Below are 55,330 nucleotides of genomic sequence, written 5' to 3'. Positions count from 1 at the left end.
GGGAATCCGCTGAGGGTAGGGGTAGCCGAGGAGATCCCGAATTTGTCGTTTAATCGGTTTGATCTTGTACTCCCCGGTGCACTGGCGCCGGGTCATTCCTGCCTTTCCATCCTGATTCAGGATGTAAAGGGGCATGGATGCAAAGCGATGGCTGGGGTCGAGAGCGTCGTCGCGGATGTTCCCGGCCGAGACGCGCAGGACTGGGATCCCGGCGGGGGCGGCGATCTCGCGCTCGATCCGGTCGAGATGGGCGTACACGGCGCGGGGCTCCCAGCCGGTGTCGGCGAAAACCGCGTAATCGACCTTGGGGAGCTCACCGTTGGCGGACAGGGCGAGCATGGCGGTGGACTGAACGCCCGCGCCGAGAGATATGGCGCGGAAGGCGGGAGTGCTGGAGATACGTGTTCCTAGGAGGGGATAGAGGGAGGCGGGGAAGGCGTCCGACGCACGCGGCCGTGCCTGGGAAGTGGAGCCCCGGACGGGTCCGGCGGGTACCTGGCCGAAGAGCCCGGGCCCAGACGGACGGCATGCTCAGCGGCGGCGTGGAGCCTGCGGTGAGGGACTCGTCGGCAGTGCGGTGGCGTGTCGTGCCTGCGGGCTGGGTGGCACGGGTGCCGAGGTCTGGCTGGCGAAGGCGGGGGCGACGAGCGTGAGGGTCTCGGCGATCTGCAGGGTCTGAGCGTGTGCGGCACGCAACTGTTCGGCGACGTCGTTGGGGAGCCGGTCCCACTGCGCCCGGTACTGGTAGCGCTGGATGATCTCTGCGGCGTTGCCCAGCTGGTCCGCGATCTGCCGCAGGACGGCGGTCTTCTGTCCGGGGGCGGTCGCGGTGTGGGTGGCCTGCAGGAGCGCGTCGAAGGCGGTGGGCAGCGGGGTGTCGTCTGGGGGGAGGCCGTAGAGGTGCGCGTGCAGTGCGTGGGCGAATGTCGTCACGGGGCCGCCGCGGGAGCGGTGGTGGTACTCGGCTGCTGCCTGTCGGCGCACGCCGAAGCTGATGGTGACGTCTCGGGGTGCGGCTCCGGGGCTTAGTTGGTCGGCCAGGGCTTGCGCCAGGTCGTGCGCTGTGGGGGAGGAGGAAGGCGTGGGGAGTCTCCGGGAGGGGCGGTCAACGGGTGCTATGGGGGCCTTCGTTGAGTGAGTGCGGTCATGGGGCTTGCCACAGTGCCGGGCGATCTGCACGGGCCCGTGCTCTGTTCGCGGCCGGGAGGGTGTGTGCCAGCCGGGCCGGGGCGGGCGCTGCGCGAGGACGCGCCATCCGGCCCCCGCAGTGAAGCTCCGCTCTCGCCCGCCTGGGTGTAGGTGATCAGGCATCGGTATCCGAGTGCCTTGGCCGCTCTCCAGGCGGCGCCGTACAGCAACGAGTTGGCGTTGGGCGTGCCGTCGCTGGCGGTACGGGTGACTTCGAGGGTCGTGCCGTCGTCCAGGTGCCGGGCGACGGGGCGGCCGACCACGGCCACGGCGCGCAGGACGCCGGCCTCGTCCGCGGCACCGACCGAGAAGATCTGCCCGACGGGCGGCGGATGGTGGCGGTGCCAGAGGCGGACGAACTCCTTGGCGTCGCGGGAGCGCACGGGCACCAGGTGCAGGCGGGACTCGCTCATGCGGCCGGTCCGAAGTCGGCCTGCGTGGGCTCGTGTTTCGCGACGGCGCGGGCGGTGATCGCCTTCGATGCCCGGTCGGATGCTGCGGCCAGTTCCGCTGCGCCGGGCTCCAGGTACCACGGGCGGAGGTTCAACATCGCGGCGCGCAGACCGGTGGCGAAGAGCAGCGCGGTGCCCTTGGGCAGGGCACGGATCGCGTCGGCGGGCAGGATCCGCTCCTGTCGCATGCTGATTGAGGTCGACGTGCCGGACTCCGACTGGGAGGTGGAGGTGGTCTCGACGTCGTGGTCGCCGATCAGCCGGGAGAGCTTGTCGGCGAAGTCGGGGTCGTCGATACCGGAGCCGATGACCTTGATGGTGGAGGCGGACCACATGGCGTCCATGCCGGCGTCGCCCCACACTTTCTGGCCCTGGCGGTAGGACTGCAGGATGGTGATCGGGATGATGCCGCGCGATCCCAAGTGCGAGTACAGGTCGGGGAGATCGCTGATTTTGCAGACGTTGGCGGCCTCGTCGAGGATCGCGAGCATCGGAGGGTCGAGTCGTCCGCCGGCGCGTTCGGCCTGGGCGGTCGCGGCTCGCATCACCGAGTCCGCGCACGCCGCGATCAGCGCCGATGCTCCGCCGCCGCCGTCCTTCGACAGCAGGAACAGCGTGTCGGTGGACGTCACGAAGTCGGCCGGCTTGAACTCGCGCACGCCCTTCTGCGGGGTGACCCAGGCGGCGATCTCGCTGTTCAGCAGCGCGGCAGCGTACTGGCGGGCCGTCTCGTAGATGCCGTCGCGTGTCTCGGGCGGTCCCTCGACCGTGCCCTTGAGCTGGGCGGCGACCGCGGTGAAGCGGTGGTCGCGGAGGATGTCCAGCGGGGTGCGGTCGGCGGGGAAGGCCAGCCACTGCATGACGTCGGTGATCGGCCGCTCGTCGAGCGCGGCGGCGAGGAACAGCTGGCTCAGGATGTTACTGCCGGCCTTGGACCAGAAGTCGCCCTGCTGGCTCGCGTCCACCGACGCGGCGAGGAAGTGCCCGGCCAACCTGCCCGCACCGTCCAGGGTTTTCGCGGAGGAGAGTGGGTCCCACCACATGTCGCGTGCGGCATGTGCGATCTGCTGCGGGTCCATCGCCCACACCTGACCGACGCGGGACCGGGCGTCGTACGTCGCGGTGAAGGCGTCACCGGCGGCCTTGTTCGACGTCAGGAGGACCGGCCCGGGTGCGGCGAGGATCGAAGGGATCGCGAGGGAGGTGGTCTTGCCCGAGCGGGGGGCCATGATGGCGACGGCCACGTCCTCGTAGCCCATGCGCACCTCGTGCTTGGTGCCCTGCAGGTCGCCGAGCAGGATGCCGGTGTCGCTGGCCTCGATGTGCTTGACGTCCTTCAGGCTCGGGCGCAGGGAGCGGGCCTTGACGGTGATGGCCTTGGCCATCAGCGGCTCGATGTCGGCGGCCTTGGCCATGCTCGTGATCTTCTTCCGGCCGCCGCCGCGACTCTTGTGCCGGGCCCATGCGATGCCGGCCGCCACCCCGAGGATCAGGAGCAGGAGGGCGGGCACGATGCGGGCGCCGATCAGCAGGGACGTTTCCCCCGCGGCGGGCCAGACCTGCGCAGGGTGGAGCAGCGCGGCGGCCGGCTGGTACGGCGCCCAGTCGCCTCGGGTGAGGTAGGCGGTGATGTTGCCGGACAGCCAGGCGAGGTGGGCGAGGGGGACGACGATCGCGAGCATGCCGAGCAGGAGGCGAAGGACGAGGTCGTACCCGTCGGTAGAACTGTTGGATGAGGAGGGAGACAGAGGGGTGCTTCCGGAGCGGGGACAGGGTTAGCGGCTGCGGGGGTCCCGGGCCGCTGGCCGCGGCCGGGGGATTGGGCCTGCTGGTGAGCTGCGGCGGCGGGCAGCGAGAGACTGGACGCGATCTTCGAGCGCAGCGGCGACCAGGCTGGTGCGGACGTCGATGGATCGCCGGGTCACGACGCGTTCGGCGCGGGCGGGGACACCGCGCCGACTGCTGGGGCGCCAGAGGGGCTTCGGATCGGCGAGTGCCCCGGTGAACGCGGCGACGAGATGCGGCGGCGTGTGCTCGTCGAAGCGGGCCTGCCAGATCGGCCGCCGGTCCGGGTCGAGCGTGGCCTCAACGGACCAGGCGCCTGGGCTTTCCGCGCTGCCGAGCCGCTGGACGTAGGCGGTGCCGTGCGGTGACACCAGGCCCTCACCTCCGATGGTGGGAGGCGACCACGCGAACTGCCGGAGTGTCTCGTACGGATCGCACGATGCGGCCGGGTTCGCCGTGGGGGCGGTGAGGGTGTCGGTGACGGCGGCGATGAGTTCGACCGGAGTGTGGGCGCCGAAGCTGGCGTACCAGGCCGACCGGTCCGGCTCCGCGGCATGGCTCAACGTCCACCACTGACCGTCGGGAGCGGGCTCCAGACGCAGGAGGGCCTTCTGGTCGGGGCTGGAAAGCAGGACCCGCGGCAGCAACGGGTCGTCGCCGTGGCTCCAGCCGCTGGCGCGGTGAAGGGGCACGGTGACCCAGGCCGGGTCACCGCCGCCGGCCAGGTGCCGCGGCGCGATGAAGTCGACCTCGACGGTCTCGGGAAACCCCATGCTCACTTCCGCAGCGCGTTACGCCGGTCGTTCGCCGAGGCGCGTGCCGGTGCGGGCGCCAGGGGCGAGGGGGCCGCACGAGCGGCGGCGTTGATCTCGCGGAGCGTCTTGCCGTGGGTGGCCCAGTCGTCGAGGTAGCTCCAGCATTCGGCGTGATGCTCCGCGAGGGCGTCGTCGAATTCCGGCGTGCCGGGCAAGGCGGTGGTGGGGAGGGCGTCCCGGGCCAGCAGCCACTGCTCGTGCAGTTCGTCGAGCCGGTCGAGGGCGGCCTTCAGGACACCCAACTGGTAGACCCAGCGGCCCTGGACGGTCCTTTCGGGCAGGTGGGTGAGCTGAGTTTCTGCCGTGGTCAGCAGATGGCGGGCGCCGTAGCGCAGCGGCTCGAACGCTGTGAGGGTGTCGGCGTCGCGCCGGCTGGCGCGCAGCCCGTAGGTGTGATCGTCGTAGGGCCAGCCGTCCAGGCCGGTGTGCTCGTCGGAGTAGGCGTCCCAGGCGTCGAGGATCTCCTTGCTGTCGCTCAGGTAGCGGTCGAGGTAGCGCAGAAAATCACGGTGTGCGCGGTGATCGGTGGAGATGAGGAAAGGGTCCTGTCGGTCAGCGGCGAGCGGCCGGCTGGGAGGAGCTGGGCTTCGCCGGGATCGTCATGGGCTCCGCCTGCTGCCGACAGACGGAGCGTGCGTGCGCGCGGAGAGACGAGAGGCGGTCGGTGTGGGCGTCCACCACCTGCTGCGGGCGCAGGGAGCTGGGCTTCTGCGCGGCACTGTGATGGCCGGTGCGTTCGTACATGCCCCGCTGGAGCGGGCCACGGTCGACCAGCGCGGTGAGGAAGGAGCCGACCAAGGCGGCGGGCACGTGTTCGTTGAAATAGGCGTGCCAGATACGCGGGCCTGGGAACGGACCGTGGCCGCGCTCGCGGGTCTCGATGTGCCAGGACGGTCGGTCGTGAAATTCGTTGAGCCTGCGCAGTTCGACGTGGCACAGGGCGTCCGGTGAGCGCGCGGCGCTCTCCGACTCGCGATGCCAGCCTGCCGAGATCACTGCCTGCCATGGGTCCGGCTGCTCCGGCGGCGTAACAACGAGGGCGTCCGTGAGGGCGGCGAGGACCTCGGCGGGGACGAGTTCACCGAACTCGGCGTACCAGCTCGGGGCGGTGTCGGTGGACGCGGACACCAGCCGCCACCACGCGGCTGCGGCGCCCCGCGGGTCGAACTGCATCTGGTGCCGGCCGTCGGGGCTGCGCAGGTCGACTTCGGCGCTCAAGGGGTCGGAGACGAGGTTCCATCCGGCGGCGGCCAGGCCGTGGGTGACATGGCGGATATCGCCCGGGCCTGCGAGGTGGCGGGGGCTGGTATCGAACGGGATCTGGCTGGTGTGCTTGTCGGTGAACGCGGCGAGCTGCCGTTTGTTCACCGGCACCCGTTGTCCACCTGCTCCTTCACCGCGCCGTTGCCGTACAGGTTGCGCAGTCCGTCCAGCACGTAGTGCAGGGCGTGCTGGTCGGCCTGCTCCCATGCGGCGACGCGCAGTTCGGTGATGAGCCGGTTGCCGGCGTCGGTGCGCGGGGCATCCGGGTGGTCCTGGAGAGCGCGGGCGAGGGCACGCAAGGTGTCGGCGAGCTGGATGGGCAGGCCCGTGTACTCGTCGAGGAGTGGTTCGACGAGGGCGAGGGCCTCCACGGGGTCGGGGCTCTCGCGCAGGTAGTTGGTGAGGTCTGCCAGGGTCTCGGTTGCGGTGCGGATCGTGTCGGGGGTGAGGGCGGGCATCGGGCTCCTTGGGACGGGGCGGGTGGTCAGCGGCGGGTTTTGGCGGCGCTGGCGGCAGTACGGAGCCGGGCGCTGGTGCGCGGTCGGGCGCTGTTGCGGGCCCAGGTGGCGGCGCGGGCGGCCGTGATCCGGGCCTGCTGCCAGGCACTGAGCTGGGAGGGTGTGACGGAGACCGACCAGGTGCGGACCTCGGCGCTCAGCGGGACATGTCCGCGCGGGCGCATCACGGGATCGGGGCTGGCCAACGCGGCCGAGAAGGCTTGCACCAGGTGCATCGGGGTGGTGGGTGTGAAGGTGGCGGTCCAGGCGGTGCCGCGGCTGTCCTTCGCTCCGCTCCACCATCGTGCCGAACCGTCGGGGCTCTGGCGGTACTGCATCCAGGCGGTGCCATCCGGGCTGGCTGCGGTGTAGTGCTCGCCCTCGACCCGTGCGTGCCAGCGCTGCTCCTCCAGAGGCGCCCAGACGTTGGGCGCGTGCGCGGAGCGGGGGAGGGTGAGAGCATCGGTCAGCCCGGCGACGATCTCCACGGGCGTTTCGCGTCCGAGATGCGCCGACCACGAGTTGTTCAAGCCGTCGGCGGCGCCGTTGATGGCCCATCCGCCAGGCCGGCCGTGGGGGTCGTAGGCGATGCGGACGGTGCGGTCTGGGCTCTCCATGGCCAGGGGACCGCCCTTCTTGGAGCGGTCTCGCCAGCCTGAGGCGCGCAGGAACTCGCCGACGTGCCGGACGTCGCCGCCGCCGGCCAGGGCCCGGGGATGGACGAGGTAGTGCTGCTCGGCCGGCTCGCCTGGCCCCCAGACGTGCCACTGCTTCTTCTTCACCGACGTCGCCGGACGACGAGCGGCACGGGTGTGGGCGGCGTTGCTGCGATGGTGGTGGGCTGGGTGCTGATACGGCGCAGGGTTTCCTGGTGTTCGTCCAGGTCGAAGACCATGTCGTCGAGCATGTTCGCGGCGCGGCCCAGCGCGAGCCACACCTCCGCCGGCAGCTCGCCGCGTTCGGCCTGGTCCTTGGCGAACCGGCTGCCGGTGATCATGAGATGGGTGATGCCGCCGAAGACGCCGTTGTCCGCGTCCAGCACACGGGCGATGACCTGTGTGGCCTGGGACGGGGGGAGTTGGGAGAGCCGGTCGGCGAGTCGGCTGAGCTGGCGGGTGATCTCGTCGGCCAACTTCAGCGGGTCAGGTGAGGGATGGGACATGCTCCTCCGGATCGAGAGGACTTCTCAGGCGGGTGGTGGCCGGCGGGCTGTGCTGGGGCGGTTCTTGCTTCCGAGCGGATCCCCGGCGGCGGCGAGGCGCGGTCGGGGACGGTGAGGATGCAGGCGCGCAGGTAGCGACGGAACAAGGCAGTGACGAGGCGGGGCTTGAGCCGCTGGCTGATCGGTGGTGGCGTGCGGGGTGCTACGGGTTTCTCCGGTGGATTGAGCGGTGCGCGGGGCGGGCGGCCCCAGCCGGGTACCGGGGCCGCCCGAAAGGGAGCCTTACGGAGTGCGCCGTGGTACGGGACGCGAGGACGCGGCCGGTACCGGGTGCTTCGCGGCGGCCCGGGACGTGCTGGCGGGCACCTCCCGTATGGCCTGCCGGTAGGCGGCTTCGTCAAAGACCGCGGGGGCGCAGTTGACGTCGTACCCGGCCAGGAGGAGGGCGGGGACGGCGCGCGTCGCCAGGCGCTTCTGCTCCTCGGCACCGAAGTGTTCGGGCACGGTGTGCCAGATGTACAACGGGGTGCCGCGGGGGTACTCGTGGCGTTCCAGACCGAGCTGTTCCAGCAGCCTGTGCAACTCGGCCGAGGCGCCGGTGGGGGTGTCGGCGTGGATGGTGGTGGTCAGGGCTTTGACGTAGATCTCGACGTCAGTGCCGTATTCATCGGCCAGGTTGGCCATGGTTCTTCTTCCGGTTCAGCGGCTGCGGGGCACCTTGGCGGCCGGGGGCTGGGCGGGGCCCGGGGGCGTCGCTGCGTTGATGGCCGGTCCGGGAGCGCGTGCTGCGTGGTTGCGGGCACGAAGAATGTGACGCGCGGCGTCGGACAGCGATCGGGTGGTGTCGCCGAGCCGTGTGACGGGCTCGGATGCCGCCCAGGGTTCGGTGCCCTGGACGCTGCTTGCGGCGCCCCAGGCCCGGACGACCACTTCCCTGGTGAGGGGCAGCAAGCCGTTGACCGGGGCGGCGATCTCGGTGAGGACCTCGGCCACCTCGCTGCCGGTCTCGGCGGCCGAGGCCCGCTCGGCGAGCCGGGCGAGGTAGCGCACGGCCGTGTCGCGTTCTCCGTCCGGTGCGGTCAGCGCGTTCAGGGCGGGATCGAGGTGGACGCTGAATCCTGCGGCGAGCAGGGCGTGCGAGGCGGCAGTGGCCTTCAGACGCTGCTGCTCGGCGGGGAGGCCGTGTGGCAGTCGGTGATAGTCCCCGCGGGGGCCGGCCCAGGAGAGGAATCCGCCGGTGCGCTGGAGGATGTCCGCCGCCTTCTCGGTTCCGCCGATGGCGACGACGAGTTCGGTGCGGGGGTCCTTGGTGATGGTGACGTACTCCAGCACCCAGAAGTCGGGCTCGGGTGTCATCGCGTCTTGGCGGCCGGCGCACGGGTGGTGGCCGGAGCGGCGGGCACGGTCGCTGGGGTGGACGTGGGCGCTGTGCGTGAGGCGGAGTGCTGGAGCGCGGTGACGATGCCGAGCGTGTCGAGCTGCGGGCCGATCTGGCGCAGGGTCTGGGCCTGCGCTCGGGTGTCTTCGCCGCTGAGGCGGTAGATGCCGCTGTGAGGGTCCTGGAGGAAGCCGTGTGCCTCAAGGACGGCGCCGGCGGTGTCGCCGACGGACGCGGCGGCGACGCTGCCGTCCTGCTGCCAGGTCAGCACGACCCGGTCCGGCTGGGACGGCTGGATGCTGTCCAGGGCGTTGTTCCGGGCTCGGGCGAGCGCGATGTCGTACCGGGGAAGCAGGTCTCCGGCGACCTGCTCGGCACTCAGGAACGGGTCATCGGTCAGCGCGACGCCGTTGGGCTCGGCCACGGAGCGGTATGCCTCGTCGGGCAGTGCGCGGGGGGCGACGGCGGCGAGGAGGAATCCGTCGCGTACGTCATGCCGGTCCAGGACGACGAGCTGGGCGCCGTCCGGGCGGCTCAGGACGGATGCCCGGCGCAGCGGGTGCTCGGCGAGGGACTCAGCGACCAGGTCCAGGTCCCAGATGCGGTCGGCCAGGTCGGCGAGGTCGTCCTTGGCTTCCGGAGGGAGATGGGAGCTGGTCCAGGTGTTGGGGAGTTCGCCGGCGAGGACGTCGGCGAACGAGGCGAGACGGTCAGAGGTGTGATCGTGCAAAAGGGTCCTTGAGCGAGATGGATCAGCGGCGCGGTCCGGCGGCCACCAGCGACGGCGGGACCGGAAGCGTGCGCGGAGGGGGCGGGCAGGCGCACACGGCGGAACGTTCGCGTTCCGAGGCGGGGACCTCTTCGGTGCAGACGCTGCGGCCGGGGTGCGGGGCGTGCCGGTCAGCGAGCTGGTTGCGGGTGTGGACGAGGTCGCTGTGCAGGACGCGGAGGTGCTCGTCGGCGAGGTAGCGCAGCCGCCGGGCGGTGTACGGATCGGCCGCGTCACCGAGTTCCTCGTGGAAGTCGGCGATCGCTGTGAGGACGTCGCCCAGGGCGGTCAGGACGCCGTCGTGGCTAGCAGTCAGCTCGGTGAGGACGTCGGCTACCTCCTCCGTCGTGGTGGCCTCGCGGATCCGTTCGCCGAGATGGGCGACCGAAGAACCCAGCGTGGGGTAACTGGCCGGCAGGGAGTCGGTGTCGAAGTCCTCGTCGCAGTCGACGTGGTACCCGGCGGAGCGAAGCCGCGCGACGGCGTCGGTGGCCAGCTTCTGTTCCTTTTCATCGCTCAGGCCGGTGGGTGCGCGGTGGTAGGTCTCGTGGACGCGAACGACGGAAACAAATCCCGCGCGCTGCAGGACGCTGTGTGCCTCGGGATCCCCACCGCGGGCGAGAACCTCGTCGGAGTGCGGATCGCGACGGATGGCCAGGAAGCGGTCGGCCAGGGGCAAAGAGACGTGTCTCCTACGGTGATCGGCGGGCAGTGTGTCGGGTGTGCGTGCGGGATCACGACGCGGTGTCCACCGTCACCGTGCTGCTCCACGGTCGGCGACGTGGACGATCTGGCCGAGGTCGGTCGTGGTGTACCAGCCGCAGTCGATCAGGTCCTCGCGGGCGGCGAACGCAGGGAGGACGGACCTCTCCATGGCGCGCAAGTAGATAAGGCAGTCGGGGCAGGCGGTGCCGAGATGGATCAGGTAGCGGGGGTGCGCGGTGACGAAGGTCTGCTGGCCGCCGGTCGGGTTCCGCAGGCGCCAGCCGTCCTCGTCCGTCGGCGTGTGCCGGGACGGCGTCACGACGCTCATCGACTCGCCCCAGAGTTCACCGGCCACCACACCCTTCAGGACGATCACTTGGTCGCCGGCCTTGAAGTGCTGGTGGGTGATGTCGCGACCGGGCGTGAGCCGGTCTGGGCTGGGGGCGAGCCGGGGAGGGTGAGGCAGGCGCTGGGAGCGGTGGAGCAACGAAGGTCCTTCCACGGGGCGGCGGGAGGATCAATGGTCCGTGTGATTACCGGTTTGGCTAACCGGCGAGCGTCACGTACGTTCCTGGCGCAGCCGCTGGTCCGAAAGGTTCGACCGGACGGGCTTTGGTCCGGAAGCGACGACATCGGTCGGGCCTGGTGACGGTCCGGAGCGTCTGGCCAGTGATCAGCGGAAGGGGTTTTCCGTCCCACGGTCCTTCTCCCCCGCAGCCTCAAGGAGTTCGACCAGGTCGGCCCCTTCGGCGTCGCGCTGGTCGATCCACCATCCGGCTCGTGTGACTGCACGCGCCTTCTCTTCCAGGACCGTCCAATCCGTCTCGTCCCAGGTGCCCTCCAGGACGAGCGCGGTGTGCGCGGCGGTCACCAGCTGGTGTCGGGATCGCTCTCCCCAGTCCAGGGCCTTCTCCGGTCCCTCCAGCGGCGGCATGTCGAACTTCTCCGTCCATGCCACGGCGGCCTGCTGTTCTTCGGCCCGCTTGGCGGCGAGCCAGCGGGCGAAGCCTGCCCGCCGGTCGGCGGGCCTGTCGGACAGGTCTCGGACGACCTCGTGGCCGCAGGTGTGCTGGATGGTCCACTGCTTAGGGAACCGCGGGGAATTGCGTTAGATGCGTGATCCGGAGTTGGTTGAGCTGGTGTTCTGCGGCTTCATGCCGAGTACCTCTCTCTGAAGTTGAGGCCAGTGGCCTGGGGTATTGCGCGGGTGAGTGCATCTGATGCATGATTCGCGCGGCCAATGGAGGGGGCGGAGGGATGCCCAGAGCGGGACTGCAGGACGCTTCAGCGCAGCTCGTGCTGCTCCAGGGCGTGTCTCTGCTGCATCCCGAGGACGCGGTCTTCGAGGCGATGCTTGAGGGCTGGGGCCGACAGCAGCGCGGCGGGCGCAGGCTGCAGTCGGAGACGATCAACGACCGGCAGAGCATGGTGCGGCGCTTCGCCGAATACACCAACGCCTATCCGTGGCAGTGGTCGGCTTCCGACCTCGACGAGTGGATGACGTACCTGATCGCCGAGTTGAAGCGAGCGGAGTCGACGATCCGCGGGTACCAGGGTGCAATCCGGATGTTCTGCGACTACGTCACGTCGCCGCACTACCAGTGGCCCGCCGAGTGCGAGACCCGCTTCGGGATTCACCCCGTGCAGATCTGCCACGAGTGGAACACCGTCGCGCACCTGGCCGACTATGAGGGCGGCGCCCGGCGGCGGCCGATGACGCGGGAGGAGATTCAAATTTTCCTCGATCACGCGGACGCTCAGGTCGACCGAGCGATCCGGCTGGGGCGCAAGGGAGCGCTTGCGGCCTACCGGGACGCCACAGTGTTCAAGTTGATGTACGGCTGGGGCACGCGCTGCACCGAGACGTCCCGGTTGGACGTCACCGACTTCTACCGCAACCCGAAAGCTCCGGAGCTGGGCAACTTCGGTTCGCTGCACGTGCGTTACGGCAAGCGGACCAAGGGGTCGCCGCCGCGTCGACGTACGACGCTCAGCGTGATGCCCTGGGCGGTGGAGGCGGTCGAGGACTACGTGATCAACGCCCGGCCCCGCTACGCGATGGCACTCGAGAAGTCGGCGCTGTGGCTGACCGAACGAGGCGGGCGCCTCAAGGCCCGCGAGATCGAGGACCGGTTCGCGACCTACCGCGACGCGCTGGGCTTGGACAAGGCACTGGTCCCGCACTGCCTTCGACACAGCCACGTGACCCACCAGATCGAGGACGGCGCAGACCCCGTTTTCGTCCAGCGGCAGGTCGGCCACCGCTACGCCTCCACGACCGCCCTCTACACCGGAGTGAGCGGGGACTTCATGAACACGATGATGCGCAAGGTCTTGGACCAGGCCCTGCAAGGCGGGCAGTAGGGAGACGATGTGACGCAGAAACTGGACTACCGCTGGCATCTGCGGGAGGTGATGGCCACCCGCGGCATGTTCTCCACCACCGACCTGCGCCCCCTGCTGGCCGAACGCGGCATCGACCTCTCGCCCAGTCAGACCTACCGCCTGGTGGTGGAACGGCCCGAGCGGCTGAGCCTGAAGACTTTGATGGCCCTGCTCGACATCCTGGGCTGCAGCATGGACGAGCTCATCGAGCCCATCGCGGCGGCCGGCTCCCAGAGCCGTCACAGCGCCGCGGCCGGCGGCGGACCGGCGCCCGGGAAGGACGCCGGGCTCGGCGACTTGCGGCCCAAGCGGGCCCGGATCGTGCCCGAGTAGGCGCCGCTCGTGCCCGACAGTGAGCTGCCGCGCTTCGCTACGGAGCCCGAGGTCCTGATCAGCGAGATCGTCCGATCGGTCGACCCTGCATGCGTGCGGATCGATGTCGCCGCCGTGCTCCGGGTGGTCTTCCGCCAGCGGCCCCAGCTGCGGACGCTCGCCAAGGCTGTTCAGGCCCGACCGGACCTGCTGACGTCCGGTCGCCCCGAGGGGCCACGCGCGATTGAACGACTCGTCCGGGCGCTACGCGAGGCTGGTGCCGAACAGCTGGTACTGCCCCGCTGCGGCGACTGCGGGCGACAGCGACCGCTGACCGGCCTGGCCGACGGCGCACGTATCTGTGGTGCGTGCAGCAACCGCCGCATCGCGCGAGCCAACCCTTGCGTGATCTGCGGGAGTACCACCTTCGTTGGGCGCGACCGCGCCGGGCGGCCCCGCTGCCGCGCCCATCCGCCCTGGGGTGACACAGACCCGGCCGAGGAACTGGCCAAGCTGATCGCCGCCAGCCTCTTCAGTGTCTCGCTTGCGACCGCGCAGCAGGCTATTCGCTCGGTTGAACCCACTCGACCCGGCCAGCTCCGACTGCTGTGGGCGCTCGAAGAAGCTCCCGGCCTGCTGACCGGACGCGGCGCGGAGGGGCCACCCAAGATCTCCGTCCTGGCCAAGGCGCTGATCGATCACGGCGCCCGCGGCGTGATCGTTCCCTCGTGCCCGTTCTGCCAGCGTTCCACAGACCTCAAACAGCGTCGTGACGGCCTGCGCTGCTGCACGCCGTGCCGACGCGACACCAAGACCGCGACGTGCGCAATCTGCCGACGCGTGCGACCGATCGGCGGCCGAAGGTTCGACGGCCAGCCCATGTGCGGCACCTGCCGCCAGCACGACCCCTTCAACCACAGGCCGTGCAGCGTCTGCGGCGAGATGCGCCTCAGGAAGTCACGCACCGACGACGGCGGAGTCTGCACCACCTGCCGAAAGATCCCCACCGCGGTCTGCGCGACCTGCGGAGCACGCAGACCCTGCCACTTCGCCGCCACCGACCCCAAGTGCTTGCCCTGCAGCGCCAAGGAACGCAAGGAAGCCATCTGCGCTGGCTGTGGCAAGCATCGGCGCGTCAACAACCGCACCGCCACCGGCGACCCGCTGTGCGGAAACTGCGGCAACAAGCCCAAGCCGTGCGCCGCCTGCGGCGGGATCTTCCGCACCAGCGGCCGGACCCCCGAGGGCGAGCCCCTGTGCCAGACCTGCTGGGCCAAGCATCCCGCCGCCCACCGTCCCTGTACCCAGTGCGGGTCCATCGAACGGCTATACCGGCACGGATGGTGCGCCGCCTGCGCACGCGCCGCTGACCTACGAGCACTACTCAGCCAACCGGGTGGCCTCCTACGCCCGGAGCTGGAGCCGGTCTTCCAGGCGCTTCTGAAGCCGCCGCCCCGCACCGTGTTGCGCTGGATCCACAAAGTTCCCGCCCGCCGGGCCGCCCTCCAGGCCCTCGCGATGGAGCACGGGCCGATCACCCACGAAATCCTCGACCGCTTCGCTGCCGCGCCCACCGTAGAATACCTGCGGGCCGCTCTGGTCGCCGCGGGAGCCCTGCCCGCTCGTGACGAGCAACTGGCCCGTCTGGAACGTTGGTTGGCGAAGACCACCGGTCGTGTCTCGTCCGCCGAGGAGCGCAGGATCCTGCGTAACTACACGAATTGGCAGCCCCTACGTAGGCTCCGCAGCCTGCCCGCCGGACAGTTGGTCACCCACGGTCGGGCCGAGGCCGTCCGGGTCGAGATCCGTAACGTGGCCCGCCTACTGGAATGGCTCCACGACGGCGGCACCACCCTGGCCGCCTGCACCCAGGACCAGGTGGACGTCTGGCTCAGCGAGGGTCCCACCACCCGTGCCACGGTCCGCGGATTCCTGCTCTGGACCAGCAAACGCGGTCACAGCCGGCCACTGACCGCGCCGGTCATCAGTAACTACTTCGCCGCGCGCATCATCAGCAAGGACCAACGCTGGGCACTGGTCCACCTCCTCGTCCACGATGAACAACTCCAAGTTGGCGACCGGGCCGCCGGTCTGCTCCTGTTGCTGTTCGCCCAACCCGTGGGCCGTATCAGCCGTCTCACCACCGAACACATCGTCGACCGTGGCGACACGCTCGCTCTGAAGCTCGGGCGCGTCCCGGTCGAGATTCCAGAGCCCCTGGACGCACTGATCCGCCAACTCGTCGAGCAGCGGGACGGTCGCGCGGCCACTGTCCCGATCGAGAAACCCAAGTGGCTGTTCCACAGCATCTACCCCGGACAACCGATCGACCCGCACACTCTCGGTCGGCGCCTGAAGGCGATCGGCGTCCCGCCACAACTCGCGCGTCACGCATCGCTGATGGACATCGCCTCGGAGCTGCCCGCCTTCGTGATCAGCCGACTGCTCGGGTTCCACCAGTCCACTGGAGACAACTGGACCCGTGAGAGCCAGGGCTTCGCCGCCGACTACGCCGCAGAAGTCAGTCGCCGCTTGTAGGATCTCGCGCTCGGCTTCATACGGCGACTGTGTGAACGGAGGTCAAGCCCGCGCGCGGGCGGGTACCTCCCGGGCGAGGGCGATCGCGACGGCACCGAGAAGGCTCCCAGTGGTCCAGCGTTGCCACTTGGCCCATGCCGGACGGCTCTTGAGCAGACTGGCGATTGATCCAGCAGCGAGCACGATCAGCGCGTTCACGGTGAGACCTAGCGCGATCTGCACAGCGCCGAGAGTGAACCCCTGGGCCGTGGTGTGACCGCGTGCGGGATCGATGAACTGCGGGATGAGCGCGAGGTACAGGATGGCGACCTTCGGGTTGAGCAGGTTGGTGATCAGCCCCATCCGCAGCAGCCTCCAGTGCGAGTCGCGCTGGAGACTGCGTGGCTCGAACAACCCGCGGCCTCCCTGCCTGAGTGTCTGCCAGGCCAGGAATGCGAGGTAGGCCGCGCCGGCGGCTTTGAAACCGATGTACAGCCACGGGACGGCAACGAAGACCACTGCCAACCCCACGTTGGCCAAAGTCATGTAAACGAGGAAGCCCGCCGCAGTCCCGACCAGCGAGACAAGCCCAGCCGTGCGGCCCTGGCTGACGCTCCGAGACACCAGGTACACCATATTCGGGCCCGGCGTCAGCGCCATCCCTAGTTCGACCAGGGCCATTCCGCCAGCTGCCGCCGATGAGATCATCACACACGTCACCATGTCAGATGCGACGTAACAGGCGTCACCCGGCACCCGGTCGGCGCTTCTGCGATGGCATCAGGACTCCCTGCCCTCGAGTCGGCATCAACAACCCTCGTGCTGCACCGGAGGCTCTGGCTTCACGCACCCACCCGCTCGAGATCAGCCAACCAGGCACTCCGTTCGACCAGAACCGCCCTCGTGATCCACAGAGATTCGGCTTCTCATGCCAGCGGGTAGTCGTAGCGCAGGAAGCCCTTGAAGCTCGCCACCTTGTCGTACAGTGCGCGGGCAACGGTGTTGGTCTCCTGAGTGGTCCAGTACAGGCGTGAAGCCCCACGCTCCCGCGACACATCGGCCACGTTCTCGATCAGCATCCGCGCCACACCCCGGCCGCGCGCCTCCTCGGCGACGAAGAGGTCCTGGAGATAGCAGCTGTCTTCCATCCAGAACGTCGGGTGGAACAGATAGTGCGCGATGCCGACCAGCTTCCCGTTCGACCAGGCGCCGACACCGTAGAAACCCGTACCGCGCTGCAGCCGCAGCCAAGTCTCCTCGTACCCCTCGTCCGCCACTGCGGTTTGGTAGAACGCCTTGTAACCGCGCGCCAGAACTTCCCAGGCCACACGATCCTCTTCGTGCAACGAACCAATGTCGATCACGGTTGCCCCTCCTCAAATGCCAGCCGTCAGTTGATCCGGTGATCCGCCGGGCGCTGACTACAAGTCGGCCTGGTCGGCCATGTCGTTGCCCATCGGGGCGACGTCGGCGCCCATGTGTTTTGAAGGCACCAGCAGGTTGAGCACGTCGTACGGACGTGCTGCGACCGGGTGGACACCGACCCGGAATCCGGCGCGTGCGCCCCACCTGGCGTGCACGCCCAGCGATCCCGCGGCGTTGGCACAGCCGAGGTCTACTTCGGCATCGCCCACATATGCTGTTTCCTCGGCCGGTACTCCGAGCTGCCGCTGAGCCAGCAGCAGTCCGTCCGGGGCCGGCTTGGGCCGCTCGACGTCGTCGCCTGCGACGACCACGTCAAATCGCGCGTCGATGCCGGTGGCAGCGAGCATGCTCAGAGCCACTCGCCGCGTGGCCGCCGTGAATACGCCAAGCCGCTGGCCTGCATCGGCGAGTTCGTCGAGGAGGGCCGGTATGCCAGGGAAAGGCCTCAGCTCGGCAATGGCCGGATCCAGGTGTGCGTGGAAGCACTCGACTTCGGTGGAGCCGCATGCGCGGCCGAGGAAGTGTGCCAGCACCAGTTCTGTGTGGCCGACATGCCAGCCGGCGACCACCTCGTCCGGCGAGACCGGCGGGCCGCCGAGCGACCGAATCGCGTCGGCGTAGGCCCGGGACACCGTGGGGACGCTGTCCAGAAGCGTCCCATCCATGTCGAAGACAACTGCACGCATGGCTCACGATCCTGACCTCCACGCCCCGTTCGACGCCAGGGCCACTTCCCCAACACTGGCCACATTTGCTCGGCGCTGTATCGCGGCAGGCGGCATGCCGGACTCAAATAGAGTGCCCAGGGTCCAACGCAACATCGCGCAACCTTCGCTGCGATGGGTCATCCGCGCCACAGTCACCTGACTCCCTTTTCCTCACGTTCTGATAGCCGGGTGCACCAACAACCCCCGGTGAACTCCGTTTGATGGGAGTTGCGTTCGAGGTCGGGCTGCTGGTCTGGGGCTTCAAATCGAGTTGCTTTCGTTGGCGGTTGGTGTGGTGGCCTGCGTCGTTGCTGCGGGGGGTCATGCGGCAGATGCACGAGTCATGCGGCGGACGGAGGTGCCTGGAGCGCTTGGCGGTGGTCTCGGTGACGCTGCCGCCTTCTGCGTCGTCTCAGCGTGTCCTGCGGATGGCGTCTGTGGCCGCCTTAGCGATGGCGGCGGGAGCGCTGGAGGGCTGGGGCAGGTGCAGCAAGGTGGTCCCCGGCAAGTGCAGGGACTTGGCGGTAAGGGTGAGCTGGAGTACGGCGCAGCCGGCGCTCGTGAGCTGCTTGACGCGGGTGACGGCTTGAGCGGTCTCGTCGCTGCCGTAGTGGGCGTCGGTGACGATCACGAGGAGGCGGCCGGCGCCGGGGCGGCTGAGTTCGAGGCCGTGGTCGAGTGCATCGATGGCGTCGCCGAGGTTGTGGTGGCCGCCGTTGGCAGCGAACGTCGTCACGCGCTCTGGTGCTCGATGGGTGGGTCGGGTCAATGCGGTCAGGTGCCTGTCATAGGCGATGGTGGCGGTAAGGGAGTCGGGGTCGGTCAGGGCTGCTGCGCGTGCCACGATCCAAGCAGCGGACGCGACGGGCGCGCAGGCGGCACGCATGGAGCCCGAGACGTCGACGGCGATACCCACACGCAGCGGTGGGGTGGGGGAGTTCCGGCGGCGGGTGTGGGTGAACGGCTCCGCGGTAGGGACCGACCCGGCCGCCCGCTGAGCGTCGCGGGCGAGGGCCGCGCGCATGTTGAGGCGCCCGGGCGGGGTGGGGCTGGTGGTCCGTTCCTCGGTCCGCTCGCGGTAGGCGGCGGCACGCAGGGCGCGGCTCAGGCGCGCGGCGGCACTCTGCTCGGCGGCGGTGGGCCTGCGAGTGCCGGTGACCGGGTTGCCGTAGGGCGCCGGTGTGCCGTCAGGGGCGACGGTAGTGCCACGGGCGTTGAAGACGCTCTTGGCGGTGGCGGCGGCCTTGCGTCGCTGGCCGGCCCGCTCGGCGCGGTCCTGAGCCTGCGCCTTGGACCGCGCGGCCGTGGCGTCGGCCGCTGCGGCCTGTGCCGCGAGGTCGGCGGCGTCAGTGGCGGCCGTGCTGTCCATGACGACCCCCACGGCGCCGGACAGCAGATCGACGAGGTTGTCCGGCACAGGCAGAGCGGGGGCCGCGGCGCCCAGAGCGTCGCACCATTCTTGAGCGTGCGCGAGCATGGTCGTGGCGTCGTGGTCGGCGCACTGGTGGGCTGCGGTCCAGATGCGGGTGAGCGTGGCCAGCAAGGGCGCGCCCAGCACCTTTTCGCACAGATCGGCGACGGCCAGGGTCTCGCCGGCGTCCAGGATGCCGACGTCACGGCGGCCGAGGATCAAGGCCGCCACGGCGGCGGCCTGCTCGATGCCCTGGAGGGTGGGGTGGGCGATGTCGGGCATGACCAGGGTTCGGGCACTGGTGCGCAGGTACGTGCGGTCCGTGGGCCGCGTGAGCAGGTGTGCGCCTTCGACGCGGCTCTCCTCCAGCAGGAGCGCGGCCTCGACGACACGGGGGTCCGCTCCGGCAGGCGCCGTCCAGAGAGAGTGGGCCGCGTGCGCGGCCTCGTGGACGAACACTCCCCAGGCGGCGGGATACCGGTCCTCGTCGCCCACGATCCGCGGATGGATCTCGTGGGGCTGGAAGGGGGCGAACAAGCGGGCGTCGAACTCGACCTCGCCCAGAGTGGGGAAGAACGCGGCTGGCGCGCCGCTGCGCGTGCCGGGGCGGCAGGTGACGAGGAGGTCCTGGCGGCCAGAGAGGTCGACCAGCCGGTCGCCGAGTTCGGCTCCCACGCGCAGCCACGCGGCCGGGGAGGAACGGGGTTGCGCGGGCGGGGCGCCGTCGTCGTCCCAGCGCGCGAGGTCGGCGTCGTCGTCCGGCGCGGTGGCGGGGGACTGGACGTGGTGGTGGGCGCTCATCGCGAGCGACCCCGGTGCGCGGAGACGGCGCTGCCCGCAGGCTGCCGGACGGCCGAGGCGGAGAGCTGCTTGCCGAGGGTGAGGGGAGCGACCTCCTTGACGCCGACAGCCTTGATAACGGCGGCAGCGACGGCGTCGCGATCCTCCACCGGAGCGATGCCGACCAGGTTCGCGAGTGCGGCCTTGGCGCCGAGGACGGCCTCGGTCTTCTGGTAGCTGAGCAGTTCCCGCAGTTGGGGGGCCCAGCCCAGCTCGCCGAGTTCAACCTGGTGGGCGAGGTGTCGGGCGACCCGGACCACCCGGGCATCGATCCTCAAGGCCAGGGCGAGGTCATAGTCCGTGCCGATCTGGATCTGCACGCTGAACCGGGACGACAGCGCCTCCGTCAACACCGCCCCGTGGACGCCGGGATTGTGGCCCGCCACCACGTAGAAACCCGGCTCGGCCTTGATGGTCTCGCCCTTGTGGGCCTTGACCTGGATCTGCCTGCGCCCGTCCATCGCGGGATACAGCGCCGCCAGGACCTTAGGTGAGATCAAGGTGGCATCGTCGATCAGCAGGGCGCGGCCCTCGGTCATCGCCGTGACCAGCGGACCGTACTGGAAGACGTAGGCTCCCGCGTCGTCCTGAGTGTACTCGCCGATCAAGTCGCCGACCGTGGTGTCGCCGTCACCGGCGACGGTGAGCAGGTCCGGGAACGCCGCCTCGACCAGACTCGTCTTGCCGGTGCCCGGAGGGCCGTAGAGCAGCACCGGCACGTCGGCGTCGCGCAGGCGATTCAGCGCCTCGACGTCGGGTAGATCGGCCAGCTCCCGGGGGTGGTAGAGCTGGCCCCCCGCGCGGCGGATCGGGCCGGTCTTCTTCGGCATGGTTGCGGCGGGAATGGTCGTGCGGGCCGTCGGCGCCTGGGCGCGGGGAGCGTGGGTGCCCGGTGGGCTGATCACAGCGGTCTGCGCGGCTGCGGCGGTCTTCGCGTTCGCGCGGAACTCCGGTTGTCCGGTTCCGCCTTGGTCGGCTTCGCCGCGTCGCACCAGGGTGAGGGCGGCGTTGCGGACGGCGCCGTGGGAGTGGCCCAGCTGCCGGGCCATGTCCCCGATGGTGAGCGCGTCCGCCGGCCGGTCGGCCAGCAGTCGAGCCACCTTGGCCCGCAGTTCGCCGCCCTTGGTACGCGCTGGACTGGTAGGCGGTCCGGCTGTGGTCAAAACGAGGCCCCTTCAACAGGTGTGGGTGCGGGCGGGGTTGGTGACGTGCTGGAGAGGCTGTCCGGCTCGGACCACGGACTGTGCCGACATCGGCGAGCGGGCCAACCGGGGCGCGCCGTCGGCGCTCACCGGCCGACCGAGGGCTCGGTCCAGGTGCAGGGGGTGGCGGGCGACGAGCAGCTCGCTGGCTGCCGAGCAGACCTGTGCGTCCGCTCCGTACCGGGTTCCGTCGCTCGGCAGGCGCAGCCTGGCGTCTCTTCGAAGCCGGACTGGAGCAGGATTCGCCGGGCGGCGGCGTTGTAGCCGGTGGTGGTGATCTCGCCGGTGATGGCGTGCCGGATCGTCATGAACGGCTCTGCTGGTGCTTCGGGCAAGGCGGATCTCCAATCGGTGGTGGCGGGAAAGCGGTGGGGCTGGATGTGTTCGCTAGGGGGCTGGGGCGGAACGGCCTCGGTGGTCTGGGGCGGCTGCGCTACCGCGTGTGCGCGGGGGCGGTCCGGGACGGCGAGGTCGCAGGTGTGGTTGCGAGGACGGTGCGGGTGGGCGGCTGCGGGGGGTTCGGGGTGCGGTGGGGTGGGAGGACGGCGACGGTGGCGCCGAGGTCCTCGGCCGCGTCCTGGAGTTCGGCCTTGACGAAGTCGAGCTGGCGGGCCAGCGTTCCGAGGCGTGCGGCTACCTGCTGGGCCTGCACGCTCTCCAGGGCGGCAGCGAAGTGGGCTGCTGTACTGATGAGTTGAGTCAGTCGAGGGATGGGGCCGGCGCCGGGTTCGGGCTGCGTGAGGGTGAGCAGGGTGTCGGAGACATCTCCGGCTGCGCGAGCCTCGACGATGTCCTGCAGCAGATCCCGCAACGACACGTCGGGGAGCGGCTCGGGCCCGTTGAGCACCGAGGTGTCGGGGCGGAGCACGCCGGTCGGAACGGGCGGGGGGAGCGACTTCTTGGCCGACTCCACGTCGTCGAAGCGCCCAGCGACCTCCCAGTCCGGGCTGTGCGGATCACCGGTGAGGGCGACCACGGTCTCGGTGTTGCCGTCGAAGACAGACGCGAGGGTGATGCGCCGTCCATCGGGCGCGTACCAGGACTCGATCAGGTCCAGTTCGCGTCGGCGCTGTGCGGCGTGAGCTTTCTCGGTCCACGTTCGCCGTTCCTCGCCGGTCAGTTCGGGCTCGGTGCGGTGCAGGTCGAGCGTGGCGAGCGTTTCAACGAGGGCGCCGTGGTCTGCCCAGAAGGCGAGATGGGGCCATGCGTCCGCATTCCGTCTGCGTTCGGCGGCCCCTCGGGGCACGGCCTGCTGGGCGAGGGCGCGGTGGATGGCGGCTTGTGAGGCGGTGAGGGAGGCGAGCAGGGCTTGCCAGGCGGCGGTGTGCCGGGCGGGCGGTAGCTGATCGAGCGTGTGCTGGGCGGCTTGAAGGAGCTGTTCGACGTGGGGCGCCAGGTGGGTTGTGTACGCCTCGGCCGCGGTGGCGTCGCGGTATGCGCGGGCTGCGGCTGCCCATTGGGCACGGGCGTCGTGCCCGGGGCGGTCCCACGCGGCGTTGAGGGCGTTCGCGCTCTCACGGCTCGTTGCGAGGACTTGGTGACGGAAGGCGCGTGCGTGGGCTGCGAGTTCCCCGAGGGATGCCGTTGTCGGGCCGCTGGGCGCGGAGGTCCTCCGGGGTGGAGCGGGGGTCAGCGGTGCCTCCGGCCGGGCGGCGTCTGGGCGGTCATGGTTGCTGGGCCCAAGGGCCGGCCCGGTTCGCGAGCGCGGAGGTCCTCATCGAGTTCGACCGGGAAACGGGCGGCTTCGAGCATCTGTGCCGCCCACGTCGCGTGAGAGTTCTCCCAGGTGCGCCCCATGTCGAAGGGGAGCCGGATCCAATGGCCTCTCAGGGTCGGCTGGATGAAGAATCCGGCCCGGATCAGGATGGCCTTGGCCAGATCCTCGAACACTCCCTCGACTTCGACTTCGCCGCCCAATCCGCGGGTGATGCGGATCGTCGCCGCAGGCGTCATCGGGTCCTCCCGGCGCCGGGAGCGGGAGCTGGCGGCGGAACCGGCCTACGGGCGCCGCGGGGTGCCGCAGTGGGTGCCTGCTCGGCCCAGGACGAGGGGGCAGCCGTGGCTCGCGGGCGGTGGCTGGTGTGGTCGGGAGATGACTGGGACCGGGCCAGCCGTGCGGCGGGGGCGGCTGCGGCGACGTCCGCGTCCAGGTGGACGGTGTATCCCTGGGTGTGCAGGGCGCGCGCTGCCTGGTGGGTGCGGCGCACGCCGTCGCGCTCGGGCTGGGTGAGCCGGTAGAGGCCCGGCTCACCCGGGACCGGTTCGTACTGCAGACGCTCCAGGAACCAGTGGCCGAGGTGCTCGGGGATGTGTGGGGTGTAAGCAGCGACAAGACCGTGGTCGCGGTGGGTGCCGAAGGCAAAGTGGGTGCCGGGCTTCAAAGAGCTCCTTGAACGGGAGGGCGGCGCCCAATCGGGCGCGGATGAGGGTGGTCAGCGGCGCGCGGCGGCGCGTTGAGCCGGGGTGGGGCGGGAGCGGGCCGGGGAGGCCACGGTCGGCGGCGCCGACGGCGACCAGCTCAGGGGGTGGTCGTTGAAGGCGGCACGGGGGTCGGTGTCCCAGCCGATGACGCGGCCGCGCTCCTCGTGCTGGACGCTGATGACCTCGATGCCGTGCGGATGCAGCACGTAGCCCCACTGCATGTCCTGCGCGAGGGCGTCCTGGTCGGTGACCGTCATGCGCACCGGGGGTGAGCCGTCCGGGGTGAGCAGGTGGTCCAGGGTGCGGCCGGGCCACTCGTCTCCGCCGGTCAGCGCAGAGGCGAGTTCGGGCGGCGCGCCGGCGAGCAGGTCGGTGCCCAGCTCCTCCCAGCCGACGCGGACATCGTCGATGAGGTGCTGGGAGAGAGTCTCCAGGTCACGGGCGAACCGGTGCTGGAAAGCCGTAAGGAGAAGGGGCAGGTGGTGGCTGGGCACGCCGTCGAAGTGGACGTACATGCCCTGGTAGCCACCGGGGACGGGGCGGGCGATGAAGGAGTGAGTGGACAGGAGGAGCTCCAGAAAGGCCGGTCAGGGACGTCGGCGGGTGGACTGCGTGGGTGGAGGCTCGGTCGTCCGCCCGTGCTCGATGGCCGAGACGGGCGGCAGCACGTCCGAACCCGCGGCGGGGGCGACCGCCCGGGCCGCGCGGTGAAGACTGCGCACGGCGGCGGCATGGCCGAGCTGCACATCCAGAGCCAGCTCCGCCGCCGCAGTGTCCGGGCGCGGTGCCGGCTCCAAGAGGGTGGTGAGGGCGTTCACCACGGCGCTCAATCGCCGGACCGCGCAACCGCTGTGCAGGAGCGCAGTTGCTGCCTGGGAGAGGTACTTTCGGCCGGCCCGAGTCTGGCCAAAGGTGCTGGTCGCGGAGTGCCGCAGGTCGGAGACAAGCCCACCGGAGAGCTGGTCCACGGGCGCGAGCTGGTCCAGGACGAGCATCAGGATTTCGGCCGGGTCATCCGCCTGCGGCGGAGTGAGCAGGTCGGCGGTTTCCTGGATGCGGCGCTGCCAGATGGCCAGACGGGCACGGGCGACATGGTCGGCGGGAGTGAGGCTCATCGGGCCCGTTCGCTCCCCGAGCGCGGCATAGCAGCCGCGGCACGGCCCGTGTTTGGACGCGGGGTGTCGGCTGCGGACCGCAAGATCGCTGCGGCCCGCAGGATGCGCGTGCGCGCCATCCCGATCGCCCAGGTGAGCCCTTGGCGGGAAAAACGAAGAGCACGGTCCCGCTCTTTCCCGGCAGGGCGGCGGCGCCATTCGCTTTCCCGCGCCACGCAGGACATCGCAGCACCCAGGTCGCGCAGCGCCGTGGCCACTGGGTCCGCTGCGCCCGTGAGTGCGGCCGTGGTGCGTCCGACGAGTGGCGCAGGAGGCAGAGGCTCGCGGCGGCCCGCGCGGATACGAAACGCGCTCTCGCTGACGAGCCCGTTCAACAGCCCGGTCAGGCGACGTACTTCGTCCTCAAGAACCGTCTCCAGCGACGGGCTCAGCTCCGCCTGGTCGGAAGCGGGGAGTCGCTCGGCGGAATCTGTCAGCTGGTCGGCCAGATCCTTGAGGAGCGACAGCTGGTCAATGTCAGACAGAAGCGATTTTCTCCAGACGGTCACAAGACCTGATGAACTGGTGGTGGGGGAGTCGAACGGCCCGCTCACGGGGACCGGAAAGTGGTCGACGAGCAGCATGTAGCGGCCTTACGGGAACCGTGCCGGGGAGACTGCGCGGGCGACGGGGCCCAGTGTCCTCAGCGCTGGTGCCGGGGCTGCGTCGGAGGCAGAGCAGGCGGAGGAAGGCGCGGCGTACACAACGGGGTGCGCGAAGGCCGTGGCGTTAGTGGTGGGGCTGTCAGCGCCCGCAGCCGGTCCTCGGCCACGTCCAGGACCTCCACGAGCTTGCGGACGTCGGCCGCAGCGTCGGCGAGGTCGTCTGACAGGTCGAACCCGTCGCTCTGCTCGGCTTCCTTGGCCTTCTGCGCGGCGGCTTCGAAGAACTCGCCGAGCCGCTCCAGGAGGCCGTTGAACGGGTCCGCGATCTGGTGCAACAAGGCTGCGGCATCCGGATACGTCTGGGATCCGTTGAGCTGGTCCGTTAGCGCGAGGAGAGCGTCGCCGTAGATGTAGGCGCCGGGCCGGCCTTCACCGCCGACAAGACGGGTGGGGAACCTTGCGTCCTGGGCTGCCTGGGCAACGGGCGCGGCAGTGATGTCGGTGTCCTGCACGCTGCCGTGCGTGACATGGGTCAGACGGACGCCGTCGCCGAGGGGGATGTCAGCCACATTCTCGCAAGATTCAAGGTCCGCGACGCGTGCGTGGGCGTGCGCGAGATCCCGGGCCAGCAGCGTGAAGTGGAGCGTGCCGTCCTGAGCCACCTCGAAGGTGTGCAAGGTTTCTGGCGAGTGTGCCCCGTGGTGGGTGACCGTGGTGGCCTTCGCTACGTGTCTGGTGCTGTCGGTCTGGGAGGCGCGCATCGAGTTGGCGATCTCGGTGAGGACGCCGACGTTCTCGGCGAAGATCCGCGCGTGGCGTCTGGCTTTGGTGTTGCGCAGGATCTCGGCCCGGCGCAGAGTGTCCTCGCCGCGGGGGTGGTCGGGAAGGATCATCTCGCGGGCGAATTCGAAGCTGTCGCGTATCTGTTGGCCGACGCGTACGGCTTCGCGCAGGCGAGTGAGCTGAGACCGGCGCCGTTCGATGGTCTCGAAGTCGGGGTTGTCGAAGTCCGAGTGCAGCGCGCGGAAGTCCTCTTCGGCCTGGGTGAGCAGTGCAGGCCCGTGATCGAGGAAGGAAGCGAAGGCGCTCCAGGCTTCGGCATCGCGCTGGTGCTGGTCGTGCCGAGCGCCGGGTGGCCGGTCGCCGGGGCTGTGGGCGACGCTGCCGGGATTGTGGAGAGCGCGGCGTACGAGGGCGGCGCTCTCGGACGCCGCTGTGATCAGAGCGTCATGGGTGGACGGGTCACGAGCTGTCGAGTCCGGCATGTCAGCGGTGCCGTCGCGACGAGCCGGCGTGGGCGATGGCGCCGGGCATCGTTGAGGACTGCGGCCGGTGCTCCCCTCCGAGCTGGGGCTGGAGTAGCTTCCCTGCCTCAGTGCGTCCTCTGCGCCACCCGGCACGGGCGGCGTCTGAGTATGAGGGGTCGGCCGGCTCCTCGGGCGTGAGGGCGCCGCGCGCGTACGCGCGGTGTTGCTCGTCCTGGTCGAGTTCCGCCTGCCATACGGCCCACGGCCACGTGGCGTCGAGGGTGTAGTGGCCGAGTGCGTCGGGCGTCACGACCTCGGTGAAGGCGTCGCCGTTGTACGCCTCGGTGGCGGTGAAGGTCAGTGTGTCGCGGTCCCACGACCCGGTCAGTCCGCAGGCGTCGTTGTTGAGGTCGGCGACGATGCGTTCCGTGGTCTGACGGGTGAAGGTAAGCGGCTGGTATCCGGTCATCGTGGGTCGGTCGGATGCGCCCAGGTATGGAGCTCCTGAGTGGATCTTGATTGTTTGCGGGTGGGGGCAGCGAATGAGGGTGTCTGTAGGGCCGCGGGTTCGTTTGTGGCTTCTCGTGGGAGCTGGTGAGGTGTCCCAGCTCCTCGTGGGTCTTCGGTGGCAGGCACGAGTTTTGAAGTTCCTTCATTCACAGTGAAGTTCGGTCGGTAGCATCGACATGAAGGCACTCTCGATGAAGGGAGTGGTCGATGAGTCTGGCCGTAGTCCGCAACCTCTCGTCCGCGCGTGTGCTGCGGACGCCGCGTGATGTCGGGGACTTCGAGCAGGAAATCGTCGACCAGTACGCCATCGCCATGTCTGCCGCGAACCTTTCGGACAGCCACATCGGCAATGCACGAGCCGTGATCTTCGACTTCGCCCGGTCTCTCAACGGACCTATCTGGACTGCGTCTTGCGACGACGGCGACCGATTCCTTGCGCACCAGCGCGTTGCCGGACATGCCCACAGCACCCGCGCCGGCAAGGCCGGACTGCTGGCCTGCTTCTACGACTTCGTGATCAGGCGCTACCAGGGCGATGTCCACGCCTTGACCGGCTGCGTCGTCGAGCAGCCCATCGACGAGTACAACCGGCCGCGGAGCCCGCTATACGCGGACGTTCGAGTGCCGCCCTCTGAGACGGAGATGGACCTGCTCTTCGGCCAGTGGCGCACATCGATCACGGAGGCCCGCAAGTACCTGCCCGCAGCCCGTGATTACTTCGCGGCATCCCTGTGGCGACGGCTCGGCTTGAGGATCAACGAGTCGCTCATGCTCGACATCCGAGACTGGCGCCCGGACCTGGGTGCCTTCGGGAAACTGCACGTGCGACACGGCAAAGGCAGCCGGGGCCGCGGCCCCAAGCCTCGCCTGATCCCTGCGATCAACGGCGCGGACCGACTGATCGACTGGTGGCTCGGCGATGTACGGCACCAGTTCGGCAGCGACTGGTCCAACCCCGACGCGCCCCTGCTGCCCAGCGAGCGGCGTGACCCAGACTTCGGCGGTTGCCTGCGCGTCACCGCAGACCCGCTGCGCAAGAGCTTGGCCGCGGCAACGAACACGTGGCTGCCCGGCTGGCACGGCCGACTGACCCCGCACGTGCTGCGGCACTACTGCGCCTCGTCGCTCTACGCCGAGGGCATGGACCTCAAGGCACTACAGGAGCTGCTCGGTCACGAATGGCTCTCGACCACGACCCGCTACATCCACGTCCACAGCGAGCACATCGAACGGGCGTGGACCGAGGCCAACCAGCGGCTGGAAACCCGCTTCGAGGAGACGTGACAACGTGCAGTGGAACCTGCGCATGAAGGCTGCCGAGCGCGGCATCTGGAAGTCGACCGAGATGCGGCGCCTGCTCGCCGAGGCCGGCGTGGAGATCAGCGCCGGCAAGATGTCCCAGCTATGGACCGGCACCCCCAACATCGTCCGCCTGGACGAACTGGACGTGATCTGCGCCATCCTGGACTGCGAGCCATCGGACCTACTCATCCGCGAACCGAGCAAAGTGGCCGAACGTCGGCCGGCCCGGCAGCAGGCCGCCTCCGCTTCCTCCACGTCCCCGGTTGTCGCGCCGCGCTTTGGCAACAAGCGATCCGAGCCGCCGCTATGAGCGCCGGTCCTCCGCCCCCCAAGTGCCCTTCCTGCAAGGTCAACCGAGCCGCCTGGACGAACCCACGCGTCGACTTCTGCTATGTGTGCCTTCCCGGCGGGCCGTTCACCCCGCCGCCGTGCCGAACCTGCGGAGCCTGCGAGTCCTACTTCAGCCAAGGCCGGTGCGAACGCTGCCACCCCGGAGCTCCGCTGTACCTGGGCGCCTGCCACGGCTGTCTGGCCTGGGGCGTCTACCGTCGCCACAGCTGGCTGTGCTGGACCTGCCGCTGGTGGCGTGGTCACTACCCGGTCGGCGCCTGCGCCTTCTGCGCACGCGTCACCCACGTCAATGGCTCCGGATCCTGCCGTCTGTGCTGGGAAAACGCCCGGCGCGTTCAAGAGCCAGACCGCGCCATCAACCTCCCCGAGGCCAACCGGCACGGACAACAATTGTTCCTGGCCAACCTGCAGTACGACACCACCGGTGCCCACCGGCGACGCATCGCCCGCGAGCAACACCGCCGTCGACTGCAGCAGCCGTCCGAACCCCGGCCCCTTGCCCATCACCGCCAGTTGCTGCTGTTCCGCATGCCGCCCGGAAAAGGAGCGATCAAGAAGCGCGCCCTGACGCAGGATTCGCCGCTGCTGCGGCATTGCAATCAGACTCTGCGCGATCACGCTCGACAGCACGGCTGGAGCAAGCGGCTGGTCAACGGCGTCGCCCACACCCTAAAACTCCTCGACGCCCTCCAGGACACTCCGAGCACCAAGATCCGCAGCAGCGACGTCCTGATGGCGATCCGCTACGGCGCCACCGTGATCTCCACCCTGGAAGTCCTCGACGCTGCCGGCGTGCTCGAGGACGACCGCACTCTGGCCGTCGAGCGCTACTTCGCCCAGCACACCGCAGACCTGCCCGCTGCCATGACCAACCAGCTCCAGCTCTGGTTCGAGACCACGCTTCGAGGTAGCAGCACGGCCCCCAGACGCCGAGCCCGGAACGTGCAAACCATCCACATCCACATCGCCGGCATGTCGCCCATCTGGCGTACTTGGGCCCAGCAAGGCCACAAATCGTTCGCCGAGATCACCACCGAAGACGTCACCAGGACCCTGCCCGCCAAGGGATCGAACCGGATCTTCGCCGAACAGGGCCTGCGCTCGCTGTTCACCGTGCTCAAGGCCCACCGGCAGGTCTTCACCAACCCGCTGCGAGCGATGAAGACCACCCGACCCAACGTCACCGTCCCGCTGCCGCTCGACACCCAAAAAATCCGTGATGCGCTCAACTCGCCGGACCCTGCGTGCGCCCTTGCCGTCGCCCTGGTGGCCTTCCACGCACTGAACGGTCGGCAACTGCAGGAACTGGCCCTGACTGACATCGTCGACGGCCGTCTTCGACTCGGACCGCAGGTCATCCCGCTCGCCACCCCGGTCAAGAACCGGCTGACCGCATACCTTGACCACCGCGCACGGAAGTGGCCTCAGACGATCAACCCGCACCTGTTCGTCAGCAACAAGACCCAGGCCCGGACCAAGCCCGTCAGCAAGCAGTTCCCCTGGCGCATGCTGAACATCACCGCGCAGTCCCTGCGCGACGACCGCATTCTCCAGGAGATCTACGCCACGGGCGGCGACGTACGCCGCCTCTGTGACTTCTTCGGCATCGGCATCGATGCCGCCCTGCGGTACCGGAGCGTCTTGGACGATCCCGAGTTGGGAGTTACGACCGATCGGCTTTATCAATGAGTCCTGACATCGGTTGTCGATCGGCGACGGTCTATGGCCGGCTTTCCGCTGTCGGCAAATCGCCCGGATGACACACAACGAGCTGCCAGGATGGCTGCATGGCCAAGAACATGGCAGTGCGTCGACTCGATCTGGGGTACTTCATCCGACCCGCGTCGGAGACGGGTGGCCCACAACCGAGGGTTGAACCCGTGCTCGCCTACCTGGTGGAGCACGATCGGGGACTGATCCTCTTCGACACCGGTATCGGAACCGCCGACGACGAGACCGAAGCGCACTACCGCCCCCAACGCCGGGCGCTGCAGGACGCCTTGTCAGACGCTGGAGTAACCCTTGCCGATGTCTCCCTCGTAGCCAACTGCCATCTCCACTTCGACCACTGCGGCGGGAACCCCCTGCTGAAAGGCAAGCCCATTCTGGTGCAGGAGGTGGAGCTGGCCACGGCTCGCCGGGGCGATTACACCTTCGACGAGCTTGTCGAATTCCCCGGCGCCGCCTATGAAGAATTAGCCGGTGAGGCTGAGGTTTGGCCGGGCGTCTGGATCGTCCCGACCCCCGGGCACACCAACGGCCACCAATCACTGGTTCTCCGGCAAAGCGACGGCACGGTGGTGCTCGCCGGCCAGGCACATGACTTCGCATCTCAGTTTGCATCCGACCACCTGGCTCGCCAGGCCGCCCTGGACGGCGTGGAACAACCGCTTCCCACCTACCAGCACTGGCTGGAGCGGCTCGCCGAGTTCGACCCGCGACGCGTACTCTTCGCCCACGACAGCTCGGTCTGGGAACCGCCTCAAATCAAACGCTAGAACGATTTATGGCGATCCCCTTGCGGGCCTGAATCCATTGCGGCACCGAGGAAGGGGCCGCTCACCCCGGCAGCAGTGTCACTTCCCACCGCCATTTCCCGGCCCTGTGATCAACAACTGCTGCCCAAAATCGTCAACGCATGGTGCCGGTTCTCGGCTACGAAGCCAACCGAGCGAAACTCGGGAACCCGCGACCCCACGTAGAGTCATCGCTGCAGCTCACTGACACGGATCGGTATTGGCAATCCTTCAGTTTGAGTGAACCCACTGGGTTTTCAGTGCATGCGGGCGTCGGTGTCGAAGAGGGCCGCTTCCTGCGGGTGGAGGAGGTGCTGGACGACGAAACTCCGGCCCGCTACGCGCCACAGGCCGCGTCCGCGCGCGAGGTGGGCGATTGCCTCTTTCTCCACGCTGGTGAGCCCGAGCAGGGTGGTGGCGGCGTGGAGTTGGTCGGTTTCCTGCCGGTAGATGATGCGGGTGGAGCAGTCGGCGAGGAGGCCCTCGGCGAGGGCGCGGCCCTGGGATCCGGCGTCGCCTGCGGTGAGCAGGTCGGTGAGCCGGTGGATCACCATCAAGTTGGCGATGCCGAGGCCGCGGCTCAGCTTCCACTGGGCCTGCATGCGCTGGAGGAGGCCGACGTGGCGCATGAGCCGCCATGCCTCGTCGTAGACGATCCAGCGCCGTCCGCCGGCAGGGTCGGTCAGAGCGGACTCCATCCAGGCGGAGGCGCAAGTCATCGCCAGGACGAGTGCGGTGTCGTCTCCGGAGCCGCCGAGCCGGGAAAGGTCGATGGTGAGCATCGGCGCGTTCGGGTCGAAGCTCACGGTGGAGGGCGCGTCGAACATCCCGGCGAGGTCGCCGTGGACGAGGCGGCGCATCGCGTGAGCCAGGTCGCGGGCGGCGTCGGCGAGGTGTCCCGCCATCATTCCGGCGGTCTCGTCGAGGGTGTGGGTGCTGTTGAGGGTGGCGGCGATGTCGCCGAGGAGCGGGGTGCGGCCGGTCTCGGTTGCCCGGGTCACGACGGTGTCCAGGGCGATGTCCAGGGCGGTGTGCTCCATGGGCATCAGCTCTCGGCCCAGGACGGTCCTGGCCAGCGAACCGAGCAGGAGCAGGCGGCGCTTGCGGATCTCGCCGACCCAGTCGTCCTCGGACACGCTCGCGGGGCGCGGGGCGGCGTCCAGTGGGTTCAGCCTGCCGGGCAGTCCGGGTCCGAGGGCCACAGATCGGCCGCCGAGGGCCTCTGCCACCGCGCTCCACTCACCTTTGGGATCGCACGGCACATAGACGCGGTAGCCGAAGGCCACCGAGCGTAGCGCGAGAGCCTTGGCCAGCGCGGACTTGCCCTGGCCGATGACTCCGGCGAGCAGGATGTTCGGGTTGGTGTAGCCCTCGATGCGTCCGTAGAGCGCGAACGGGTCGAAAACGAAGCTGGCTTCGGCGTGGACGTCGCGCCCGATGTAGATGCCTTCGGGGCCGAGGCCGCCTTCGGCGAGGAAGGGGTACGCCCCGGCCGCCACGGCTGTGGTCATGCGGTGGGCGGGCAGCTTCAGCCGGGATCCGCGGGCCGAGCTGGGCCCGGGACGTCCGCTGGGCGGGTAGAGCGCGGCGGGCATCTTCTGCTCTGCGGGTGCGCTCTCGGCCAGGTAGGCGCTGGCTTCCGCGCGGACCTTGGCAGTTGCCTCGGCGAGTCGGCGGCGGGCCGCTCTGCGGCTGGCCCGGTCGGCGCCGTGTGGGGTGAACAGCGGGCTGGCGGAGGCGCGACGGGCGGGCCGGTGGCTCATTGGGGGCCTTCGATTCTGCGGGTGGTGCTCATCGGACGCAGGCCGTGGTGTGCGGGCGGAGATCGGTGGGGGTGGTCTTGCGCCGGATGCTGTGCCCGGCGGCCAGGTGGCGCTGGCAGATGGTCAGCACCGGCGGCCCCTCTGGAAGCTGTTCCGGGCGGCAGCTCGTCTCGGCGCCCTCGGCGGCGGGGGTGCCGGGCAGCAGATGGAAGGCTGAGTGGATCTCGGTGGCTGCCTGCCAGAGACGGGCGTGCGCGGCGGCGAGGTGGCGGCCGCCGGCGGGGTGCGGAGGCCGGGTCGCTGCGGCGACCTGATCCATGAACTGGTGAAGAGCGGTGAGGTGGGCGTGCAGCACGTCCAAGTGGGCACGGTCCGCCGGGGCGGGAGAGCCGTTGTCCGCTTGTGGCAGTGAACGGGTGTGGTGGCGAATGCCTGCGCTCGCGGCACGGAGGTAGGGGTGCGCGTCACCGGGTGCGGAATGCGGTGGGATCAAGAGAGCCTTTCTGAGGGACCGGGTCAGGGGGCGAGGCCCTACTTCGGCGAGGCGTTGGTGCGCGCGAGGGGGAGGGCGGCGAGAGTGAAGGCCGGGGGCTGCTGAAAGAGCAGGCGACGCAGATCGACTCCCGCGCCGACGGCGGCGGTTTCGATCTGGGCGCAGGCCGCGTCCAGGAGGGCATCGGTCTCGGCCGTGACGGTGATCAGGCCCGTCAGGGCCACGTCCGCGTGCCCGGCGATGAGCTGGCGCTCTCGCGTCTTGATGTCGGTGTACTCGACGGAGTCCTCTTCGCGGTCGACCTGCCCGCGGCGCGCGCGCTCGCTCGCGTCGGAGATGATCGCGGCCTTCTTGCGCTGCACGTCCCGCAGCGCGGACTCGAGCCCCTGCGGCACGTATATAAGCGACAGGCTGCGCCGGACGCCGGCCGTGAACATGACCCCGTGCAGGAACCCGGCACCGGTCTCGGTGCGCGGCCAGTTCTCCACCCAGTAGGTGGCGTGCCGTGCGCTGTCGGTGGCCAGGCGGTCGTGCTCCTCGACCTGGACGACGGGTCCGGCGGCAGCGGGGTCCGCTTCGGCGCGGCCCGTTTCGGACCACTGCTGGAGCGAGGCCAGCGCCTTGGGGTCGTAGGCGGTACGGATGACGGCGGCGATCTCCCGCGCGGTCAGCCACCCGGTGACCTGGAGTCCGGCACTGCGCGCGGCCTGGGCGATGGACGCGGTCGTCTGCTGCATCACGGCGAACGCCCCGGGCAGACCTCCGCCGGCCTGAGCGATCAGGCGCTTGGCGGACTTCAGATCGAGGGAGATGGCGAGGTAGGTCTCGTGCGGGGCGGCAGCGGGGCCGGCCGAGGCGACCAGCTCGGAGTAGATCTCTCCGGCGACCGGGGCCTGGGGCCGGCCGTTCCGGGTCCAATGGCGGGTCAGGGTGTCGCCGCTGTCGGGCACTGTCCGTTCCAGCACCTGCACGGCGGCGACGTGCCCGTTACGGGCGATGCCCGCGAGCGCGCGCCCCCAACTGTTCACGTTGTGGTTCTGGGTGGCGGGGTCGAGGAGGGCGAAGGCCCGGGAGCTGACGCGGGCGATGGCGGTGAGGGTCTGGTTGTGCGGGTCGTGGACGGCTGCGGCGTCGCTGGCGGAGTCGCCGGGGGTGACCACCGTGAGGGAGGCGGTGGTGCCGGGCAGGTGGAGGATGCCGTCCTGCCGGGGGCGCGTGAGGGGCCGGGCGAGCCAGGTCGTCTGGCCGGCGCGCCGGCGATGCGCGTAGCGGGCGACGATGGGCGCCCAGTCGATTAGTGAGCGGCCGTGTCGGCGGATCACGACCAGCGCACCCGCGGTCATCCACAGCGGAGTCAGGGCGATCGCGCCCAGTAGTCCGGCGGAGAGCACCGTCATCATCAGTAGCGCCACCGTGCACGAGACGAGGACGAGCTGGGGCAGGGAGAGCCCGAGGAGGATGCCGCGGCGGGACCGGTGGGGGAATTTCACCGTGACCGGGGCGGGGGAGGGGTCAGTCAAGGGACGGGTCCTGGAGGGCGCGAGGCGGAACTCGGGGGCGGAAGACGATGTGCGCCTCCCGCCCCCGGTAGGCGGGCAGGGGGTCAGAGGCCGGTCGGGGGCGGCGGCGGTCCGGCAGCCGAGTGCGTGTTGGCGGACTGCGGCTCGGAAGAGGCGGGCGGTGCGCCCTGCGGCGGGGGCGCCGTGGTCGGCGCAGCGGACTGCCATCCGCCGCCGGTACCGAACGCTGCGCCGGACGCAGAACTCTCCGGGCTCGGGGCGCCTGCGATGTGGCCGCTGGTGTCGTCGGACGCGCTCATCGGCGGAGGCTGCACGGCCTTCTCCAGAGCGGGCTGGAGACCCTCACCACCGGATGCGGCACCAGTTCCGCCCTGCGCGTGGCCCGTGTCGCTGCTGCTCCCGCCAGTGGGATTGGCGGCGATGTCGCCGGGGAAGCCGCCTGCGGCGTCGGGGCCTTGTGGGGCGGCGCCCGCTCCGGCTGCCGCGCCGCCGGTTCCAGCGGTGGCTGCCGCCGATGCGGCCTTGCGCGCGGCCTTCTCGGCATGGGCCCGGGCGATCTGCGCTCCGGCACCACCAGCGCGGTGGATGCTCTCGCCGTCGGTGCCGTCGGCCGCCCAGTGCACGAACTTGAAGACCGCGTACGGGCAGAGCAGCACCAGGATCATGATCACGATGCCGGACATGACGTCGGCGAGGGCGCCGATGCCGTCCTTGGCGTCGGTCTTGCCCATGGCGGCGATACCGAGGACGAAGATCACGGTCATCAGGAGCTTGGAGACCACGAGGGTGGCGGTGGCTTCGATCCAGCCCTTGCGCCAGCGGCGTGCGACCTCCCAGCCGCCGCCGGCCGAGGCGAACACGGCCAGGGTGACCAAGACGAGGATGCCCACCTTGCGGACCATCATCACGCACCAGTACAGGAAGGCGCCGATGGCGGCGCCGAGCCCCACGGCGACCGCGACGAGCCAGCCCAGTCCGGACAGGGCCGCGATTTCGCCGACCTTCACGATGCGGCGCACGGCCGAGGCGATGTCCAGGTGTGCGGCGTGGAACAGACCGTCGCTGACGGCATCGACGACTTCGATGGCGATCGTGGTCAGGGAGATCGCGCAGAAGGCGAACAGGACACCGGCCGCCGTGCCGGTGAACGCCTGCTTGAGGGCTTGACCGTCGCGCCGGACCGCGGCCCGGACGAGTTGCGCACAGAAGGTCGCGACCAGCAGAACCAGCCCGATCGGGAGCAACGTCTCGTAGTTGTCGACGAACCAGCCGGCGTTCAGGTCGACCTTCGTTGTGGTGTCGACCGCCTCGGCGGCCAGATCGGCTGCTGCGGAGGCGAGTTCACCTGCGGACTTCGCCATCCAGTCTCCGATGGCCTTACCAGGGTCGGTGGCGAAATTGACCGCGTCGCCGACCGCACACAGCTTGTCCGCCAGGGGGAAATCACAGAAACCCACGGGACGTCACTCCTCCTTTCTTGTGTCGCTGTGGGTCACTGCGTGACGCTGGGAGCTATGGCGGCGAGCGTGCAGTCGTGGCCGGGGCGGCACTGCACGGCCAGGGTCACGGCGCGCTCCTCGGCCCCGGAGCCGCCCTTCTTCCAGACGATCTGCTGCTTGCCGTTGACGGTGACCACGTAGATGTATGCCTCGGTGATCGCGGACGGGTTGTCGGCGAGGGCCGCCTTGAACGCGCCGGGGTAGTGGCCTTCGGTGATGTGCGCGGTGGCGTGCTGGTCCTGGTCGGCCATTCGCGACCACAGCAGCGGGTCGGGGACCTGGCCGGAGACGGAGGCCCAGTCGGCGTACTTGGTCTCGCGGGTCATCCAGGCGTGCATTCCGGCGAGTTGCTGGTCGTGGCTGGTGTGGCGGGTGTCGTAGGACCACAGCATCCGGGCGGCGGCCCGGGCGTAGGCGACGGGCTCGGCGATCTGTGGCGGCTGGGCCACAGTCCCGGTCTCGGTAGCGGCCTTCGGTGCGGGTGCGGTAGAGCCCGGGCTGTTTGGTTCGGCCGCGGTGGTGCGTGTCGGGGATGAGCCGCCATTGCTGCCGGACACCCAGGCGACCGCGGCCGCGGTGGCGAGCAGGACGCCGATGACTACGGCGATGACCGTGAGGCGCTGGGTGACCGACCAGCCGCTGCCGATGGGGGACCGCGACGGGGAGGAAAGGCGGTTCCGCATCAGTGGACCTGGGATCCGAGGGCCGAGAAAAAGCTCACGATGCCGTTGGCAGCGCCGAGGCCGAGGGCGGCGCCCGCGGCGACGACGGCACCCTTCTTGCCGTTGGCCTCGGCCTGATGGCCACCGGTGTGGTGGCCCCAGGCCCAGACACCGAGCGAGACGGCCAGGGCGCCGACGACGGCGATGATCCCGAAGAGGTTGATGCTGTTGACGACGTTCTTCAGCACGCTCAGTCCGGGCAGGCCACCGCCCTGAGGGGAGATGCCCGGGTCGTAGGCGAGCTGGATGACGTGGTCGGAGAGGGGGAGGAGCATAGGTGTGGCGGGACTCCTTGCAGACGCCGGCCACGCAGAGGACCAGCGGAGGGGGAGAGAAGAGGGACTGCGCTCGGGGCGCGGGAAGCGGCTGCCGTGGCGTCAGAGGACGCGGCGGGCGGCGAGCACCGTCCAGTCCTTGATCGCTGTGATCCTGACCGGCTTGGTGGTGCGCGGAGCCTCGATCACGAGGCCCTCGCCGATGTACATGCCGACGTGCTCGGGGCGGCTCGCGCTGCCGCGGCTGAAGACCAGGTCACCGGGCTGGAGATGGGCGGGCGAGACCGCGTTGCCCTCGTGGACCTGTGTGTACGTGGTGCGGGTGAGCGTGACGCCGGCGTGGGCGTACGCCTGCTGCACCAGCGAGCTGCAGTCGCACCGGCCCATCGGGTCGGGCCCGTGGGAGGCGGTACAGGACCCGCCCCACTGGTAGAGCGTGCCGAGCTGAGCCATGGCCCACTCGATGGCCTTGCGCGCCTTCGGGGCGGCGTCCTTGGGGATCGTGTATCCCTTCGGGACGCTTCCTTCGGGGATGGGACCGAAGGAGGAGCCGTCTGCGCAGCCGGTCGTGCCGGACGCGGGCGCCTTGTGCCCGCCGGAATCCTTGGCGCCTGTGTCGGTGGCGCTGCCTGGAAAGGTTTTGGCGATGGCTTCCTGCAGCGCGGTGGCGAGCTGCTGCCACTTCGCGTACGCGTCCGGGAAGCCGGACCTCTGGACGGCCTGCGCGGCCTGGGCGACGGTCATCTGCTGCCAGCCGTGGACCGCGAGCAGATGCTTGTAGAACTGGGTGGAGGCGTAGACGGGGTCGCGGATCTGCTGGGCGGTTCCCCAGCCTTGCGAGGGGCGCTGCTGGAACAGGCCGAGTGAGTCGCGGTCTCCGTAGTCGAGGTTGCGCAGCCGGGACTCCTGCATCGCCGTGGCGAGCGCGATGATCTGCCCCTTCTGCGGCACGTCGAGGCTGATGCCCGTGGCCACGATCGTCCGGGCGTTGGGAATCTGCTCCGCAGGTAGGTCGAGCCCCTTGATGTGGACGTTCTTGCCGGATGCCCCGTCGAGGATCTTGCCGACCTGCTGCGCGACTTGGTCGGTATCCACGTCGTTCAGGCAGAGGCTGGCCGAGTCGGCGCTCTGGGCGGCCGCGGAGGAAGAGGCGAGCATCATGCCGGTGCCGGCGAGCAGGATCGGGGAGAGGAAGACGACCCCGATGCCGGCGGCGAACGCCGCCTTCAACGGGATGGCAGCACGCGCTCATCCGGGTCTGCGGGCATAGGTGGGTAACGCGACGTCATAAGGATGTCCTTCGAGGATGTCCGGCGGACCGGGATGAAGCGCGGAGGCCGGGGAGGAAGCGAGGCGAGCCGGCGGACGAGCAGCCGCTCACGGCACCTGGTCAGGAGACGGGATGACGGCGCCTGGGCAACGGGGCAGGCATGGAGGCGTTGCTGCGAGCGGTGCGCGCCGGGCGGTTCCAAAACTGTAGGCAGGTAACGGCGGTTGACCAAAAAAGCGGTGTGAGGTGCCGGAATCCGGCACCTCTGTAGCGGACTTCTTGGTCGTCTCCGTGTTCGCTTCTACAGTTTTCGAACTCCCCTCGCCCGATTTCTCGAAGTGAGCCTCCTTGGCTCACGCATGCCCGAACGCGGTCACAAGGGTCCGGGCCGAGCGAGGAGTTCCCTCCGTCTTCCATACCCGAATCGGGGTTCCTCTTTGCCGTTTTCCCTGCATCACGGAGACGCTCTCAACGTCCTTTCCAGTCTTCCGGACGACTGCGTCGACTCCGTCATCACCGACCCGCCGTACAACTCGGGCGGGCGGACTGCGAAGGAACGCACGACTCGCTCCGCGAAGCAGAAGTACACCTCTGCCGACGCCAAGAACGGCCTTGCTGACTTCACCGGCGAGAACATGGACCAGCGCAGCTACGGCTTCTGGCTGACGCAGATCATGACCGAAGCCCATCGCCTCACCCGTGACGGCGGCACCGCACTGCTGTTCACCGACTGGCGGCAGCTGCCGATCACGACGGATGCGATCCAGGCGGCCGGGTGGCTGTGGCGCGGGGTGCTGGCCTGGCACAAGCCGCAGGCCAGGCCCCAGAAGGGCCGGTTCACCCAGAACTGTGAGTTCATCGTCTGGGCGTCGAAGGGGTCGATCGACGGCTCCCGTAACCCGGTCTATTTGCCCGGCCTTTACTCGGCATCCCAGCCGTCGGGGGCGACGCGCCAGCACATCACGCAAAAGCCCGTCCGGGTGATGCGCGAGCTGGTCAAGATCGTCCCCGAGGGGGGCACGGTGCTGGACTTCTGCGCCGGCTCAGGTTCCACGGGCGTGGCCGCCCTGCTGGAAGGCAGGGACTTCATCGGCGTGGAGAAGACCGCGCACTATGCGTCGATCGCCACCGACCGGCTCACCGAGACGCTCCGTGAGACCCGCACCCGGGACGACATGGTTCTCGCCACGTAAGACCGAGATCGCATTTCCGGGCCGCCGCCGGCGTTTCCGAATCACCCTTCCGTCCCGCGCGTCTTGTAGGAGGCCGTACCTTTCATGCCTGAATCCATAGAGCCCGCAGACGACGGGGGGCTGGAGCCGGTTCGAATTCCGGACCAGCATCTGGAGGGAATCGAGGCGAGCGTCCGACGGCTCATGGAGCAGTCGGCCGAGCATGCCCAGCAGCTCGACCATCTCGCCTCCGCCCCGCCCCCGTCTCCGTTCGCCGCGTTCGGTTTGCCAGGGCTTGGCGGTCCGCCCCCCGCTGCTGTGCCCGGGCCCCGCCCGATCCTGGAACTGGCCGGGGAAGAACGCGAGGACGAACTCGATACGCTCAGCGACTGGGTGGACGACTTCCTCCTGCCTGTCTACGGGGCAGAGGTCACCACCGCGGCGCCCTGGTGCCTGCGATGGCAGGAGCACGACGACGTCGTGGCCTGGCTTCACGCTCTGTGGCTGGCGTACCAGCAGCACAAGGACCCCGAGGCCGGGCTGTCCGGTCTGTTCGTGTGGCACCGGGACTTCCTCACCCACGCCGTCGCGGCGGTCCGCGCGCCGGGCGGACCGCTGTCGGCCTGCATGACCTCTCCTGACCGGCCCGCGCACCGGCTGCTGCCCGGCCCGCCGCCGTCCGTGCGCACGGAGGCAGCCGCCACCACGGCGAGCGACGGTCCTGCCGAGCCGGACGAGCCTGCGTCATGACCGAGGCGCAGGGACAGCCCGCCTTCGGCCTGAGCTTCGACCCCCGTGCCCTGACCGACCTCCTCCAGGCACCCAGCGACATTCGCGACCTCACCCTCGCCTACCTGCAGGAAGTCGTGAACGCGCGCCGCTTCGGTCTGCATCTGACCGGTGACCTGGAGGGCTACCGCAAGCTGTTCATCGACTCCCGCCGGGACTGGCGCGTCGTCTACGGGGTGCGACCCGCGCCCGCGGAGTCCACCTACCGGCGGGAGATCCATGTCGTCGCGGTCCGCCCGCGCGCGGGCAACGACGTCTACGACACCGTGGGCGCCCGCCTGGGCATGGCCCGCCGGCCGCTGAGCGCACGCACCCACGCGGCACGCTCCCGCTCTCCGCAGCTGACCACCCGCGGCCCCGTACCCCGCCCCGGACCGTCACCCGCGATCGCACCGCCCGGCGTTCCCCGCTTGGCGCGGAACGCCGCGCCACCTCGCACCCGATGACCGCACGGAGACCTGCCCATGCCTTCTGAACCCGCCCCGGCCGCAGTCCGGCGTGCGGTATCCCCCCTCGACCAGCGCGTCGAAGCCGCCACCGGCTACGACATCGACACCCTGTGGACCTACCGCGACCGTGGTGTTCTCGACGAACCCCACGCCGAACTGGTCGACCGGCACCGCGAGCTGTCCGCTGCCCAGACCGGTGTCACCTTCCACCTCCGGCTCCTTGCCCGTCTGACCAGCGGCGAGTTCCCTGTCGACTACGCGCTGCTCGACCGCATCGACCGCACCGTCGATCAACTCAAGGATGCGGTCGGCGTGCAGGAAACCACAGCCCGCTGGGTGCTCGCGCTACTGGAGCCCATCGAGGCCGCCGCAGCGGCCACGACGCCGGACGAACGCACGCTCTCCACCGATGACCAGGCAGCGCTGCTTGCGCTCGCGGGCGGAGCCAAGCTCCACGAACACCTCCTGACCGGCCGCGTGTCCGTGGCCACTGCCTCCGGCACCCGCATCCCGCACACCACGCTGCAGAGGCTGGAAGAGGCCGGCCTCGCCGTCCGGGACACCAGCCACCCCACGCACGCCGGCCAGCCGGTCGCCCTGACCGACGCCGGACGTGCCGCGCTGCTCGCAGCCCGCCGGGCGCCGGTGTCTCCGGCGCCACTGCCCTCGGCTCGGCCTGGGGCATGGCCGTCCACTTCCCCGCAGCGGCGTTGAGCTTCACCGAAAGGCCCTTGTTGTCCACTACCGATCCGGCGCCGCACCAAATGCGCATTCCCGGAGTCGACGTCGGCCACGACGACCTCGACACCGACAACGAGGTCAGCCTCGACTTCTACCGGCAGGTCACCTTCCACGACGACACGCTGGTGCCCCTGGCGCAACACCACACCGTCGACGGCGTACACAGCTACTACGTCCTGTTCGACCGTTCTGCCACCTGGGGAATCCCCGGTGAACCTCAACTGATCGCAGTTCACCTGCAACGGGACCGGACGCAGCGGCCCGTCAGCTTCCAGCAGGCCCCGATGCCGCTGGCCGCGATGGCACAGTCCTGGCTCATCCGACGCGGCTGCCCGCCCGACGCAATCGGCCTCAACCCCAAGCTGGGGCCCCCGCCGGCGGACGAGAGGACGCGCGCGCTGGAGCGACGCCTCGCGGGCGACGGCGACCACTACGCGATGGGCCACTCCTACACCCGAGACGACCCGGACGACATGGTCGTCGTCGTGGTGCTGCGCGCCCTGGACGAGCAAGCTGCCTCGCCGTTCCGCGTCGTGGTCGAGGAAGTCGACACCGACGCCTGGACGCACACCTTGCGCGAGGGCGGCTTCGACACCGCTGACGAGGCACTGCAATGGTGCGACGACCGGCTCACCGTCGAGGCCAGCCCTCTGCCGCCAGTCCGCCCGGCAGCTGCGGCCCGCCGTCCCGCCGGCTTGCCCACAGGTCCTGCTGCGCGCCCGCCCGGCCGCTCCCGCTGAGCACACCGGGTACCGGAAGCGGCGGAACATAACCGACGATCGCCGGTTAGCCAAACCGGCCATTCCCCGGACTCTTATACAGCCGCCGGGAAAACCCCGCAGCGACCTCTTTCCCTGTAATCACCATGCCTTCTCGGAGGTTTCTTCCGCATGCGCTCCACTCGAATTGCCGTATCCGCAGCGATGCTCGGCGCGCTCGCCCTGCCGGTGCTGGCAGCCACCACCGCCAGCGCGGCCCCCACCGCCGTCACCGCGGCCTCCTACACCAGTTGCTCCTCGCAGCCGCCGCTGCCGTACACGGTCCACACCACCGCCGTGACCATCCGGTCCAAGGCCACCACGAAGTCCACCGCGGTGGGCGTGCTGTACCGGCGCCACAAGTTCACCGTGGCCAAGAAGAGCGGCAACTGGCTCTACATCACCGACAAGACCACGGGCGTCAAGGGCTGGGTCTCCGGTACCTACGTCTACCGCGACGTCCGCATGTGCCTGGACTGACAGCCACACACCCAGCGCCGAAAGGCCATCCCCACCGGCACCTGTGCATTCCAAGCATCCCGAAAGGAGTGTTCCTTTGGCTGACGGAATTCCCGATGGCGACGAGGACGTCGTGGGCGTTCTCACCGGGCATGTCGAAGCCCACTTCGGCATGAAACTGGCCCAGCTGAAGGCTGCGGTCGCGGCCGCGCCGACGGTGAATCCCGGCGCCACCGGCGTCATCCGGTGGCACGGCCTCCTCGTCGAGGCCCAGTCGGTGCTCGACCGCGCGGAGGACGACCTCCTCACCGCTCTGGAATCCCAGCCCAGCGAGGTCGACGACCCGACGATGGATCTCGCCCACCGGGTGAACGCTGCCGTCGCCGTTCGTGATGGGCGGGCGCAGGTCCTGCGGTGGCTCCTCGACCCGGACGCTCCGGGGAGGAAGGGGCTCGCCGCCCAGCATCTGGCACGCCTGCGCGCGCGAACCGGGCCGGCGGTCCAGACCGGCATTCCGCTCCGACCCGCAGGTGTAGCTCCGTCGGTGCCGGTGCCTTCTGAGGGAAGGGCCCTGCGATGAGCAGGTTCAAGGCCAGCACCATGGACGGCGATCTGCAGACCGCCTTCGGTGTCTCCGTGCCCGAGCTGCATGAGGCTGCTGCTGGATCCGATACCTCTCCCGCGCTCAGGCACGCCCTGGAGCTGCGCTCCTTCCTCGCTATGGTCGAGGAGCAGGTCGCCCTCGTTCGCGACCGCGTACACGCGGATATGCATCCGGACCGCGACATGGGCCAGCTGTCGGCGGACAAGCTCCGCTTCGACGCGCAATGGCTGGAAGCGGCGCTCGATGCCCGGGGCAGCTACCGCGCCGCGCTCGACGAGCTGCTGCGCACCATGCCCCCGCTTGACCAGCAGGCGCGCCCAGTTCGAACCACGCAGCCCAGGGCCACCGCCACGCTGCCCCCTTCCGCCGCCCCGGCACCCCCGCGTGCCGGGGCGGCCCGGGCCCGCCGACCGTGAAAGTCCCCGCTTGCACCCCACCTCCGCCGAGATAGCCGGACGGATCGAGGACCTCTACGGCGCACCGATCGCCGCACTCGAATCCCGCGTGCGCGATAAGCCGCCCGGCATGCTCTCCGCCCTGCTCGGCATGCACGCCGACCTCGCCCTCGCCGAAGGAAGCATCGACCTCCACCGCGACCACCTGGCCCGGTTCATCCACCCCGAGCGGCAGATCGGCCGACACGAGGTCTCCCACCTCCTCGACGGCTCCCGCCAGCTCGCGGCAGCAGTCGCCGTCCGCGACGTACAGGCCAAGTCGATCTCCGCCGTCCTGCAGAGCCTCGCCCGCCTCCCGGCCCCCTCCCCGCCGACCGCGACGACCTCCCCACCGACTCCGCCTCGCACAGCCGAGAGCACGGCGCGAAGCCGCTGACCGGCTGCCGAGTTCCCCTCCCCACCCAGGAGTTCCTTCCTTGACCGCCACCGCACTGCCCCCCGACACCGACGCCGACATCGCCCGGGTCACCGAGGCCCTCGCCATGATCACCCCGCGCTGGAACGTGCGGATCCTGCTCGCGCTGGCCGGACCGCCCCAGCGCTACAGCGAACTGGCGGCCAAGGTGTCCTGGCTGCAGGGCGGCCAGCTCCACCCCAAACTGAAGGCGCTCTGCGACTCCGGGCTCGTCCAGCGCACCGAGCACACCTCCCGGCACGTCACCTACTCCCACACCGACCGCGGCGCGGCCCTTCTGCCGGTCCTGCCACTGATCGTCACCTGGGCCGAGGCACACCTGGAGACGCCGGACCGCCCGCTGCCCGCGATCGAGCAGATCGAGGACAGCCTCACCCTGCTCACCCGCCGCCACGCCGCCGCCATCCTGTGGGCGCTCAAGACCCGCACGGAGGTCAGCGGCCGGGCCCTGGCCAGCATCGTCATGCCCTCCAGCGACTCGACCAACATCTACCCGCCGCTGCGCCAGCTCGTCGCGGACGGCCTGGTGCACACGGAGGGCCTCGGCGCGCCCTACCGGCTGTCCGCAGCGGGCGAGGGCCTGGGGCCCGTCCTCGGCGCGCTGTCCGCATGGTCCGCCGGGAAGTCCCTCGACCAGGCGGCCCGGCACCCCGTGTGGGGGCGCCCGAAGACGATGCCCGTGGCGAAGCCGTGGGTCAGCAACCAGTCCCGGTCGACCCCCGCGACGCCCCCGCACCGTCAGACCGGGGCGTCCCCCCGCCCGACCTGGCAGAGCGGGGCTCTCTTCTCCCACGCCGCCGCCCGCCCCCTGGAGGCACTTGCCGCGGGAGGCCCACGCCGATGACCACTCTCTTCACCCGGCCCGAACTGCACGCCGCCGTACGGCTGCTGGCCTCCCGCTCCCTGATCCGGCTCATCACCGAGATCGACGGCAACGGGGCGATACCGCCCCGACGGCTGGCCAGCACCCTCCCCGACGTCTCTCGCCACCGCCTGCGCCGCACCACCGAAGCAGCCCGCGCCCACGGTCTCATCCGAGTCGTTCCCGGCGCCGGCCTCGAACTGACCGAGGCAGGCATGGAGTTGGCCGACCTTTACGACGCGAGCGCCCGCTGGGCCCGCCACCACACCTACCCGGCGCCGACCTGCGACTTCACCAGCCGCATCCGTCACTGCCTCCGCCTGCTGGAGCCCTCGATCGCCACCGAGCCCTCCGACAGCCCTGGCTACCCGCACGTCGTGCAACGGCCCACTGCCGAGGCCGAGGAGGACCTGGCCCGCCCGCGCGCCCTGCTGACCCGGTGGCTGACCGCCCACCCGCAAAACGTCGGCCCGCGTTCGGAGCCTGCCGCGTGAGCACAAGCGCCGCACCCCGGCACGCACCCCACACGGGTGGACCGCTGCGCAGCGTCTACCTGCCACGTTCGGCAAGCGCCCTCACCTCGGCCATGGCCACCTACGGCATCCCCCTGCTGGTCCTGGCCACGACCCGCTCGGCCGCGCTGACGGGCCTCGCATTCGCCCTGGAATGGGTTCCGAGACTCGCCGCGTTCGGATGGGCCGGCGCTCTCGTAGACCGGCGCGGGTCATCAAGCGTGGCCTTCCTCGCCTCCCTGGGACGCGCGCTGGCCCTGGCCGCCGGAGCGGTACTCCTGCACCTCCATCCCTCCGGCACCACGGCCAGCGCGACCGTGATGGCGCTCGCAGCCACCACCGGGGTCCTCACCGAGTTCAGCTACGTCGCCGCCGAAACCGCCGGCGCCGCTGCCGGCCGCAGGGCGGGCACGCGGGCCCACCGGGTCCAGGCGGTCCTGTTCGGAATCGACCAGACCGCGACCCTGACCGGCCCGGCCCTCGCCGGCCTCCTCCTGCTCACCGGCCCAGCCCCCATGCTCACGGTGATCGCCGCACTCTCGCTCCTCACCGCGCTGCTCGCCCTGCGCCCACATACCGCACCCGCCGTCCCGGCCCGGGGAGCGAAGGCACAGACAGGCACGGGCCTGCTCATCGGGCTGCGCACTATCCGCTCGCTGCCCGCGCTCGGCTGGCTCGTGACCGGCCTGACTCTCTCCAACCTGGCCGGCGCCGTCCTCCAGGCGGCCGGTCCCGTCATCGTCGTCAACCACTACGGGCAGTCCACCACCGCAGTCGGCCTGCTCTGGTCCGCCGCTGCCGCAGCGACCCTCCTCAGCATCACGCTGTGCCGGTTCGCGATCGACCGCTGCGGCCTGTGGCCGGTCGGCGTCGCCTGCGCCGCCCTCGCCTCGCTCGCCTGCTTCGCCACCGCCCGAGCCCCGGACTACCTGACCTATCTGCTCCTGGTCGCGGTCCTGATGGCCGCCGACGGCGGCATGACAGTGGTACTGCGCACTCTGCGCTCCCGCCTGATCCCGCCGGACAAGTTCGGCAGCACCCTCTCGGCCACCATCCTCATCCTGCTGCTGCCCTACCCCGTCGCCGGTGTACTCACCGCCCTGACCCCACCCGACGCGCTCGGCCCCGTCATCACCGCGTGCGCTGTCCTGCAGGCCCTCGGACTGGCCACCGCCTTCGTTCGCCTGCGTACCGATCCCGCCCTGCGCACCTGACCCGCGCACATCTCGAGCCTGTGGAGAACTCGCCCATGTCCACTGCCATTTCCTGGGCGAACCGTACGAACGGTCGCACCATCACCGAGCGGTTCTACGCCTTCGACGCCGAGCACCCGCACGTCTACCGCGAGCTGGAACGCATGGCCGCCCGACGTCTTGCAGGTGGTGCCACGCGCGTCAGCCTCAAGGACCTCTTCGAAGACCTGCGCCGTCAACTCCCTTACGGAGTAGCCGGGCTGAACAACAACTTTACCGCCCTGTACGCCCGTCGGTTGATCGCCGCCCACCCCCACTGGGCGAGCGCGTTCGAGCTGCGCCGCCGCCGTTCCGCCTGACACCCCCAGCACCTGATCCTGTCGTCCACCGTCTCGGAGAACTCCTACTTGTCCGCTCGCCCCCGCCTGCTCGTCGTCTCCGCAGGCGATCAGACGCTGCGCGGCTACTGCCTTGAGCAGGCCGCCGCCGCGTACGACATCGTCCTGCTGACCAGCACCGAACCGTCATGGGAGAAGCCCTACATCGTCGACCACGCCGTCGCCGATCTCCACGACACCACCGAACTGCTCGCCGCCGGCCGGGCCCTCGCCGCGCGCCACCACCTCGCCGGCATCGTCACCTGGGACGAGTGGCACCTCATCTCCACCGCCCGTCTCGCCCGCGCCCTGGACCTCCCCGCGAACTCCGTCGAGGTGATGCGCGCCTGCCGCAACAAAGCCACCGCCCGCTCCCTGTTCGCCCGCCACGGGGTGCCGTCAGCTCGGTCGGTGAAGGTCCGGACCTTGACGGAGGCATCACGGGCAATCTCGAGCCTGGGCTATCCGGCCGTCATCAAGCCCACCGCGTTCGCCGGCAGCATCGGCGTGATCCGCGTCGACCACGCCGACGAGCTGCCCGCCGCCTTCGAGTTCGCCTCATCCGGCGCGAGCCGCAGCCGCGAGGACACTGACGTCCTGATCGAGGAGTACCTCGACGGCCCGGAGGTCTCCGTCGAGTGCGTCACCCGCTGCGGCGTGACCACCGCCGTCGCCGTGACCCGCAAGCAGCTGGGCCCCGCACCGTATTTCGACGAGACCGGGCATACCGTCGACGCCGCCGACCCGCTCCTGCCGCAGGTCGCCCCCGCCGCCGCTGCCGCAATCAAGGCCCTGGGAATCACCGACGGCGTGCAACACGTCGAGATGCGCCTAGTGGGCGGGCGCCCCCGGCTGATCGAGGTCAACGCACGTATCGGCGGCGACATGATCGGTCACCTCGTCCGCCTTGCCACCGGCATCGACCTGCCCAAGGCCGCAGCCGACACTGCCTGCGGCCGAGTGCCGGACCTCACCCCTACCCGCAACGGGGCCGCGGGCATCCGCCTGCTCTACCCGGCCGCCTCCGGCACCCTCACCGCGCGGCACATCAACCAGCCGTTCGCCGCGCACACCCCCTGGCTTCGTCAGGTGCAGTGGATCCGCGAGATCGGCGAGCCGATCCTCCTGCCTCCCCAGGGCGACGTTTTCACCGCGAGGGCCGGCTTCTACATCGTCACCGGCCGCAACACCACCGAGGTCAACGAGCGCCTCGACACCGCTGCCGCCGAAATCACCGTGACCACGCGGGCGGACCGATGAAACCCCAGCCCGATCCGGGCCGCGACATCGACGGCGACGTCTTCGTCTCCCCCGCTACCTCGCGGGCAGTACCGCCATCGGCGACCCCGCTCTCGCCCCCCTCCTCAACCTCGGCTTCGAACTCCGCCACGACGACCTCGGCAACGCGTACGTGACCGCTCCCGACCGGAGCGCGCGTCTGGGGTACCTGCCCGAAGGCGAGGACGACGGACTCTGGCGCATCAACGCCTACAACGACCCGTTCGCCCCTCCGGTCTGGGGCGCCTGCTTCAACGGCCGCGTCCCCACCGAGTTCGTCACCGCCTTCACCACCGCACTCGCCTCCGCCTACGAGCGCGGCCCCGACGCCTACCTCGCCCGGCCGATCGCCGGCACCGACGAACACGATCCCTTCCAAGTGGTCGTCCCCCTCATCAAGCACGGCTGGCAGTTCGAACACCCCCGCTGGAACGTCTACGCCCTCCAGGCCCCGGACGCACGCGCTGGCCTGGAGTACGCCACCGGAGACCTCGACCCGAAAGCCGAGCTGACCACCCGCGAAGCCCGCTGGCAGCTGTGGGCAGGCAACTCCATCGACCGGCCCGCCTGGTACGCGACGGCCAGCACCGACACCCCCGTCGCTCTGCTCGCCGCCGTCACGCGCTGCGTCGCCGATCCGGCACCGCTGCCCCGCTGGCGCGAGGACAAGTCCAGCTACATCGAGGACATGGTCCAGCTCACGCCAATCCTTCCGCCGCAGCCGCCGGCCCCCACCCCGCTCGACGTACGGCGGGCCTCCGCAGCCCGCCGCCCCGCCGCGATCCCCGCGACCAGCGTCCCACGCTGGAGCACCACCAGCCGCCCGGCCCTGCCCGGCCCCCGCCGCTGACACCGACCGAACGCGACCGGAGATCTTCCCTGCCCCTGTCCCTGTACGCCCCGGAGTTCTTCGCCGAACTGTGCCTGCCCTTCGCCGACGGTACCGTCGTGGGCAACACCTACTTCGCCGCCCCAGCTCCGGAAGCCTCGTTGCGAATGCGGATCGACTTCATCCCCACCATCTACGCAGACACCTACGGCGGACTGCGCGTGGCGATCGTTCACCCGGACCGCGGCGAGATCGACGCAGTGGCGCTCAGCTTCCTGGACCACCAGACCTTCCACCGCCGCGACGAAGCTGCCAACATCCGCCCCGGTACGCACCGATACGGCACGTTCGACAAGTACCACCGCCCCGGGCGGCCACCATGGGACGGGGCCGTCACCACTGGGCTGAGGGACGCCATCGAGCAGTACACCACCGTCTGGTTCCCCGGCGCCTGGACCGCGACCGCGCCCACCCGCGCTGCGGGCCGGACCGCGCTCAGGGCCGCTGCCCCGCCGCCCGCAACGCACAGCACCAGCCGCACCCGCTGACCTCCTCTACTACTCAAGGAGCCCCATGCACACTCGATTCGTCGGTCTCGCGGTCCGAGCTGTCACCGTCGCGGCCGCGCTGACCGGGATGGTCACCTGGGCGCCGGTCGCGAACGCCGCCGAACCCGGCCTCGGGACTGGTGAGCTCGCATGTTCAGGTGTCGCGTATTCGCGGCCGAGCCCAGCTGGGAATCGCGCTGAGTGATGTGTGCGAGCTCGGCGGCACCCGGCAGCCTGCTGGTCGGCAATTGGCATGATGGGCGCGGCAAGTTCTCAGGTGTGTCTAGAGGAGCGACTGTGGCGTTCAAGACCGAAGCCGATTTCGGGGTCGCCGAACGGGATGAGTGGTCGTATTCGCCGGCTGTCGGCGTCGGACCGCTCCGGTTCGGTATGACCCTCGACGAACTGGTCGAGGCGGCTGCGATACTCGGCCAGACGAAGGTCAGCGATTGTGCACGGGACCACGCGATCTTCTCGCCGACTTGGAAGGTCGAAGTCCACCGTCGCGAGGCCGCTCCTTCTCCGCCTGCCGTCACGGCCTATGTGAGCCAGGCTGTGGGGCTGTTTTGCATCGCTGTCGACGCCGCGCGGGGTCCTCAGGTCGCGTACGACGGTCTCCCGCTGGTCGGGAGGGACATGGCGGAGCTGGAGAGCGACGCAATCGCCTATGCCGAGGCGATGGACGTGCAGTTTCGCATCATGCCCGAGGGCTATGCAGCACCGGATGATCCCGGGATCGTCATGCGCGCGCAACAGGTCGGGGAGGCCGTCCGCTCGCGTCCGCTGTTCATGGTGCCGCGCGATGGCGCGAATACTGAATGGGACTCGTTGCCCTCCGAGGAGTACCACGCCAATCCATGCCCTCCGAGGGGTACCGCGCCAACGGATAGTCCCTGGTCCAACATGGTGTGACCCATGCCTGTAGCGATCACTGACTGTGGTCACCGAGGCCGGCGGCACCTGGAGTCGATACGCGCCCGGAGACCACACACGGTGACACCAGACGCAAGCTCGCCGAGGCGTACGCGACACCTCAACATGCGGGCGGCCTACCAGTCAGGCCGTGTCACAGCGTCAAGTCCCTGATGGGCGGCACTGCCCGATGAAGCCCGTGAGCGCTTCATGCCAGCGTCGCTCGAAGAATTCCGCGGATGTCTCCTCGACGTGCAGGCCCTCGGCGTCTTCGAGCTCCGTCCATGACGGAACGCGCTCCGAGCTGAGCTCGACCGGGCCCTGCAGCGGGTGATCCCGATCGACGCGGACGAGTCGGCCATCCATGTACTGAGCCACTTTGCGCACCTCGTAGCCGTCCGTCCCGATCTCCGTGACGAACTCGAACGGCTCGTCGTCGTCCACCAGATAGTGGAGGGATACCAGGTACCACGGTCTGGGTTCCGCACCGTGTTTGCGCTGGAGCCGGGCGGCCAGCGTCTGCTGGGGCCAAGGAACAGCTGCTCGTGCAGATCGTCCGGACGTCGGAGCGGCGCCAGCGCGATGTGCTGTCCCGGCTCCGCCTGGAGCCCGGTCTCTCGCCCGCCGATGTCGCGCGGCTGCTGTGGCGGCAGCTCACGGCCCCTCGGCTGGCCGGTCAGGAACGGCTCTTCTTCGAAATCTGCGGGCACGCGCTGCGCGGCCGCCCCGAGGCCGCCCCGGTCCTCGAAGGGTTGGTGACGGACTGGCTGGAGCCGCTCGTGGCCGCCGAGGTCGGGGCGGGGGCCGACCCTGCCGTGGCCCGGAACCGGGCCAGGCTGGGACTCGCCACCGTCCGCGGCCTGCTGCTGGACCTGCTCGCCACCGGTGACCGCGCCGGCGTCGACGCGGCGATAGAGGAGTTCCTCCGGCTGTACTACGGCTCAGAGTGAGGAGATACCTTGCTGGGTGCGCAGCCGAGCAGGTGCGCCGCGGCGGTTCGGTCCGTCGTGGCATCGATGCGCCGTGATCTGGCCGCGTCCATGAATCCGACGGTACGTCCGGTGCCTCGGAACGGCAGGTCGGGAGGAGCCTCGGCAGCTGTAGGTTCTCAACTTCAATGTCAGGCGCCGACCCTGTGACCTGGATTTTCCCTTGAGTCTCACGATGTGTCGGCAGGCGGCTGTCTCAGATCGGTGTCATTTCCTCACGCTGTCCAGCAGGCTGCAACGCGGCCCGGAGCGTCACGAACCTGCATCGGCAACCATCCGTTCCACCCACTCACACACCTTCGTTGCACACGAACGTCCCGAGCGTCGTCGCCGACAAGCGCCAGCGGGACTACGGACGGGTTGATCAGCCCATAATTGGAGTCAGCGCCGAGCGACCCGGCGCATCGCACCCGCCCTGGGTGCACTCACCGCGATCGGAGAGCATCGTGACGAACAGCGCGTTGTGGCGAGTGGTTGACAACGAGAGTGGTACCCAGTCCATCGTCAGCACGCCCTCCGAGGCGGTCGCGTTCGTCAACAGCCGGTTCGACACCGATGACGACGAGCCGTTCAGCATCACCGAGGTCGGCCCCCTCCTTCCGAAGCCGCTCGAGGTCATCACCGCATGGGCAGCCAAGAAGGACGGCGAGCGAACCGACGGGCGTACTGCCCCGATCACCATCAGGCCGGTTGTGACGGACAACGCCAGCGAGTGCGACGACGTCGTGCTCTGGGACGACGTGTACGTCTCCTGGGACCACGACACGTACACCGTCGAGGAGCCGGACAGCTCCGACTACAGCGAGGCTTACAGCGCAACCGAGTTGAGCGCGATCCTCGACGAGTACGCCGACGACTACGAGTACGCGCCTGAAGGGCCCGACAGCCACAGGTGGCCGAAACCGGAAGAGTTGATCACCTACGGCGCCCAGGAGTGCGCCAAGCGGTTCGGGCACCTCGACGACGACGCCCTGCTGTGGCTCGCTGCCACCCGCATCACGCTCGCCGTGTGGCGCAACACACCCGTCGAGAACTGGCATGCCGGGAAGAGTCCGCTCCACGACGGCACAATGATGCGGATCAACGCGGCAACCACCCGACTCGTGCGCTCGATGCTGTCGTTCGACCATGTCGACTGGATCGGTCTCGGTCTCGCGATCGTCAACCCGTCCCGGGTTCTACCGACCGGGCAGTCCGTGCTCGAGCTCGGGCTGGCCTGCCACAACCCTGACGACCCGGCACACGAGGATGATCCGCGAGAAGAACTCGCGGAGATGGCACAGGCCGCGATCTCATGGGGGCGAAGGTACTGCCTTAGCGAGAAGGAGTTCGGCCTGCGAACCCTGATCGAATCCTTCTGCGCGACCGACAACGGCTGGTTCGGAGCACCGAGTTGGGGGCACATCGTCGATCGGTTCCTTACGGCTGTCGACGACCGGGAGAATGCGCACTGGCGCATGCACCGGGACAAGCCTTGGTTCGACGAGTGGTTCACCAACCGGCCGGCCGAGATTGCGGACACCACGGAATTTCGTCGGCTGCTCCTTGCCGGGCCCGACCTGCTGTCCGAGGAAGCCGCCGAATGGTGCGTGGATGGCGCCATCCGCTACGTCTGTCAAAAAAACCACGCAAACGGCTGCCCGCGGTGCGGTATCCCGCTGGCAACGGAGTCCTCAAACGAGTGACGGCAGTGGCCAGCGATTCTCAATCCGTGTCAGTTCGGCCAGTCACATGACATCGCGACTGAGCAAATGACCCGGGATCTGAGAGCCCACAGCGGCGTGCCGCGAGCCAGTTCGCCGGGGGCAGACAGGAAAGAGCACGGAAAGACTGGCCAACGTGTGCAAGAGCATGTCAACGTAGACAACCTTGCAAAACCCCAGGTCAGAGAGGTGATTGCCTTGAGCGTCATGCCCGACGCCCCTGGTTTCTCCACCACGATCGAGGCCCTGCGGCTGCGTAAATGGCAACTCGGTCCGGGTCAACCCACGCTTGTGACGGATCTGTTCTCCGCAGAAGATTTCCACCTGATCGTGGACGACCGCGCGGACGTGCACGTCAGCAGCAAGGACGGCAGGTTCTACCTCCGCTGGTTCCCGAACGGCCGTCCTGGCCCCGACGGGGAGGGATGGATCATCGCTGTCACCGGCACGGCCAGTGTTCCTGGCTACCGCATGGTGTTCGACACGGAGACGCCGGCCGACATCGTCGCCGCCGCCGTAGCGCGCGCGTTGGGGACCTCGCATCGCGTCTGACCGGCGTGCCGACAGGTAGTCCGTGCCCGGAGGACGCAGTTCGTGTCCACCGCTCACCGATCCCTGCCCCAGGAGGCTGTTCGTGACGTCCCCGGAGATGACCGTCCGCGAAGTGATCGACCTGCTGTCCGGCTGTGATCCGGACGCCCCGGTCCGCCAAGCCGTGAATCCCTACTTCCCGATGGCCCACCGGCTGGCGCAAATCGTACAGAGCGTGGATGAGACCGGCCGGACCGTCGTCTACCTCGCCGAGACAAACGACGCTGACGCGCAGCTCGGTCACCTGCCGCCCGAAGTTGCCGTCGCCCTGGCCTGGCAGAGTTCCGTCCAGGCGCCCCCGCGCCGTCCCCGCCGTACTGCCGGCGGCCAGTAGAACCGCATCGAGCCCTTGGAGGCGCCCCTGTACCCCGACGTTCCTCTCTCTCCGTCCGCTTCGTCTGGCGGCCAGCCCGCGTTCTGGGTCGGTCCCCGGCATCTGGCCGGTGACGACGGGCTCCTCTACGACACCGTCGCCGACACGCTCTCCGGCCTGGGTTGGACGAGCCTGACGATCGTCCGCGGACGGCACGAACCGCACGACACGGACGAGGATCGCCAGGTCCTGCGCAGCACCGTCCTGCACATCAGCCCGGACACGCTGCGATGGGCCCAGTGGAGCTTGGCCGACGAGCCGTTCCTTCTGGGCGACCTCCCGATCGCATGGCAGATCTCCGCCCGAGCCGAGACGGGCAGCCCCGTCGCCCAGTGGTCGGCCTACTTCACCCCCGACGTCCCGGGCGAGGCCGTGGCCGACTTCCTGGTCGCGCTCGACGCACGCGACCAGCCTGCCGAACCCTTGGGGAGACCCGAACAGGTCCTCGACGCCGTCGCCACGCACGGCTGGCTCCGCGACATCGACAGGCCCCAGGCGGCAGCGACGGACCCCACGTTCGCCTCGCACCTCAGCCTCGGCGACGTGCCACCTCTCATCCAGGACGCCGACCCGCGCGTCCTGACCACTGCAGCCGACGAGCCGGGACCGGCCGGGTGGCAGGCATGGGCCGAGCCCGCGCTCGGCGCCCCATGCCTGTGGGCGGTGTCCTTCGGCCCGAGTGTCCCGCACGACATCGTGGCCGTCTTCGCCTCATCCATCAGCTCGACCGCACCGGTCCTGCGCCGGGTGCTGCCCGAGGCCACACGGGAGCGACTCCTGCGCGCTCCAGCCAGCTGAGGGGGCGAGGCCGTCCGCGTCTTTCGCCCGTCATACGAGAAGCTCGGCCACCTCGCATCGAG

Annotated in this window: 66 protein-coding genes and 1 pseudogene (1 of these 67 cut by a window edge); 29 read left to right on the top strand and 38 right to left on the bottom strand. The window is 69.7% G+C overall.

Annotated elements, in window-relative coordinates; translation table 11 throughout:
* The 16 genes from ACWEEU_RS18800 to ACWEEU_RS18725 all read right to left on the bottom strand — a co-directional run.
* On the bottom strand, positions 1-339 hold the beginning of the coding sequence (locus ACWEEU_RS18800; RefSeq protein ID WP_451733665.1) for a hypothetical protein. The gene continues 507 nt to the left of window position 1, outside the view; 339 of the gene's 846 nt are visible here — the first part of the coding sequence; its start codon is at positions 337-339; the stop codon falls past the left edge of the window.
* A 192-nt stretch (positions 340-531) separates the two neighbouring features.
* Positions 532-984, bottom strand: coding sequence for a hypothetical protein (locus ACWEEU_RS18795; RefSeq protein ID WP_451733664.1), 453 nt, complete (start codon positions 982-984; stop codon positions 532-534).
* 131 nt (positions 985-1,115) lie between these two features.
* Entirely contained in the window at positions 1,116-1,601 is a 486-nt protein-coding gene (locus ACWEEU_RS18790) for an XF1762 family protein (RefSeq protein ID WP_451733662.1), read from the bottom strand.
* Positions 1,598-3,322 carry a type IV secretory system conjugative DNA transfer family protein gene (locus tag ACWEEU_RS18785; protein ID WP_451733660.1) on the bottom strand — a complete coding sequence of 575 codons (1,725 nt, stop codon included), beginning with the start codon at positions 3,320-3,322 and terminating at the stop codon, positions 1,598-1,600. Before ACWEEU_RS18785 ends, ACWEEU_RS18790 begins: the two co-directional genes overlap by 4 nt.
* Before the next feature lie 93 nt (positions 3,323-3,415).
* A complete protein-coding gene (locus tag ACWEEU_RS18780; protein WP_451733658.1) occupies positions 3,416-4,198 on the bottom strand; it encodes a DUF317 domain-containing protein in 783 nt (260 codons plus the stop codon).
* Between the two features lie 2 nt (positions 4,199-4,200).
* Positions 4,201-4,482, bottom strand: a complete 282-nt coding sequence (locus ACWEEU_RS18775) for a hypothetical protein (protein ID WP_451733656.1) — start codon at positions 4,480-4,482, stop codon at positions 4,201-4,203.
* A gap of 310 nt (positions 4,483-4,792) precedes the next feature.
* On the bottom strand, positions 4,793-5,614 hold the full coding sequence (locus ACWEEU_RS18770) for a DUF317 domain-containing protein (protein WP_451733654.1): 822 nt from the start codon (positions 5,612-5,614) through the stop codon (positions 4,793-4,795).
* Complete coding sequence (locus ACWEEU_RS18765) at positions 5,605-5,961, bottom strand: hypothetical protein (RefSeq protein ID WP_451733652.1); 357 nt, start codon at positions 5,959-5,961, stop codon at positions 5,605-5,607. The genes ACWEEU_RS18770 and ACWEEU_RS18765 overlap by 10 nt, the downstream gene beginning before the upstream one ends.
* Positions 5,962-5,987: 26 nt before the next feature.
* Positions 5,988-6,782 carry a DUF317 domain-containing protein gene (locus ACWEEU_RS18760; RefSeq protein WP_451733650.1) on the bottom strand — a complete coding sequence of 265 codons (795 nt, stop codon included), beginning with the start codon at positions 6,780-6,782 and terminating at the stop codon, positions 5,988-5,990.
* Complete coding sequence (locus tag ACWEEU_RS18755) at positions 6,779-7,162, bottom strand: hypothetical protein (protein WP_451733648.1); 384 nt, start codon at positions 7,160-7,162, stop codon at positions 6,779-6,781. The genes ACWEEU_RS18760 and ACWEEU_RS18755 overlap by 4 nt, the downstream gene beginning before the upstream one ends.
* A gap of 282 nt (positions 7,163-7,444) precedes the next feature.
* On the bottom strand, positions 7,445-7,846 hold the full coding sequence (locus ACWEEU_RS18750; RefSeq protein ID WP_451733646.1) for a hypothetical protein: 402 nt from the start codon (positions 7,844-7,846) through the stop codon (positions 7,445-7,447).
* Positions 7,847-7,861: 15 nt separating this feature from the next.
* Positions 7,862-8,518, bottom strand: coding sequence for a hypothetical protein (locus ACWEEU_RS18745; protein ID WP_451733644.1), 657 nt, complete (start codon positions 8,516-8,518; stop codon positions 7,862-7,864).
* The gene (locus tag ACWEEU_RS18740) at positions 8,515-9,270 is read right to left on the bottom strand and encodes a hypothetical protein (RefSeq protein WP_451733642.1); all 756 of its coding nucleotides are present in this window, start codon (positions 9,268-9,270) and stop codon (positions 8,515-8,517) included. The genes ACWEEU_RS18745 and ACWEEU_RS18740 overlap by 4 nt, the downstream gene beginning before the upstream one ends.
* A gap of 22 nt (positions 9,271-9,292) precedes the next feature.
* Positions 9,293-9,988, bottom strand: a complete 696-nt coding sequence (locus tag ACWEEU_RS18735; protein WP_451733640.1) for a hypothetical protein — start codon at positions 9,986-9,988, stop codon at positions 9,293-9,295.
* A 75-nt stretch (positions 9,989-10,063) separates the two neighbouring features.
* Positions 10,064-10,501, bottom strand: a complete 438-nt coding sequence (locus ACWEEU_RS18730) for a hypothetical protein (RefSeq protein ID WP_451733638.1) — start codon at positions 10,499-10,501, stop codon at positions 10,064-10,066.
* A 186-nt stretch (positions 10,502-10,687) separates the two neighbouring features.
* Positions 10,688-10,972, bottom strand: coding sequence for a hypothetical protein (locus tag ACWEEU_RS18725; RefSeq protein ID WP_451733636.1), 285 nt, complete (start codon positions 10,970-10,972; stop codon positions 10,688-10,690).
* 299 nt (positions 10,973-11,271) lie between these two features.
* Here ACWEEU_RS18725 and ACWEEU_RS18720 point away from each other — a divergent pair, with 299 nt between their 5' ends.
* From ACWEEU_RS18720 to ACWEEU_RS18710, 3 genes are read left to right on the top strand one after another with little or no spacing between them, the layout of a single operon-like run.
* Positions 11,272-12,378, top strand: coding sequence for a tyrosine-type recombinase/integrase (locus ACWEEU_RS18720; RefSeq protein ID WP_451733634.1), 1,107 nt, complete (start codon positions 11,272-11,274; stop codon positions 12,376-12,378).
* Positions 12,379-12,387: 9 nt separating this feature from the next.
* Positions 12,388-12,732, top strand: coding sequence for a helix-turn-helix domain-containing protein (locus ACWEEU_RS18715; protein ID WP_451733632.1), 345 nt, complete (start codon positions 12,388-12,390; stop codon positions 12,730-12,732).
* Positions 12,733-12,741: 9 nt separating this feature from the next.
* Positions 12,742-15,249, top strand: coding sequence for a hypothetical protein (locus tag ACWEEU_RS18710; protein WP_451733630.1), 2,508 nt, complete (start codon positions 12,742-12,744; stop codon positions 15,247-15,249).
* Between the two features lie 42 nt (positions 15,250-15,291).
* Here the strand turns inward: ACWEEU_RS18710 and ACWEEU_RS18705 are convergent, their stop codons facing one another.
* The 14 genes from ACWEEU_RS18705 to ACWEEU_RS18640 form a co-directional block, all read right to left on the bottom strand.
* Complete coding sequence (locus tag ACWEEU_RS18705; protein ID WP_451733887.1) at positions 15,292-15,936, bottom strand: LysE family translocator; 645 nt, start codon at positions 15,934-15,936, stop codon at positions 15,292-15,294.
* A 218-nt stretch (positions 15,937-16,154) separates the two neighbouring features.
* On the bottom strand, positions 16,155-16,592 hold the full coding sequence (locus tag ACWEEU_RS18700) for an N-acetyltransferase family protein (RefSeq protein WP_451733628.1): 438 nt from the start codon (positions 16,590-16,592) through the stop codon (positions 16,155-16,157).
* Between the two features lie 57 nt (positions 16,593-16,649).
* Positions 16,650-17,339, bottom strand: coding sequence for an HAD family hydrolase (locus ACWEEU_RS18695; protein WP_451733626.1), 690 nt, complete (start codon positions 17,337-17,339; stop codon positions 16,650-16,652).
* A 433-nt stretch (positions 17,340-17,772) separates the two neighbouring features.
* A complete protein-coding gene (locus ACWEEU_RS18690; protein WP_451733624.1) occupies positions 17,773-19,572 on the bottom strand; it encodes a hypothetical protein in 1,800 nt (599 codons plus the stop codon).
* Positions 19,569-20,711, bottom strand: a complete 1,143-nt coding sequence (locus tag ACWEEU_RS18685) for an AAA family ATPase (RefSeq protein WP_451733885.1) — start codon at positions 20,709-20,711, stop codon at positions 19,569-19,571. The genes ACWEEU_RS18690 and ACWEEU_RS18685 overlap by 4 nt, the downstream gene beginning before the upstream one ends.
* A 188-nt stretch (positions 20,712-20,899) precedes the next feature.
* Entirely contained in the window at positions 20,900-21,121 is a 222-nt protein-coding gene (locus ACWEEU_RS18680; RefSeq protein WP_451733622.1) for a hypothetical protein, read from the bottom strand.
* Between the two features lie 125 nt (positions 21,122-21,246).
* Entirely contained in the window at positions 21,247-22,059 is an 813-nt protein-coding gene (locus ACWEEU_RS18675) for a hypothetical protein (RefSeq protein WP_451733620.1), read from the bottom strand.
* Between the two features lie 383 nt (positions 22,060-22,442).
* On the bottom strand, positions 22,443-22,766 hold the full coding sequence (locus ACWEEU_RS18670) for a hypothetical protein (protein WP_451733619.1): 324 nt from the start codon (positions 22,764-22,766) through the stop codon (positions 22,443-22,445).
* Positions 22,763-23,194, bottom strand: coding sequence for a hypothetical protein (locus ACWEEU_RS18665; RefSeq protein WP_451733617.1), 432 nt, complete (start codon positions 23,192-23,194; stop codon positions 22,763-22,765). The genes ACWEEU_RS18670 and ACWEEU_RS18665 overlap by 4 nt, the downstream gene beginning before the upstream one ends.
* Positions 23,195-23,245: 51 nt before the next feature.
* Positions 23,246-23,749, bottom strand: coding sequence for a hypothetical protein (locus tag ACWEEU_RS18660; RefSeq protein ID WP_451733615.1), 504 nt, complete (start codon positions 23,747-23,749; stop codon positions 23,246-23,248).
* A gap of 72 nt (positions 23,750-23,821) precedes the next feature.
* A complete protein-coding gene (locus tag ACWEEU_RS18655; RefSeq protein ID WP_451733613.1) occupies positions 23,822-24,349 on the bottom strand; it encodes a hypothetical protein in 528 nt (175 codons plus the stop codon).
* Entirely contained in the window at positions 24,346-24,972 is a 627-nt protein-coding gene (locus ACWEEU_RS18650; RefSeq protein WP_451733611.1) for a hypothetical protein, read from the bottom strand. Before ACWEEU_RS18650 ends, ACWEEU_RS18655 begins: the two co-directional genes overlap by 4 nt.
* A gap of 59 nt (positions 24,973-25,031) precedes the next feature.
* The gene (locus tag ACWEEU_RS18645; RefSeq protein WP_451733609.1) at positions 25,032-26,258 is read right to left on the bottom strand and encodes a hypothetical protein; all 1,227 of its coding nucleotides are present in this window, start codon (positions 26,256-26,258) and stop codon (positions 25,032-25,034) included.
* A gap of 1 nt (position 26,259) precedes the next feature.
* Positions 26,260-26,709: a hypothetical protein gene (locus tag ACWEEU_RS18640; RefSeq protein ID WP_451733607.1), complete on the bottom strand. Its 450-nt coding sequence runs from the start codon at positions 26,707-26,709 to the stop codon at positions 26,260-26,262.
* A gap of 248 nt (positions 26,710-26,957) precedes the next feature.
* On the opposite strand from ACWEEU_RS18640, the gene ACWEEU_RS18635 reads away from it, so the two are divergent.
* From ACWEEU_RS18635 to ACWEEU_RS18620, 4 genes are all read left to right on the top strand, one after another.
* Positions 26,958-28,034 carry a tyrosine-type recombinase/integrase gene (locus tag ACWEEU_RS18635; protein WP_451733605.1) on the top strand — a complete coding sequence of 359 codons (1,077 nt, stop codon included), beginning with the start codon at positions 26,958-26,960 and terminating at the stop codon, positions 28,032-28,034.
* A gap of 4 nt (positions 28,035-28,038) precedes the next feature.
* Positions 28,039-28,362 (top strand): helix-turn-helix domain-containing protein, encoded by a 324-nt coding sequence (locus ACWEEU_RS18630; RefSeq protein WP_451733603.1) that lies wholly within the window; start codon positions 28,039-28,041, stop codon positions 28,360-28,362.
* A gap of 431 nt (positions 28,363-28,793) precedes the next feature.
* Complete coding sequence (locus ACWEEU_RS18625; RefSeq protein WP_451733601.1) at positions 28,794-30,092, top strand: hypothetical protein; 1,299 nt, start codon at positions 28,794-28,796, stop codon at positions 30,090-30,092.
* Positions 30,093-30,190: 98 nt separating this feature from the next.
* Entirely contained in the window at positions 30,191-30,901 is a 711-nt protein-coding gene (locus ACWEEU_RS18620; protein WP_451733599.1) for an N-acyl homoserine lactonase family protein, read from the top strand.
* A gap of 275 nt (positions 30,902-31,176) precedes the next feature.
* On the opposite strand, the gene ACWEEU_RS18615 is transcribed toward ACWEEU_RS18620, so the two are convergent.
* From ACWEEU_RS18615 to ACWEEU_RS18585, 7 genes are all read right to left on the bottom strand, one after another.
* Entirely contained in the window at positions 31,177-32,682 is a 1,506-nt protein-coding gene (locus ACWEEU_RS18615) for a VirB4 family type IV secretion system protein (RefSeq protein WP_451733597.1), read from the bottom strand.
* A 28-nt stretch (positions 32,683-32,710) separates the two neighbouring features.
* Positions 32,711-33,172: a DUF6238 family protein gene (locus ACWEEU_RS18610; RefSeq protein WP_451733883.1), complete on the bottom strand. Its 462-nt coding sequence runs from the start codon at positions 33,170-33,172 to the stop codon at positions 32,711-32,713.
* A gap of 41 nt (positions 33,173-33,213) precedes the next feature.
* Positions 33,214-34,695 carry an SCO6880 family protein gene (locus tag ACWEEU_RS18605; RefSeq protein WP_451733595.1) on the bottom strand — a complete coding sequence of 494 codons (1,482 nt, stop codon included), beginning with the start codon at positions 34,693-34,695 and terminating at the stop codon, positions 33,214-33,216.
* Between the two features lie 83 nt (positions 34,696-34,778).
* Positions 34,779-36,152 (bottom strand): SCO6881 family protein, encoded by a 1,374-nt coding sequence (locus ACWEEU_RS18600; protein WP_451733593.1) that lies wholly within the window; start codon positions 36,150-36,152, stop codon positions 34,779-34,781.
* A gap of 35 nt (positions 36,153-36,187) precedes the next feature.
* Complete coding sequence (locus tag ACWEEU_RS18595) at positions 36,188-36,877, bottom strand: hypothetical protein (protein ID WP_451733591.1); 690 nt, start codon at positions 36,875-36,877, stop codon at positions 36,188-36,190.
* Positions 36,877-37,191 carry a DUF6112 family protein gene (locus ACWEEU_RS18590; RefSeq protein WP_451733588.1) on the bottom strand — a complete coding sequence of 105 codons (315 nt, stop codon included), beginning with the start codon at positions 37,189-37,191 and terminating at the stop codon, positions 36,877-36,879. Before ACWEEU_RS18590 ends, ACWEEU_RS18595 begins: the two co-directional genes overlap by 1 nt.
* A 102-nt stretch (positions 37,192-37,293) precedes the next feature.
* Entirely contained in the window at positions 37,294-38,421 is a 1,128-nt protein-coding gene (locus tag ACWEEU_RS18585) for a C40 family peptidase (RefSeq protein WP_451733585.1), read from the bottom strand.
* Positions 38,422-38,898: 477 nt separating this feature from the next.
* On the opposite strand from ACWEEU_RS18585, the gene ACWEEU_RS18580 reads away from it, so the two are divergent.
* The 17 genes and pseudogenes from ACWEEU_RS18580 to ACWEEU_RS18500 all read left to right on the top strand — a co-directional run bounded on the left by ACWEEU_RS18580 (position 38,899) and on the right by ACWEEU_RS18500 (position 50,814).
* Entirely contained in the window at positions 38,899-39,654 is a 756-nt protein-coding gene (locus ACWEEU_RS18580; protein ID WP_451733582.1) for a DNA-methyltransferase, read from the top strand.
* 183 nt (positions 39,655-39,837) lie between these two features.
* Positions 39,838-40,383 carry a DUF4913 domain-containing protein gene (locus ACWEEU_RS18575; protein ID WP_451733881.1) on the top strand — a complete coding sequence of 182 codons (546 nt, stop codon included), beginning with the start codon at positions 39,838-39,840 and terminating at the stop codon, positions 40,381-40,383.
* Positions 40,380-40,868, top strand: coding sequence for a hypothetical protein (locus tag ACWEEU_RS18570; RefSeq protein WP_451733579.1), 489 nt, complete (start codon positions 40,380-40,382; stop codon positions 40,866-40,868). Before ACWEEU_RS18575 ends, ACWEEU_RS18570 begins: the two co-directional genes overlap by 4 nt.
* Before the next feature lie 18 nt (positions 40,869-40,886).
* Positions 40,887-41,585, top strand: coding sequence for a hypothetical protein (locus tag ACWEEU_RS18565; RefSeq protein ID WP_451733576.1), 699 nt, complete (start codon positions 40,887-40,889; stop codon positions 41,583-41,585).
* Positions 41,586-41,635: 50 nt separating this feature from the next.
* Positions 41,636-42,352, top strand: coding sequence for a hypothetical protein (locus tag ACWEEU_RS18560; protein ID WP_451733573.1), 717 nt, complete (start codon positions 41,636-41,638; stop codon positions 42,350-42,352).
* Between the two features lie 183 nt (positions 42,353-42,535).
* Positions 42,536-42,850 (top strand): SH3 domain-containing protein, encoded by a 315-nt coding sequence (locus ACWEEU_RS18555; RefSeq protein WP_451733879.1) that lies wholly within the window; start codon positions 42,536-42,538, stop codon positions 42,848-42,850.
* Between the two features lie 76 nt (positions 42,851-42,926).
* On the top strand, positions 42,927-43,409 hold the full coding sequence (locus ACWEEU_RS18550; protein WP_451733570.1) for a hypothetical protein: 483 nt from the start codon (positions 42,927-42,929) through the stop codon (positions 43,407-43,409).
* Positions 43,406-43,849: a hypothetical protein gene (locus tag ACWEEU_RS18545; RefSeq protein ID WP_451733567.1), complete on the top strand. Its 444-nt coding sequence runs from the start codon at positions 43,406-43,408 to the stop codon at positions 43,847-43,849. Before ACWEEU_RS18550 ends, ACWEEU_RS18545 begins: the two co-directional genes overlap by 4 nt.
* Before the next feature lie 10 nt (positions 43,850-43,859).
* Positions 43,860-44,264: a hypothetical protein gene (locus ACWEEU_RS18540; protein ID WP_451733564.1), complete on the top strand. Its 405-nt coding sequence runs from the start codon at positions 43,860-43,862 to the stop codon at positions 44,262-44,264.
* A 40-nt stretch (positions 44,265-44,304) separates the two neighbouring features.
* Complete coding sequence (locus ACWEEU_RS18535; RefSeq protein ID WP_451733561.1) at positions 44,305-45,147, top strand: winged helix-turn-helix transcriptional regulator; 843 nt, start codon at positions 44,305-44,307, stop codon at positions 45,145-45,147.
* Positions 45,144-45,659 (top strand): regulator, encoded by a 516-nt coding sequence (locus ACWEEU_RS18530; protein WP_451733558.1) that lies wholly within the window; start codon positions 45,144-45,146, stop codon positions 45,657-45,659. The genes ACWEEU_RS18535 and ACWEEU_RS18530 overlap by 4 nt, the downstream gene beginning before the upstream one ends.
* On the top strand, positions 45,656-46,891 hold the full coding sequence (locus tag ACWEEU_RS18525) for an MFS transporter (RefSeq protein ID WP_451733555.1): 1,236 nt from the start codon (positions 45,656-45,658) through the stop codon (positions 46,889-46,891). Before ACWEEU_RS18530 ends, ACWEEU_RS18525 begins: the two co-directional genes overlap by 4 nt.
* A 35-nt stretch (positions 46,892-46,926) precedes the next feature.
* Positions 46,927-47,229, top strand: a complete 303-nt coding sequence (locus ACWEEU_RS18520; protein ID WP_451733552.1) for a hypothetical protein — start codon at positions 46,927-46,929, stop codon at positions 47,227-47,229.
* A 48-nt stretch (positions 47,230-47,277) separates the two neighbouring features.
* Positions 47,278-48,507: an ATP-grasp domain-containing protein gene (locus ACWEEU_RS18515; RefSeq protein WP_451733549.1), complete on the top strand. Its 1,230-nt coding sequence runs from the start codon at positions 47,278-47,280 to the stop codon at positions 48,505-48,507.
* Positions 48,504-49,375 (top strand): annotated as a pseudogene (locus tag ACWEEU_RS18510) (DUF317 domain-containing protein). The gene ACWEEU_RS18515 and the pseudogene ACWEEU_RS18510 overlap by 4 nt, the downstream one beginning before the upstream one ends.
* Positions 49,376-49,410: 35 nt before the next feature.
* Positions 49,411-49,902: a hypothetical protein gene (locus ACWEEU_RS18505; protein WP_451733877.1), complete on the top strand. Its 492-nt coding sequence runs from the start codon at positions 49,411-49,413 to the stop codon at positions 49,900-49,902.
* Between the two features lie 297 nt (positions 49,903-50,199).
* Positions 50,200-50,814 carry a hypothetical protein gene (locus tag ACWEEU_RS18500; protein ID WP_451733546.1) on the top strand — a complete coding sequence of 205 codons (615 nt, stop codon included), beginning with the start codon at positions 50,200-50,202 and terminating at the stop codon, positions 50,812-50,814.
* 162 nt (positions 50,815-50,976) lie between these two features.
* Here the strand turns inward: ACWEEU_RS18500 and ACWEEU_RS18495 are convergent, their stop codons facing one another.
* Positions 50,977-51,258 (bottom strand): DUF6881 domain-containing protein, encoded by a 282-nt coding sequence (locus ACWEEU_RS18495; RefSeq protein ID WP_451733543.1) that lies wholly within the window; start codon positions 51,256-51,258, stop codon positions 50,977-50,979.
* 101 nt (positions 51,259-51,359) lie between these two features.
* Between ACWEEU_RS18495 and ACWEEU_RS18490 the strand changes: the two genes are divergently transcribed.
* The 5 genes from ACWEEU_RS18490 (at position 51,360) to ACWEEU_RS18470 (ending at position 55,268) form a co-directional block, all read left to right on the top strand.
* Entirely contained in the window at positions 51,360-51,764 is a 405-nt protein-coding gene (locus ACWEEU_RS18490) for a TetR/AcrR family transcriptional regulator (RefSeq protein ID WP_451733540.1), read from the top strand.
* 485 nt (positions 51,765-52,249) lie between these two features.
* A complete protein-coding gene (locus tag ACWEEU_RS18485) occupies positions 52,250-53,488 on the top strand; it encodes a hypothetical protein (protein WP_451733537.1) in 1,239 nt (412 codons plus the stop codon).
* 225 nt (positions 53,489-53,713) lie between these two features.
* Complete coding sequence (locus tag ACWEEU_RS18480) at positions 53,714-54,058, top strand: DUF317 domain-containing protein (RefSeq protein ID WP_451733875.1); 345 nt, start codon at positions 53,714-53,716, stop codon at positions 54,056-54,058.
* Between the two features lie 82 nt (positions 54,059-54,140).
* Complete coding sequence (locus ACWEEU_RS18475) at positions 54,141-54,431, top strand: hypothetical protein (RefSeq protein ID WP_451733534.1); 291 nt, start codon at positions 54,141-54,143, stop codon at positions 54,429-54,431.
* A 15-nt stretch (positions 54,432-54,446) separates the two neighbouring features.
* A complete protein-coding gene (locus ACWEEU_RS18470) occupies positions 54,447-55,268 on the top strand; it encodes a DUF317 domain-containing protein (RefSeq protein WP_451733531.1) in 822 nt (273 codons plus the stop codon).
* Positions 55,269-55,330 lie beyond the last annotated feature (62 nt).

This window comes from Streptomyces sp. NPDC005004, assembly GCF_053600675.1.
The sequence above is the reverse complement of the archived record's forward strand: the minus strand, read 5'-3'. Positions and strand labels throughout refer to the sequence as shown.

What these genes read in the sequence shown, in the direction of transcription:
- ACWEEU_RS18750 (WP_451733646.1), bottom strand. Translation starts at nt 7,846, where the DNA reads ATGGCCAACCTGGCCGATGAATACGGCACTGACGTCGAGATCTACGTC.
- ACWEEU_RS18480 (WP_451733875.1), top strand. Translation starts at nt 53,714, where the DNA reads ATGCCCGACGCCCCTGGTTTCTCCACCACGATCGAGGCCCTGCGGCTG.
- ACWEEU_RS18790 (WP_451733662.1), bottom strand. Translation starts at nt 1,601, where the DNA reads ATGAGCGAGTCCCGCCTGCACCTGGTGCCCGTGCGCTCCCGCGACGCC.
- ACWEEU_RS18595 (WP_451733591.1), bottom strand. Translation starts at nt 36,877, where the DNA reads ATGCGGAACCGCCTTTCCTCCCCGTCGCGGTCCCCCATCGGCAGCGGC.
- ACWEEU_RS18565 (WP_451733576.1), top strand. Translation starts at nt 40,887, where the DNA reads ATGCCTTCTGAACCCGCCCCGGCCGCAGTCCGGCGTGCGGTATCCCCC.
- ACWEEU_RS18670 (WP_451733619.1), bottom strand. Translation starts at nt 22,766, where the DNA reads ATGACGCCTGCGGCGACGATCCGCATCACCCGCGGATTGGGCGGCGAA.
- ACWEEU_RS18705 (WP_451733887.1), bottom strand. Translation starts at nt 15,936, where the DNA reads ATGATCTCATCGGCGGCAGCTGGCGGAATGGCCCTGGTCGAACTAGGG.
- ACWEEU_RS18745 (WP_451733644.1), bottom strand. Translation starts at nt 8,518, where the DNA reads ATGACACCCGAGCCCGACTTCTGGGTGCTGGAGTACGTCACCATCACC.
- ACWEEU_RS18765 (WP_451733652.1), bottom strand. Translation starts at nt 5,961, where the DNA reads ATGCCCGCCCTCACCCCCGACACGATCCGCACCGCAACCGAGACCCTG.
- ACWEEU_RS18520 (WP_451733552.1), top strand. Translation starts at nt 46,927, where the DNA reads ATGTCCACTGCCATTTCCTGGGCGAACCGTACGAACGGTCGCACCATC.
- ACWEEU_RS18570 (WP_451733579.1), top strand. Translation starts at nt 40,380, where the DNA reads ATGACCGAGGCGCAGGGACAGCCCGCCTTCGGCCTGAGCTTCGACCCC.
- ACWEEU_RS18785 (WP_451733660.1), bottom strand. Translation starts at nt 3,322, where the DNA reads ATGCTCGCGATCGTCGTCCCCCTCGCCCACCTCGCCTGGCTGTCCGGC.
- ACWEEU_RS18620 (WP_451733599.1), top strand. Translation starts at nt 30,191, where the DNA reads ATGGCCAAGAACATGGCAGTGCGTCGACTCGATCTGGGGTACTTCATC.
- ACWEEU_RS18555 (WP_451733879.1), top strand. Translation starts at nt 42,536, where the DNA reads ATGCTCGGCGCGCTCGCCCTGCCGGTGCTGGCAGCCACCACCGCCAGC.
- ACWEEU_RS18720 (WP_451733634.1), top strand. Translation starts at nt 11,272, where the DNA reads ATGCCCAGAGCGGGACTGCAGGACGCTTCAGCGCAGCTCGTGCTGCTC.
- ACWEEU_RS18780 (WP_451733658.1), bottom strand. Translation starts at nt 4,198, where the DNA reads ATGGGGTTTCCCGAGACCGTCGAGGTCGACTTCATCGCGCCGCGGCAC.
- ACWEEU_RS18615 (WP_451733597.1), bottom strand. Translation starts at nt 32,682, where the DNA reads ATGAGCCACCGGCCCGCCCGTCGCGCCTCCGCCAGCCCGCTGTTCACC.
- ACWEEU_RS18695 (WP_451733626.1), bottom strand. Translation starts at nt 17,339, where the DNA reads ATGCGTGCAGTTGTCTTCGACATGGATGGGACGCTTCTGGACAGCGTC.
- ACWEEU_RS18650 (WP_451733611.1), bottom strand. Translation starts at nt 24,972, where the DNA reads ATGCTGCTCGTCGACCACTTTCCGGTCCCCGTGAGCGGGCCGTTCGAC.
- ACWEEU_RS18575 (WP_451733881.1), top strand. Translation starts at nt 39,838, where the DNA reads ATGGAGCAGTCGGCCGAGCATGCCCAGCAGCTCGACCATCTCGCCTCC.
- ACWEEU_RS18635 (WP_451733605.1), top strand. Translation starts at nt 26,958, where the DNA reads ATGAGTCTGGCCGTAGTCCGCAACCTCTCGTCCGCGCGTGTGCTGCGG.
- ACWEEU_RS18590 (WP_451733588.1), bottom strand. Translation starts at nt 37,191, where the DNA reads ATGCTCCTCCCCCTCTCCGACCACGTCATCCAGCTCGCCTACGACCCG.
- ACWEEU_RS18640 (WP_451733607.1), bottom strand. Translation starts at nt 26,709, where the DNA reads ATGACCGGATACCAGCCGCTTACCTTCACCCGTCAGACCACGGAACGC.
- ACWEEU_RS18645 (WP_451733609.1), bottom strand. Translation starts at nt 26,258, where the DNA reads ATGCCGGACTCGACAGCTCGTGACCCGTCCACCCATGACGCTCTGATC.
- ACWEEU_RS18660 (WP_451733615.1), bottom strand. Translation starts at nt 23,749, where the DNA reads ATGTACGTCCACTTCGACGGCGTGCCCAGCCACCACCTGCCCCTTCTC.
- ACWEEU_RS18690 (WP_451733624.1), bottom strand. Translation starts at nt 19,572, where the DNA reads ATGAGCGCCCACCACCACGTCCAGTCCCCCGCCACCGCGCCGGACGAC.
- ACWEEU_RS18755 (WP_451733648.1), bottom strand. Translation starts at nt 7,162, where the DNA reads ATGTCCCATCCCTCACCTGACCCGCTGAAGTTGGCCGACGAGATCACC.
- ACWEEU_RS18560 (WP_451733573.1), top strand. Translation starts at nt 41,636, where the DNA reads ATGCGCATTCCCGGAGTCGACGTCGGCCACGACGACCTCGACACCGAC.
- ACWEEU_RS18680 (WP_451733622.1), bottom strand. Translation starts at nt 21,121, where the DNA reads ATGACGATCCGGCACGCCATCACCGGCGAGATCACCACCACCGGCTAC.
- ACWEEU_RS18530 (WP_451733558.1), top strand. Translation starts at nt 45,144, where the DNA reads ATGACCACTCTCTTCACCCGGCCCGAACTGCACGCCGCCGTACGGCTG.
- ACWEEU_RS18655 (WP_451733613.1), bottom strand. Translation starts at nt 24,349, where the DNA reads ATGAGCCTCACTCCCGCCGACCATGTCGCCCGTGCCCGTCTGGCCATC.
- ACWEEU_RS18545 (WP_451733567.1), top strand. Translation starts at nt 43,406, where the DNA reads ATGAGCAGGTTCAAGGCCAGCACCATGGACGGCGATCTGCAGACCGCC.